This window comes from Massilia sp. UBA6681 (assembly GCF_002454935.1).
GTDB classification, from domain to species: Bacteria; Pseudomonadota; Gammaproteobacteria; order Burkholderiales; family Burkholderiaceae_D; genus Telluria; species Telluria varians.
In genome coordinates this window covers 1-57,671 of record NZ_DKJX01000032.1, presented here as the reverse complement: position 1 = coordinate 57,671, position 57,671 = coordinate 1, and the positions used below count along the sequence as shown (strand labels likewise).

At 65.8% G+C, this 57,671-nt stretch carries 46 protein-coding genes (1 of these 46 running past the window's edge); 16 read left to right on the top strand and 30 right to left on the bottom strand.

Going from position 1 to position 57,671, the window contains the following annotated elements; genetic code table 11:
• The 9 genes from B2R83_RS04845 to B2R83_RS04805 form a co-directional block, all read right to left on the bottom strand.
• A protein-coding gene (locus B2R83_RS04845) for an NADH:flavin oxidoreductase/NADH oxidase (RefSeq protein ID WP_292038664.1) crosses the window boundary here: on the bottom strand, nucleotides 1-1,066 show its 5' portion. It extends 47 nt beyond the left edge of the window; the window shows 1,066 of its 1,113 coding nt (coding positions 1-1,066); the start codon lies at nucleotides 1,064-1,066; the stop codon falls past the left edge of the window.
• 106 nt (nucleotides 1,067-1,172) lie between these two features.
• A complete protein-coding gene (locus tag B2R83_RS04840) occupies nucleotides 1,173-2,174 on the bottom strand; it encodes a succinylglutamate desuccinylase (RefSeq protein WP_292038661.1) in 1,002 nt (333 codons plus the stop codon).
• Between the two features lie 4 nt (nucleotides 2,175-2,178).
• Nucleotides 2,179-6,900 carry an NAD-glutamate dehydrogenase domain-containing protein gene (locus B2R83_RS04835; RefSeq protein ID WP_292038659.1) on the bottom strand — a complete coding sequence of 1,574 codons (4,722 nt, stop codon included), beginning with the start codon at nucleotides 6,898-6,900 and terminating at the stop codon, nucleotides 2,179-2,181.
• A gap of 121 nt (nucleotides 6,901-7,021) precedes the next feature.
• Complete coding sequence (gene astB / locus B2R83_RS04830; protein ID WP_292038657.1) at nucleotides 7,022-8,365, bottom strand: N-succinylarginine dihydrolase; 1,344 nt, start codon at nucleotides 8,363-8,365, stop codon at nucleotides 7,022-7,024.
• 4 nt (nucleotides 8,366-8,369) lie between these two features.
• Nucleotides 8,370-9,851 carry a succinylglutamate-semialdehyde dehydrogenase gene (gene astD, locus B2R83_RS04825; RefSeq protein WP_292038655.1) on the bottom strand — a complete coding sequence of 494 codons (1,482 nt, stop codon included), beginning with the start codon at nucleotides 9,849-9,851 and terminating at the stop codon, nucleotides 8,370-8,372.
• Complete coding sequence (gene astA / locus B2R83_RS04820) at nucleotides 9,844-10,878, bottom strand: arginine N-succinyltransferase (protein ID WP_209587078.1); 1,035 nt, start codon at nucleotides 10,876-10,878, stop codon at nucleotides 9,844-9,846. Before astA ends, astD begins: the two co-directional genes overlap by 8 nt.
• An 11-nt stretch (nucleotides 10,879-10,889) precedes the next feature.
• Nucleotides 10,890-11,930 carry an arginine N-succinyltransferase gene (locus B2R83_RS04815; protein WP_036212825.1) on the bottom strand — a complete coding sequence of 347 codons (1,041 nt, stop codon included), beginning with the start codon at nucleotides 11,928-11,930 and terminating at the stop codon, nucleotides 10,890-10,892.
• Nucleotides 11,931-12,005: 75 nt separating this feature from the next.
• Nucleotides 12,006-13,247: an acetylornithine/succinyldiaminopimelate transaminase gene (locus tag B2R83_RS04810; protein WP_292038650.1), complete on the bottom strand. Its 1,242-nt coding sequence runs from the start codon at nucleotides 13,245-13,247 to the stop codon at nucleotides 12,006-12,008.
• Between the two features lie 150 nt (nucleotides 13,248-13,397).
• Entirely contained in the window at nucleotides 13,398-14,336 is a 939-nt protein-coding gene (locus B2R83_RS04805) for a GlxA family transcriptional regulator (RefSeq protein WP_209587076.1), read from the bottom strand.
• Nucleotides 14,337-14,509: 173 nt separating this feature from the next.
• Here B2R83_RS04805 and B2R83_RS04800 point away from each other — a divergent pair, with 173 nt between their 5' ends.
• From B2R83_RS04800 to B2R83_RS04775, 6 genes are all read left to right on the top strand, one after another.
• Nucleotides 14,510-14,932, top strand: coding sequence for a MarR family winged helix-turn-helix transcriptional regulator (locus B2R83_RS04800; RefSeq protein WP_229445950.1), 423 nt, complete (start codon nucleotides 14,510-14,512; stop codon nucleotides 14,930-14,932).
• On the top strand, nucleotides 14,929-15,210 hold the full coding sequence (locus B2R83_RS04795) for a hypothetical protein (protein WP_036212832.1): 282 nt from the start codon (nucleotides 14,929-14,931) through the stop codon (nucleotides 15,208-15,210). The genes B2R83_RS04800 and B2R83_RS04795 overlap by 4 nt, the downstream gene beginning before the upstream one ends.
• Before the next feature lie 76 nt (nucleotides 15,211-15,286).
• Entirely contained in the window at nucleotides 15,287-16,132 is an 846-nt protein-coding gene (locus B2R83_RS04790) for an HDOD domain-containing protein (RefSeq protein WP_292038638.1), read from the top strand.
• Nucleotides 16,133-16,282: 150 nt separating this feature from the next.
• Nucleotides 16,283-18,625, top strand: a complete 2,343-nt coding sequence (locus B2R83_RS04785; protein ID WP_292038632.1) for a family 43 glycosylhydrolase — start codon at nucleotides 16,283-16,285, stop codon at nucleotides 18,623-18,625.
• 25 nt (nucleotides 18,626-18,650) lie between these two features.
• Entirely contained in the window at nucleotides 18,651-19,205 is a 555-nt protein-coding gene (locus tag B2R83_RS04780; RefSeq protein WP_292038628.1) for a PEP-CTERM sorting domain-containing protein, read from the top strand.
• A gap of 415 nt (nucleotides 19,206-19,620) precedes the next feature.
• Entirely contained in the window at nucleotides 19,621-21,033 is a 1,413-nt protein-coding gene (locus tag B2R83_RS04775) for an FAD-binding oxidoreductase (RefSeq protein ID WP_292038625.1), read from the top strand.
• A gap of 218 nt (nucleotides 21,034-21,251) precedes the next feature.
• Here the strand turns inward: B2R83_RS04775 and secF are convergent, their stop codons facing one another.
• The 5 genes from secF to queA form a co-directional block, all read right to left on the bottom strand.
• Nucleotides 21,252-22,274, bottom strand: a complete 1,023-nt coding sequence (secF, locus tag B2R83_RS04770) for a protein translocase subunit SecF (protein WP_292038622.1) — start codon at nucleotides 22,272-22,274, stop codon at nucleotides 21,252-21,254.
• A gap of 3 nt (nucleotides 22,275-22,277) precedes the next feature.
• Nucleotides 22,278-24,176, bottom strand: a complete 1,899-nt coding sequence (secD, locus tag B2R83_RS04765; protein ID WP_292038618.1) for a protein translocase subunit SecD — start codon at nucleotides 24,174-24,176, stop codon at nucleotides 22,278-22,280.
• Nucleotides 24,177-24,243: 67 nt separating this feature from the next.
• Entirely contained in the window at nucleotides 24,244-24,576 is a 333-nt protein-coding gene (gene yajC, locus B2R83_RS04760; protein ID WP_209587068.1) for a preprotein translocase subunit YajC, read from the bottom strand.
• A 208-nt stretch (nucleotides 24,577-24,784) separates the two neighbouring features.
• The gene (tgt, locus tag B2R83_RS04755; protein WP_292038615.1) at nucleotides 24,785-25,924 is read right to left on the bottom strand and encodes a tRNA guanosine(34) transglycosylase Tgt; all 1,140 of its coding nucleotides are present in this window, start codon (nucleotides 25,922-25,924) and stop codon (nucleotides 24,785-24,787) included.
• Between the two features lie 8 nt (nucleotides 25,925-25,932).
• On the bottom strand, nucleotides 25,933-26,955 hold the full coding sequence (gene queA / locus B2R83_RS04750) for a tRNA preQ1(34) S-adenosylmethionine ribosyltransferase-isomerase QueA (protein ID WP_036213737.1): 1,023 nt from the start codon (nucleotides 26,953-26,955) through the stop codon (nucleotides 25,933-25,935).
• Nucleotides 26,956-27,060: 105 nt separating this feature from the next.
• On the opposite strand from queA, the gene recG reads away from it, so the two are divergent.
• Together recG and B2R83_RS04740 are read left to right on the top strand one after the other, a co-directional pair.
• A complete protein-coding gene (gene recG, locus B2R83_RS04745) occupies nucleotides 27,061-29,124 on the top strand; it encodes an ATP-dependent DNA helicase RecG (protein ID WP_292038611.1) in 2,064 nt (687 codons plus the stop codon).
• An 83-nt stretch (nucleotides 29,125-29,207) separates the two neighbouring features.
• On the top strand, nucleotides 29,208-29,954 hold the full coding sequence (locus tag B2R83_RS04740; RefSeq protein ID WP_292038609.1) for a tetratricopeptide repeat protein: 747 nt from the start codon (nucleotides 29,208-29,210) through the stop codon (nucleotides 29,952-29,954).
• Nucleotides 29,955-29,974: 20 nt separating this feature from the next.
• Here B2R83_RS04740 and B2R83_RS04735 read toward each other — a convergent pair whose 3' ends face one another.
• From B2R83_RS04735 to B2R83_RS04705, 7 genes are all read right to left on the bottom strand, one after another.
• A complete protein-coding gene (locus B2R83_RS04735; RefSeq protein ID WP_285381403.1) occupies nucleotides 29,975-30,706 on the bottom strand; it encodes an NYN domain-containing protein in 732 nt (243 codons plus the stop codon).
• A gap of 20 nt (nucleotides 30,707-30,726) precedes the next feature.
• The gene (locus B2R83_RS04730; RefSeq protein WP_292038607.1) at nucleotides 30,727-31,092 is read right to left on the bottom strand and encodes a glyoxalase superfamily protein; all 366 of its coding nucleotides are present in this window, start codon (nucleotides 31,090-31,092) and stop codon (nucleotides 30,727-30,729) included.
• Between the two features lies 1 nt (nucleotide 31,093).
• Nucleotides 31,094-31,432: a hypothetical protein gene (locus B2R83_RS04725; protein WP_292038604.1), complete on the bottom strand. Its 339-nt coding sequence runs from the start codon at nucleotides 31,430-31,432 to the stop codon at nucleotides 31,094-31,096.
• Nucleotides 31,433-31,499: 67 nt separating this feature from the next.
• Nucleotides 31,500-32,516 carry a Gfo/Idh/MocA family protein gene (locus tag B2R83_RS04720; RefSeq protein ID WP_292038602.1) on the bottom strand — a complete coding sequence of 339 codons (1,017 nt, stop codon included), beginning with the start codon at nucleotides 32,514-32,516 and terminating at the stop codon, nucleotides 31,500-31,502.
• Between the two features lie 10 nt (nucleotides 32,517-32,526).
• On the bottom strand, nucleotides 32,527-33,330 hold the full coding sequence (locus tag B2R83_RS04715) for a DUF3025 domain-containing protein (protein WP_292038599.1): 804 nt from the start codon (nucleotides 33,328-33,330) through the stop codon (nucleotides 32,527-32,529).
• Between the two features lie 6 nt (nucleotides 33,331-33,336).
• The gene (pyrC, locus tag B2R83_RS04710; protein ID WP_292038596.1) at nucleotides 33,337-34,386 is read right to left on the bottom strand and encodes a dihydroorotase; all 1,050 of its coding nucleotides are present in this window, start codon (nucleotides 34,384-34,386) and stop codon (nucleotides 33,337-33,339) included.
• 73 nt (nucleotides 34,387-34,459) lie between these two features.
• Nucleotides 34,460-35,185 (bottom strand): amino acid ABC transporter ATP-binding protein, encoded by a 726-nt coding sequence (locus B2R83_RS04705; RefSeq protein WP_292038593.1) that lies wholly within the window; start codon nucleotides 35,183-35,185, stop codon nucleotides 34,460-34,462.
• A gap of 189 nt (nucleotides 35,186-35,374) precedes the next feature.
• Between B2R83_RS04705 and B2R83_RS04700 the strand changes: the two genes are divergently transcribed.
• The 3 genes from B2R83_RS04700 (at nucleotide 35,375) to B2R83_RS04690 (ending at nucleotide 39,107) form a co-directional block, all read left to right on the top strand.
• Nucleotides 35,375-36,637, top strand: coding sequence for a dicarboxylate/amino acid:cation symporter (locus B2R83_RS04700; RefSeq protein ID WP_285381413.1), 1,263 nt, complete (start codon nucleotides 35,375-35,377; stop codon nucleotides 36,635-36,637).
• Nucleotides 36,638-36,716: 79 nt separating this feature from the next.
• Nucleotides 36,717-38,003 carry a metal-dependent hydrolase family protein gene (locus B2R83_RS04695; RefSeq protein ID WP_292038581.1) on the top strand — a complete coding sequence of 429 codons (1,287 nt, stop codon included), beginning with the start codon at nucleotides 36,717-36,719 and terminating at the stop codon, nucleotides 38,001-38,003.
• A 24-nt stretch (nucleotides 38,004-38,027) separates the two neighbouring features.
• Entirely contained in the window at nucleotides 38,028-39,107 is a 1,080-nt protein-coding gene (locus B2R83_RS04690) for a type II asparaginase (protein WP_292038578.1), read from the top strand.
• A 108-nt stretch (nucleotides 39,108-39,215) separates the two neighbouring features.
• Here the strand turns inward: B2R83_RS04690 and B2R83_RS04685 are convergent, their stop codons facing one another.
• Nucleotides 39,216-41,075 (bottom strand): ABCB family ABC transporter ATP-binding protein/permease, encoded by a 1,860-nt coding sequence (locus B2R83_RS04685; RefSeq protein WP_292038576.1) that lies wholly within the window; start codon nucleotides 41,073-41,075, stop codon nucleotides 39,216-39,218.
• A 62-nt stretch (nucleotides 41,076-41,137) separates the two neighbouring features.
• Here B2R83_RS04685 and B2R83_RS04680 point away from each other — a divergent pair, with 62 nt between their 5' ends.
• Both B2R83_RS04680 and B2R83_RS04675 read left to right on the top strand, forming a co-directional pair.
• Nucleotides 41,138-41,575 carry an acyl-CoA thioesterase gene (locus B2R83_RS04680; protein ID WP_209587055.1) on the top strand — a complete coding sequence of 146 codons (438 nt, stop codon included), beginning with the start codon at nucleotides 41,138-41,140 and terminating at the stop codon, nucleotides 41,573-41,575.
• 2 nt (nucleotides 41,576-41,577) lie between these two features.
• Nucleotides 41,578-43,155, top strand: coding sequence for an alkaline phosphatase D family protein (locus B2R83_RS04675; protein WP_292038572.1), 1,578 nt, complete (start codon nucleotides 41,578-41,580; stop codon nucleotides 43,153-43,155).
• 196 nt (nucleotides 43,156-43,351) lie between these two features.
• Here the strand turns inward: B2R83_RS04675 and B2R83_RS04670 are convergent, their stop codons facing one another.
• From B2R83_RS04670 to B2R83_RS04655, 4 genes are all read right to left on the bottom strand, one after another.
• Nucleotides 43,352-45,034, bottom strand: a complete 1,683-nt coding sequence (locus B2R83_RS04670) for a long-chain-fatty-acid--CoA ligase (RefSeq protein WP_292038570.1) — start codon at nucleotides 45,032-45,034, stop codon at nucleotides 43,352-43,354.
• Nucleotides 45,035-45,152: 118 nt separating this feature from the next.
• Nucleotides 45,153-46,838 carry a long-chain-fatty-acid--CoA ligase gene (locus B2R83_RS04665; RefSeq protein WP_292038569.1) on the bottom strand — a complete coding sequence of 562 codons (1,686 nt, stop codon included), beginning with the start codon at nucleotides 46,836-46,838 and terminating at the stop codon, nucleotides 45,153-45,155.
• Nucleotides 46,839-46,991: 153 nt separating this feature from the next.
• Nucleotides 46,992-48,080, bottom strand: a complete 1,089-nt coding sequence (locus B2R83_RS04660) for an aminopeptidase (protein ID WP_209587027.1) — start codon at nucleotides 48,078-48,080, stop codon at nucleotides 46,992-46,994.
• Between the two features lie 25 nt (nucleotides 48,081-48,105).
• Nucleotides 48,106-50,211, bottom strand: a complete 2,106-nt coding sequence (locus B2R83_RS04655) for a molybdopterin-containing oxidoreductase family protein (RefSeq protein ID WP_292038566.1) — start codon at nucleotides 50,209-50,211, stop codon at nucleotides 48,106-48,108.
• 147 nt (nucleotides 50,212-50,358) lie between these two features.
• On the opposite strand from B2R83_RS04655, the gene B2R83_RS04650 reads away from it, so the two are divergent.
• Nucleotides 50,359-51,552, top strand: coding sequence for a M20 aminoacylase family protein (locus B2R83_RS04650; RefSeq protein WP_292038564.1), 1,194 nt, complete (start codon nucleotides 50,359-50,361; stop codon nucleotides 51,550-51,552).
• A gap of 123 nt (nucleotides 51,553-51,675) precedes the next feature.
• Here the strand turns inward: B2R83_RS04650 and B2R83_RS04645 are convergent, their stop codons facing one another.
• Together B2R83_RS04645 and B2R83_RS04640 are read right to left on the bottom strand one after the other, a co-directional pair.
• Nucleotides 51,676-52,569 carry an NAD(P)-dependent oxidoreductase gene (locus B2R83_RS04645; protein ID WP_292038562.1) on the bottom strand — a complete coding sequence of 298 codons (894 nt, stop codon included), beginning with the start codon at nucleotides 52,567-52,569 and terminating at the stop codon, nucleotides 51,676-51,678.
• A complete protein-coding gene (locus B2R83_RS04640; RefSeq protein WP_209587023.1) occupies nucleotides 52,569-53,270 on the bottom strand; it encodes a suppressor of fused domain protein in 702 nt (233 codons plus the stop codon). The genes B2R83_RS04645 and B2R83_RS04640 overlap by 1 nt, the downstream gene beginning before the upstream one ends.
• A gap of 142 nt (nucleotides 53,271-53,412) precedes the next feature.
• On the opposite strand from B2R83_RS04640, the gene B2R83_RS04635 reads away from it, so the two are divergent.
• Together B2R83_RS04635 and B2R83_RS04630 are read left to right on the top strand one after the other, a co-directional pair.
• Nucleotides 53,413-53,973 (top strand): acyloxyacyl hydrolase, encoded by a 561-nt coding sequence (locus tag B2R83_RS04635; RefSeq protein WP_292038557.1) that lies wholly within the window; start codon nucleotides 53,413-53,415, stop codon nucleotides 53,971-53,973.
• A gap of 88 nt (nucleotides 53,974-54,061) precedes the next feature.
• Entirely contained in the window at nucleotides 54,062-55,507 is a 1,446-nt protein-coding gene (locus B2R83_RS04630) for a DHA2 family efflux MFS transporter permease subunit (RefSeq protein ID WP_292038553.1), read from the top strand.
• Nucleotides 55,508-55,511: 4 nt separating this feature from the next.
• Here the strand turns inward: B2R83_RS04630 and B2R83_RS04625 are convergent, their stop codons facing one another.
• A complete protein-coding gene (locus tag B2R83_RS04625) occupies nucleotides 55,512-56,012 on the bottom strand; it encodes a hypothetical protein (protein ID WP_292038551.1) in 501 nt (166 codons plus the stop codon).
• Between the two features lie 467 nt (nucleotides 56,013-56,479).
• On the bottom strand, nucleotides 56,480-57,517 hold the full coding sequence (locus B2R83_RS04620) for a pepsin/retropepsin-like aspartic protease family protein (RefSeq protein WP_292038548.1): 1,038 nt from the start codon (nucleotides 57,515-57,517) through the stop codon (nucleotides 56,480-56,482).
• Nucleotides 57,518-57,671 lie beyond the last annotated feature (154 nt).

Below are 57,671 nucleotides of genomic sequence, written 5' to 3'. Positions count from 1 at the left end.
GCGAGCGCCAGTATTGGGGCGGCGCGAACACCTGCTCGCCCAGCTGGGCCGCCGCATGCCAGGGCCAGCGCGGGTCGTACAGCATGGCGCGCGCCAGGCCGATGAGGTCGGCCTGGCCCTGCTGCAGGATGCTTTCCGCATGCTGCGCCTCCGTAATCAATCCCACGCCGATGGTCGGCATGCCGGTCTCCTCCTTGATGCGCTGCGCGAACTCGACCTGGTAGCCCGGCCCCACCGGGATCTTCTGCAAGGGCGACAGGCCGCCGGTCGAGACGTGGATGAAGTCGCAGCCGCGTTCTTTCAGCGCCCGGGCGAAATGCAGGCTCTGCTCGATCTCCCAGCCGCCCTCGACCCAGTCGGTGGCCGAGATGCGCACGCCCACCGCCATCTCCTTCGGCACGGCGGCGCGCACGGCGTCGAACACCTCGAGCGGGAAGCGCATGCGGTTTTCCAGGGAACCGCCGTACTCGTCCTCGCGCAGGTTCGACAGCGGCGACAGGAACTGGTGCATCAGGTAGCCGTGGGCCGCATGCAGCTCGATGCCGTCCAGGCCCAGCGCAGCTGCGCGGCGCGCGCTGGCGACGAAGGCTTCCTTGACGCGCACCAGGCCGTCGGCGTCGAGCGCAAGGGGCAGCGCCTCGCCTTCCGCATGCGGGATGCTTGACGGCGCAAGGGTCTGCCAGCCGCGCGGCTGGCCTGGCGCGATCTGGGCGCCGCCTTCCCATGGCACATGCGTCGAGGCCTTGCGGCCGGCATGGGCCAGCTGGATGGCGATCTTGATGGGGGAGTGCCGGCGCATCGCACGGATCACCGGCGCCAGCGCTTCCTGGTGGGCGTCGGACCACAGGCCCAGGTCATCCGGCGAGATGCGGCCATGCGGCGTCACCGCCGTCGCTTCGATGATGAGCAGGCCGGCGCCGGACAGCGCCAGGCCGCCGAGGTGGATCATGTGCCAGTCGGTCGGCAGGCCGTCGACGGCCGAGTACTGGCACATCGGGGCGATCGCGATACGGTTTGGAAGTTGCAGGGGGCCCAGGGTAACTGGGGAGAAAAGCATGCTGCTCATGAGGCCTCCGCTTGGGGCAAAGGCTTCAGTCTAGCTGGGTGGCGGGTTTGATGCTGCGAGCTTGCCCGAAAAAAAGGGGAAGCAATGCTTCCCCTTGTTCGTCTACTCAGCGGATACGCGTGACCATCAGCCCCGCGCGCAAGCCAACCCGCACATCCGGATTCGGAAACACGACCAGCTCCTCGTCATGCTCCACGCGGTACACGGTCTCGCCATCGGTCGCGATCACATCACCCTTCTTCATCGGCGTGAAGTTCCAGGTCTCGCGCCCCACCGACATGGTGAAGGCATCCGACAGCTTGATTACCTGGCGCGCCGTTGCGAACACGTGCGGCGCCGCCCTGGAGGCAAGGCCGGGCTGCCCGCGCAGCAGGCGATCCAGCGCGGTCGACGCATCGGCGAACTGCGACAGGTCGTTCTGCCCCAGCGTCCCGACCCGCCCCAGCTCCACGGTGCTGCCCGCGGCGCCATGGTGCTCGCTTGAATAGTAGCTGTAGGTGCCCACCGACTTCGGGTTCATGATGACGGCGCCGATCGCCGCCTGTCCCAGCCAGTCGATGAGCGCCTTGCGCGGCTCTTCAAGAATGATCTCGGGCACGATCGCGAACATCGGATAGTGCGATGGCCGGATCGCCGTGTGCAGGTCGAGGTGCCAGCGCTGCGGCCCCGCTCCATCGAAGAAGGCGCAGGTGGCCTGGACCAGCGCATCGGCACGCGCCGCTTCTGCGGTACCGGCCAGCGTCCCGCGATCCGCACGGAACATGCGGTTCAGGTCGGCGTCGATGAAACGCTTGCCCTGGGCGATGGCGTCGATGTTCCCGACGCACAGCATCAGGTCCACCGCCAGCTCGCGCGGGGTGCGCGACAAGGCTTCGATCAGCCAGGCGACCATCTCGATCGGCCCGGTCTCGTCGCCATGCACGCCCACCGACACCAGCACGCTCGCGCGTGCCGGGTCGGGCGTCGCCGCTTTCACCGTCAGGATGCCGGGCGCCGGCAACGCGACCGCGAAGCCGGCGCCTGAAAAGCGCTGCGCGACCGAAGCGAAGTCCGCCTCGGCCAGTGCGCGCACCGCTTCCGGCAGCGCGGAACCCAGGTTCGCGCTCATCCGCTTACGCAGCCAGACGGTCCGGGCTCGAACCTTCCGACAGCGCCCAGACGTCCAGCATGGCCTGCTCGAGCTCGACCGGCTGTGCGAAACCGGTCAGGCCGCGCGCCTCGGTGACTTCCTTGACGGCCGCCAGCGGGTCGCCGCCCTGGCCGGCACGCTCGATCACCTGCAGCAGCAGGCGCTGCTGGGTGCGGCGCAGGGCCTGCATCGCGTAGTTGCGCAGCTGTTCCTGGGCCTTGCTCTGGGCCGGCAGCTTCAGGCCGCGCTCGAGCATGTCGATGCCGGCCTGCTGGCGCAGCGCCATGCCGACCTGCAGGAACTGAGCCAGGCTCATGCCGCCCGGACGCTGCACCGACACCGCCGCGAACAGGAAGGTAGCCAGCGACTCGATGGTCTCGACCGTCTTCCACGCCGCGGTGAACGGCGCCGGCAGGCCGCTGTGGCCGTCGGCTTCCGAACGGGTGGGGCTCAAGACGCGCAGTTGGTCGGCCTGGCCGAACAGGGTCGACAGCTCGGCCATGCCGTCGGCGCCGGCCGGCAGCGAGAGCACGCCTTCGATCACGGCGCGCATCAGCGCACGGGTGCGCATGTCGACCGCCATCGAGACGTCACGCGGCACCTTCAGCGCATCGGCGTCGAGCGCGTCGAACACCGGCGCCAGGTGCAGCGCCGACCAGGCGCGCGCCCATGCCTTCACCACTTCGGTCTCGTCGACGCGGTGCTCGGCCGCCAGGTCGCGCAGCATCAGCGGACCGCAGCGGTTCACCGCTTCGTTGGCCAGCACGGTCGCCAGGATGGCGTTGGCCAGCGGGTGGTTCAGCGGGTTGCGGGTGGCGACCATTTGCGCCGGGAAGTAGGGGCGCAGCAGCGATTCGGCCCACGACTCCTCGACCAGCGGCAGCGCCAGCAGGGTGCGCTTGAAGCGGTTCTTCACGTTGGCGATGACCACCGCCAGTTCCGGCGTGGTCAGGCCCAGGCCGAGGGCCTTGCGGCGTGCCAGCTCGGCGTCGGTCGGCAGCTGCTCCAGCTCGCGGTTGACGGCGCCTTCCGATTCCAGGTTGGTGATCAATGCCGCGTAGCCGTCCACCACGGAGGCGGTGGCTTGCGCCTGCGCTTCGCGGGTCAGCAGGTGGGTCTGTTGCTTGTTGTCGCGCAGGACCAGGTCTTCCACCGCGCCGGTCATCTCGTTCAGGATGCGGTTACGGTCGGCTTCCGGCAGCTCGCCGGCGTTGACTTCGGTGTCCAGCCAGATCTTGATGTTCACTTCGTGGTCCGAGCAGTCCACGCCCGCCGAGTTGTCGATCGCATCGGTGAAGATGCGGCCGCCGTTCAGGGCGAATTCGATACGGCCGGCCTGGGTCGCGCCCAGGTTGCCGCCCTCGCCCACCACCTTGCAGCGCATCTCGCCGCCGTTGACGCGGATGCGGTCGTTGGCGCGGTCCTTCACCTGGGCATGGGTCTCGTTCGAGGACTTGATGTAGGTGCCGATGCCGCCGTTGTAGAACAGGTCCACCGGCGCCAGCAGGATGCGGTGCATCAGCTCTTCCGGCGACAGCGAGCTTTCCTTGATGTCGAGGACGGCACGCACTTCCGGGCTCAGCTCGATCGAGCGCGCGGTGCGCGGGAACACGCCGCCGCCCTGCGAGATCAGCGATTTATCGTAGTCTTCCCACGAGGAGCGCGGCAGCGCGAACATGCGCTGGCGTTCCTTGAACGAGACTTCGGTATCCGGGTTCGGGTCCAGGAAGATGTGGCGGTGGTCGAAGGCCGCTACCAGCTTGAGCTGGCGCGACAGCAGCACGCCGTTGCCGAACACGTCGCCCGACATGTCGCCCACGCCGACCATGGTGACCGGGGTGGTGTTCATGTCGTGGCCCAGTTCGAAGAAGTGGCGCTTGACCGCTTCGAACGCGCCCTTGGCGGTGATGCCCATCTTCTTGTGGTCATAGCCGTTCGAGCCGCCCGAGGCGAAGGCGTCGCCCAGCCAGAAGCCGCGCTTGACGGCGATGCTGTTGGCGATATCCGAGAAGGTCGCGGTGCCCTTGTCGGCGGCCACCACCAGGTACGGGTCGTCCTGGTCATGGCGCACGGTGTTGTCCGGCGGGACGATTTCGCCGCGCACGCGGTTGTCGGTCACTTCCAGCAGGCTGGAGATGAATTCGCGGTAGCAGGCTTCGCCCTCGGCGGCCACCACTTCACGCGGGGCGCCCTGCGGCATCTGCTTGCACACGAAGCCGCCCTTCGAGCCGGCCGGCACGATGACGGCGTTCTTTACCATCTGCGCCTTCACCAGGCCCAGCACTTCGGTGCGGTAGTCTTCCATGCGGTCCGACCAGCGCAGGCCGCCGCGGGCGACCGGGCCGCCGCGCAGGTGCACGCCTTCGAAGCGGCGCGAGAACACGTAGATCTCGCGGTACGGACGCGGTTCCGGCGCCAGCGCCAGGTTGCTGGTGTCGACCTTGAAGATCATCTTCTCGCCGGCGTTCTGGAAGTAGTTGGTGCGCATGGTGGCCAGGGCCAGGTCGACCAGGGCCGCCATGATTTCCTCGGTGTCGGCATGGTTCACGGTCGACAGGCCGGCCTTCAGCGCGGCCAGCTTGGCGGTGCCGGCGGCGTGCTCGGCCTGGTCCAGCCTCGGATCGAAGCGCAGCAGGAAGGCCGTGACGAATTCCTTCACCAGGGCCGGCTGGGTGCGCAGGGTTTCGGCCATGTAGCGCACCGAGAACTTCGAGCCCAGCTGGCGCCAGTAGCTGATGTAGGCACGCACCAGCTGCACTTCGCGCAGCGACAGGCCCCCTTCGATGGTCAGGCCGTTCATGCGGCCGTCTTCGGCGTCGTTGTTGAACAGCGCGGTGAACAGCTCCTCGGCCACCGGGATGATGCCCGGCTTGACCAGCTTGGCGCCGCTTTCGTCGTCGACGGCCAGGGCGGTCACGTTGTGCACGGCGCCGTCGGCGGTCTTGAAGGTCCAGGTCTGCTCGCGGTCGACCGCGATGCCGGCGTTCTGCAGGGCCGGCAGGATGCGCGACAGCGAAGGCACGACCTCGCCCGAGTACAGGCGGATCGAGGCGTCGATGCCGTTGGCGGCGTCGCCCGGCTCCACGCGCACGGCGACGCGCTGGTTCTGGCCATCGCTGCGGCCGTTCTTCAGCAGGGCCTGCAGGTCGCGGAAGGCGGTTTCCGGCGCGGTGTTGGTGACGAAGCTGACCGGCAGGTTGGCGCCGAGTTTACGCAGGCTGCTGCGCAGGCCGGCGTCTTCGATGGTGTTGGTGGCGGCGGCGAAGCGGTCATGCCAGCCGTCCAGCACCGCCAGCAGCGGCTGCTGGATGTCGGTTTCGAGGTCGAGCGGATAGCGGGCGGCATGCGCGATCAGGTAGACGCGGGCCAGCGGGCCGTCGGCCACCAGGGTCTGGACGCGCACGTCGCGGGCGCCCGAGCTGTCCTTCAGGGCCGAAGCCAGGCTGGCGGCGACGGCGGCGCTGTAGCGCTCGCGCGGCAGGTAGACCAGCACGTTCAGGTGGCGCGCATACACGTCGCGGCGCGCGAAGACCTTCGGGCGCGGCTGCTTGTACATCGACACGACCGAGGAGCACACCTGGGCCAGCCACTCCGGATCGGCTTCCAGCGCTTCGGTACGCGGCAGCGACTCGAGGATCTCGACGAATTTCTCGGCGCGGAAGCCTTCCTGGCGCACGCCGGCGATCGACAGCACCTTGGCGACGCGGCCGCGCGCGAACGGCAGGCGCGCCAGCGGGGTCGAGGTGGCGGCGCGGGTGAACAGGCCGACGAAGCAGTGCTCGCCCAGGATCTTGCCCTGGGCGTCGGTGTTGCGCACGCCGATGAAGTCGAGCGGCTGGTCGCGGTGCAGGGTGCCCTCGACGTCGGCCTTGACGATCGACAGGGTGTCGGCGCGGCGCGACAGGGTTTCGAAGTCGCCCGGGATGTTGGCCAGGCAGGTGCCGTAGACCGGGTGGGCGGTGTCGGCGAGCACGCCGATGCGGCTCGGGATGTCGCGCTCGAGTTCGCGCGCGCCTTCCTTCACCACGTAATAGGCGTAGCCGAAGGGCTCGAAGCCTTCGTTCTTGGCCCACTCGAGGAAGGCGGCCACTTCCTGGCCTTCGGCGCTGCCGGCCTGCGCGGCTGCGGCGGCCACCGCGGTCATGCGGTCGGCCATCTTGACGGCGTCGCGGTGCACGGTGGCGGCATCGTTGGCCACCATGCGGATGCGCGCGGTCAGGGAATCCAGTTCGGAGAATTCGAGCTCGTCGCTCATCAGGATCAGGACGATCGATTCCAGCGGCGCGCCGGCTTCGCCGACGGCGCTCGCCTGGCCATTCGCGTCACGGCGCACCGGCAGCACGGCGTTCATCACGCCGCTGGCGGTCTGGCGCTCCTTGCGCAGCGCCATGACGAAGGAGTCGACCAGGTAAGGCATGTCGTCGTTCAGGATCAGCAGGGCAGTCGCCATGCCGCCACGGCCGTCGGAGTAGCGCATCGTGGCGATCTGGCAGCCGGGGCCGCTACGCTGGGCCAGCTGCGAGAATCCTTCCCACAGCACCGGGGCCAGGCTTTCGGGCGCGGTGCCGGCCAGGTCTTCGTCGTCGAGCGATCCGAGCCAGGCGCTGATGAGCGCTCCGACCTGCGCATTGGCGCCGGCGGCGGACTGGTTCGCGTTGACCAGGTTGAGCGTCTGGCTGCGCAAATCTTGAGGCATGTCTTTCATGTTACTTCTCCAAAGTTTGTGTGCCCGGGTGCGCTCTTGCTTGTGGCTTCGCGCCCCCCCTGGCTTTATATGGACGGGGGTGTCCCGTCCGAATCCGTTATTAGAACATGGCCACCGGGCCTTACGACAGGTCGTACAGGCCCGGCAGGCCGAGGATGCGTTCCAGTTCCTCGAGCGCGGTGTTGCATTCGATCGCCAGCTGCGGGTCGGCCAGGTCCTTCGGCTCGACCCGGTCGCGGTAGTGCCTCTCGACCCAGGACGTCAGGAGCCCGTACAGGGTCTCGGTCATGATGACGCCGCCGTGCATGGCCTGCGCCTCGTCCTCGGTGAGGGCCACGCGCAGGCGCAAACAGGCCGGTCCGCCGCCGTTGCGCATGCTCTGGCGCAGATCGAATTCCAGCAGCTCGTCGATCGGGCCGCCGCTCGCGACCATCTCGGTGAGGTAATGCGCCACCGCTTCGTTCTCGCGGCATTCGTGCGGCACGACCAGGGCCATGCGGCCATCCTGCTTGGTGAGCAGCTGGCTGTTGAACAGGTAGCTGGCCACCGCATCGGCCACCGGCACCTGGCTGCTTGCGACCCGCACCGGCACCAGGTCGGTGTCGACGCTGCCCAGGGCGCCGCGCAGCGCGTCCAGGGTGGCGGCTTCGTCGAAGAAGGCCTGCTCGTGGTAGAACAGCACGTTGCCGTTGCCGACCGCGATCACGTCGTTGTGGAACACGCCCTGGTCGATCACGTCCGGGTTCTGCGAGGCGAACACGGTGCGCGCCGGGTCCAGTCCGTGCAGGCGGGCGACCGCCTGCGAGGCTTCCAGGGTCTGGCGTGCCGGGTATTTCTTGGGCGCCGGAGCGGCAGGATCGAATTCGGCGCGGCCGTAGACGAAGAACTCCACTCCGGCCGCGCCATGTGCGGCGGCGAAACGGGTATGGTTGGCAGCGCCTTCGTCGCCGAAGGCAGGGACCGGCGGCAGCGCATCGTGCACCACGAAGCGGCTCGAATCCCCAAAAATGGCGCGCAGGGTGCGCGTGGCCTGCAGGTATTCTTCCGAGCGGTGCAGCTTGTTGTTCAGGTTCGCCGGGGTGAAATGCACGCGGCCGTCCGCGGTGTCGCTTGATGGGCTGACGGTGGCGGCATTGGCGGTCCACATCGGCGCGGCCGAGTAGGCGCAGGCCAGGATCACCGGCGCTTCGCGCCACGCGCGCGCCAGCACGTCGGCGTCGGTGCCGGAAAAGCCGATGCGGCGCAGCAGGCGGAAGTTCGGGCGCGCCTGCGGCGGCATCACCGCCTGGGCGAAGCCGCGCGCGGCCAGCTCGCGCATCTTGGCCAGGCCCTGCAGGGCGGCCTGGCGCGGGTTCGAGGCGCTACGCACATTGCTGAACGAGGCCACGTTGCCGAACGAGAGGCCGGCGTAGTTGTGGGACGGCCCGACCAGGCCGTCGAAATTGTATTCGCGAGCGATACGCATAGTCTTAGAAAGTCAGGCCGGGCGACAGCTTGGCCGGCATCTCGAGTTCCGCCGTCTCGATCGAGGCGACCGGGTAGGCGCAGTAATCGGCGGCATAGTAGGCGCTCGGGCGGTGGTTGCCCGACTTGCCGACGCCGCCGAACGGGGCCGAGCTGGCCGCGCCGGTGGTCGGGCGGTTCCAGTTGACGATGCCGGCACGGGCGCGCACCGAGAAGCGCTTCCACAGTTCTTCCGATGGCGACAGCAGGGCCGCGGCCAGGCCGTACTCCGTGGCGTTGGCCACGCGCAGGGCCTCGTCGAAGTCCTTCACGCGGATCACCTGCAGCAGCGGGCCGAACCACTCTTCGTCCGGGATGCCTTGCGCGTCGGTGGTGTCGACGATGCCGGCGGTGACGAAACCGGCGTTCGGGTCGAGCTGTTTCATCTGCAGCAGCACCTTGCCGCCTTTCGCGGCCATATCGGCCTGCGCCTCGACCAGGCGGGCAGCGACGGCGCTCGACACCACCGGGCCCATGAAGGGCTGCGGGTCGGCGTTGGACGGCCCCACCTGCAGGGTCGCTGCGATTTTTACCAAACGGTCAAGAAATGCCTGGGCTTGCGGCGTGTCCTGGATGACCAGGCGGCGCGCGCAGGTGCAGCGCTGGCCGGCCGAGATGAAGGCCGACATCACGGTGTGGTGCACGGCCGCGTCGAGAAGCTTCGGATCTTCCGGAATGTCCCACACCACCAGCGGATTGTTGCCGCCCATTTCCAGCGCCAGCATCTTGCCGGGCTTGCCGCCGAACTGCTTGTGCAGGGCGATGCCGGTCTGGCTGCTGCCGGTGAACAGGATGCCGTCGATGTCGGCGTGCTGGCCCAGCGCCACGCCGGTGTCGCGGCCGCCGTTGACCAGGTTGAGCACGCCCTTCGGCAGGCCGGCCTGCTCCCACAGCTGCACGGTCTTCACTGCGGTGCGCGGCGCGTATTCGCTCGGCTTGAACACCACGGTGTTCCCGGCGATCAGGGCCGGCACGATGTGGCCGTTCGGCAGGTGGCCCGGGAAGTTGTACGGGCCATAGACCGCGAACACGCCGTGCGGGCGGTGGCGCAGCACGGCATTGCCGTCGGCGACTTTCGAGGCCGTCGCGCCGGTGCGCGCGCCATGGGACTGGACCGAGATGTCGATCTTGTTGGCCATGGTGGTCACTTCGGTGCGCGCTTCCCACAGCGGCTTGCCCACTTCCTCGGCGATGATCGCGGCCAGTTCTTCGCTGTGTTCCTTGAGCAGGTCGCGGAAGCGCGTGCAGATGGCGATGCGCTCTTCGAGCGGGGTGAGCGCCCAGGCTTCGAATGCCTTGCGGGCCGCTGCGGCAGCCTGCGCCACATCCTCGGCGCTGGAGGCATTGCTGGTCCAGGTCTGCTTGCCGGTCGACGGGTCGACGGTCGCCAGCTCGGGGCCACTGCCGGCGAGCCATTCGCCGCCGATGTAATTCGAGAGATTAGGCATTCGCGTTCTTCCTTGTGTTGAGGGGCAGCGTGCGGACTTCTTCGCCAGCCTGCACGTGCAGCTGCGACATCTCCTGCGCCGACAACGCGATGCGGGCGGCGCCCGGCACGCCGCGGGTCAGGATCATGCGGAAATCGGTGAGCCTGGTGTTCGACACCAGCAGATGTTCGGTCTCTTCCTCGTGGACGCCTTCGACCGCCTCCGCCAGCACGCTGTCGCGCACCGCGCGCAGCTCGGACACGCGGCCCTGCAGCACCGGACCGGCATCAAAAATGTCGACGTAGCCTTCGTAGTGCATGCCCTCGTTCTCCAGGAGCTTGCGCGCCGGCTGGGTCGAGGTATGGACCTTGCCGATGACGTCGCGCGCCGACTCCGGCAGGTAGTCCACGTAGAGCGGCTGGCGCGGCATCAGCTCGGCGATGAAGGACTTCTTGCCGAGCGCGGTCAGGCCGTCGACGTGGTCGAAGTCCATCTTGAAGAAATGACGGCCCAGGCCCTCGTAGAAGGGCGATACGCCGTTCTCGTCCTGGTAGCCGCGCATCTCGGCGATGATCTTCTCGGTAAACAGCTGCTGGAACTGGGCGATGAACAGGAAGCGGCTTTTCGACAGCCACTTGCCGTTGAAGCCGGCGCGGTACTGGGGCAGCAGGAACAGCGAGCACAGCTCGGACGAGCCGGTCAGGTCGTTCGACAGGTACAGGGTCTCCATCCGCGTGAACACGTTCAGTTCGCGGCTGCAGTGCACCAGGGTGCCGATGCGGTAGTTGTAGAAAGGCTCGGTGAGGCCGACCGCGCCCTTGATCGCGCACACGCCGGCGATGCTGCCATCCTCGGTATGCTCGAGCACGAACATGTAGTCGCGCTTTTCGGGCGGGATGCTTTCGTTGAACGAGGCCACCGCGGTCGCGACGCGGTCGCCCAGCATCTTGCGATCGGGTTTCAGCGTGGTCATGCCGCTGCCGGCCTGGCGCGCCATTTCGATCAGGGCGTCCAGGTCGTCGGTTTTCACTGCACGGATTACGAGCATCAATTCCCCTCTCAGATGCGCACGCAGGTGACGCTGTCGCCGGGCGACACGCCGAGCGCCTGCTGGGCGTCGCGCGACAGGCAGACCACCTGGCTGGATTCGGCCGGCGGGCAGGCGGTGATGACGGCGCGGAAGTTCTGTTCGCTGCTGGCCACCGCGTAGGTCACCAGTTCATCGTGCCCGTTCGCGCTGCCGGCCGCGCGGCCGGCGCTCTCGACCTGGCGCACCTGCGAAGCGCAGAAGGAGCGCAGCGCGTTCCTGTGGGCCTGCAGGATCGGGCCGCCGTCGAAGATGTCGATGTACTCGTCGGCCTCGAAGCCTTCCTGTGTGAGCAGCTGGAAGGCCAGCTGGCCGCTCGGGTGGATCTGGCCGAGGGCGGCCTGGGCGTCGCCCGGCAGCAGCGGCACGTAGACCGGATAGTGCGGCATCAGCTCGACGATCAGGGTGCGGTTGCGGGCGCCGTCGATGACGCGCTCGGCCTCGAGGAAGTCCATCTTGAAGAACTTGCGGCCCAGCGCGTTCCAGAACGGCGACTGGCCCTCAGCGTCGGTGACGCCGGCCAGCGGCACGAAGAAGCGGTCGCCGAAGCGGTGCGGCGCCAGCACGGCGTACAGCAGGCGTGCGCGCGACAGCAGCGCGGCCTCGAAGCCGGCGCTGTCGCGGTTGCGGATATAAAAACCCGAGAGGTGCGAGTAGGCCGTCAGTTCCGAGCACAGGGTCAGCGCGTGCACGCTGTGGCTGATGTTCAGGTCGCGCGAGACCTGCTGGATCACGTCGTTGCGGAACGCGAAATAGGTGCCGTTCGAGCCGGCCGAGGCGTGGATCGACGCGGTGCCGACCACGTCGCGCGTGCGCAGGTCTTCCAGCACGAACTGGTAGGACTCCTCGCTCGGGATGTCGACGTGCGCGGCGAACGAGGCGATGGAGCGCTCGACCGCCGCGACGATGGCTTCGCGCGTACGCGGCAGCGTGTGCACGCCGGGGATCGTGACCCCAGCCATGGCCTCGAGGGCCCCGATATCCGCGCGTTCAACCGGTCGGACTACAAACATGCGAACTCCTAGTAGAGATCAAACAGCGAAGCCGGCGCACCCCGAAAAGCGCGCCGGCCGGATGCCTGCCGTGGATCAGCCTGCGATGAACGCCTCGACCGCTTCGCGCATGATGCGGTCGGCTTCCGCGATCTGCTCGTCCGACACCACCAGGGCCGGCGCCAGGCGCACCACGTCCGGGCCCGCGATCAGGAGCATCAGGCCCATCTTTTCGCAGATCTTGGTGTAGTCCTTGGAGCGGCCCTTGTAGTCGGCGGCCATCGGCAGGCCGATCAGGAGGCCCAGGCCGCGCGGCTTGCCGAACACCTGCGGGTAGTCGGCGGCCAGCTTCTCCAGGTTGGCGAAGATCTTGCTGCTGGCTTCACGCACGCGCGCCAGGAAGCCCGGGGTGTTGATGGTCTCGACGACCTTCAGGCCGACGGTGCCGGCCAGCGGGTTGCCGCCATAGGTGGTGCCGTGCGAACCGACGTTGAGATGCATGCCGATTTCCTCGGTGGTGATCATGGCGCCGATCGGGTAGCCGTTGCCCAGGGCCTTGGCCGAGGTCAGGATGTCCGGGGTGACGCCGGTGTCCATGTAGGCATAGAAGGCGCCGGTGCGGCCGACGCCCGACTGCACTTCGTCGAACACCAGCAGCGCGCCGGTCTGGTCGCACAGCTCGCGCAGGGCCTTGAGGTAGGCGTGGTCGCCCGGGATCACGCCGCCCTCGCCCTGGATCGGCTCGACGATCACGGCGGCGACGTCGTCGGTGATGGCGGCGCGCGCGGCCTCGATGTCGTTGTACGGGATGTGGCTCAGTTCCGGCGGCAGCGGCTCGAAGCCTTCGGTGTACTTCGGCTGGCCGCCCACCGAGACGGTGAACAGGGTGCGGCCATGGAAGGACGACAGGCAGGACACGATGCGCGACTTGTGCGGGCCGAACTTGGCGTGCGCGTACTTGCGGGCCAGCTTCAGGGCCGCTTCGTTGGCTTCGGCGCCCGAGTTGCAGAAGAAGGCGCGGTCGGCGAAGGTGGCTTCGACCAGGGCGCGGCCCAGGCGCAGCACCGGCTCGTTGGTGTAGCCGTTACCCAGGTGCCAGACGGCGTTCATCTGTTCGGTCACGGCCGCGACCAGTTCCGGGTTGCAGTGGCCCAGGCTCGAGACGGCGATGCCCGAGGTGAAGTCCAGGTAACGCTTGCCTTCCTGGTCCCACACGTCCAGGCCCTTCGCGCGCACCGGCACCATGGCGGCCGGGGCGTAGGTCGGGCAGAGGACTTCGTCGAAGGTCTGCCGGGTGACAGGCCGCGTGGTGACACCGGAGTCAAGGTTTGCGTTCATGGCTGCTTCCTCATGGATGATCGTTGTACGCGGACCGATTGCCGCGCAGGTTCAAGCCATTATAGAAAGCCACCCTGACAAGTTCTTGCAGAAGTGCGACAGGGATTTTCGTTTTTGGTCGGGGAAATATTATGTGATTACTAACAAAGCTTACTGGCCGAGCTTCCTCTGCCGCTCTTCCCGCGGCGTATTCCCGAACAGCGCCCCGAAAGCCGTCGAAAAGTGCGAGCCCGACGAGAACCCGCACATCAGCCCCACCTGCACGATCGAGTAATTGGTTTCCAACAGCAGCTTGCGCGCCCGCTGCAGGCGCAGCTCGAGGTAGTAGCGCGAGGGCAGGCTGCCGAGGTATTGCTTGAACAGGCGCTCCAGCTGGCGCCGCGAGATGCCGGCCAGCTGCGCGATCTCGTCGGTGGACAGGGGCTCTTCGATGTTGGCCTCCATCAAGGCCACGGCCTCGGTCAGCTTCGGCTGCAGGGTGCCGAAGCGCGCCTGCAGGGCCACCCGCTGGCGCTCGTCCTTGCCGCGCACGCGGTCCACGCACAGGATTTCCTTCACCTGGGCCTGCACGGCGGCACCGAACAGCATCTCGACCAGGGTCAGGGCGAAATCGATGCTGGCCGCGCCGCCGCAGCAGGTCAGGCGGTTGCGGTCGAACTCGTACAGGTTGGGGGTGAACAGAGCCTGCTCGGCCAGCGCATTGGTGTCGGGATAGAGCGCCCAGGGCAAGGCGGTGCGCACGCCGTGCAGAGCGCCGGCGTCGGCCAGCCACAGCACGCCGGCCCCCACGCCGCCCCAGAACGGCGCCGCGCGGCAGCGGTCGACCAGGGCGCGGCAGTTGGCCGGCCTCAGGGCGGCCTCGGCCTCGTCGGCCACCAGCAGCACCAGGTGCCAGTGGCGCTGCGAGTCGCTGAACTTGTCGGGACTGCGCACGTCGACGTGCAGCAGCTCGGGGCCGAGCAGCTTGGCGGCCAGGCGCAGCGGCTGGACCAAGCCGGACCAGGTCAGCATGTCCGGCTCGCCGGCGTTCACCAGCAGCACGCGCAACGGACGTTCCTGTGCCAGGAGGGACAGGTCAGAAGGCTGCATCGGAACGGACGGGCGGTGTCATCAAGGGATAATGATACCGGAGATACCTCGACTGGGAGCAAGTGCCGTGGTCGGGCCCGTTCGATGCCGTTCCGGAAAAACGCCTGCGGCCAGCTATAATCCTGCCCATGGGGGAACGATATTTAAAGAGCGTCCGGCTGCTGGCCGAGTGCATGCAAGGCTTCGAGCGTTTTTCCGGCGAATCGGTGCGCCAGCACGGGTTGACGCACGCGCAGTTCGATATCATTGCCACGCTGGGTAACACGCCCGGCATGAGCTACAAGGAACTCGGCGAGCGCACCCTGATCACCAAGGGCACCCTCACCGGCGTGATCGAACGGCTGGAACAGAAAGGCCTGGTGCTGCGCGAACGCAGCAGCGACGACAAGCGCTCCTTCTTCGTGCGCCTCACGCCTGCCGGCGACGGCATATTCCGCGATGTGTTCCCAAGGGTAATCGCGCACGGCAAGCAGCTGTTTTCGAGCTATGGCGAAGCCGACTTCGACGCCCTGGAAAACGTTCTGCGCAAGCTGCGCGACCAGATCGCCGCCGGCAGTCTTCCTCCCCAACCACCACAAGCAAAGGAATTGCCTTGAAAACATCCCTGATCGAAGGCAAGAAGCCTGCCCATTTCGACAAGCACATCATCGGTAACATCCTGCTGGATGTCGCTCCCCTGGAAGAAGTCAAGCAGGAAGCCATGCTGATCGGCGTGCGCAACGAAGCCGGCGAGATCTACCGCCTCATCGGCGCAACCAAGCTCAACAGCTTCATGAATGCGAGTGAAGAACTGCTCGACATGGGTCTGGTCGATGAGCTGGAAGACCGTGAAGAACAGAAGGAAGGCTGCGACGCCATCTTCAGTGAACCTTGATGCAAATCAAACACTAGAATAGTTCCACAAGGAAAGTTTTCCCAGCTGAATGGGGCGATGGGGGTATAATTTTTTGATGGACCGACTCTCCGCCCTCAAGAGCATCGCCGCCCAGGCCAGCCGTGGCGAACTCAGCTTTCCCACCAACGTCGATGCGACGCTCAAGCTGCAGCGCGCGCTGAACGAGCCCGACTGCCATACCGACATGGCGGCGCGTCTGGTGCAGGCCGAGCCCCTGCTCGCCGCGCGCACCGTGGCGATCGCCAACTCGGTGGCCTATAACCGGGCCGGCCATGACGTCACCAATGTCCGCGCGGCCGTGCAGCGCGTGGGCTTCCGTACCCTGGGCGCACTGGCCGCCTCGGTCATCGTGCGCCAGCTGGCCAGCGAAATCGTCGATCCCGGCCTGCGCGCCAAGGCCGACGCCCTGTGGATCCATTCGGCCCACGTGGCCGCGCTGGCGCAGGTGATCGCGCGCCGCGTTTCCTTCGTCGATCCGGAAACCGCGATGTTCGCCGGCATCGTGCACGAGGTGGGCGGCTTCTACCTGCTTTCGCGCGCCGGCGAATTCCCCGGCCTGCTCGACGATTCCACGGGCGACAGCGCCGCGGAGTGGATCGAGCATGGCGAAGTGGCGATCGGCCGCGGCGTGCTGCTCAAGCTCGGCGTGCCGGTGCCCGTGATGGGCGCCATCGAGGCGCTGTGGAACGGCCTGCGCGCGCTGCCGCCGGAAACCCTGGGCGACACCCTGCTGCTGGCCAAGGACCTGGCCCCCTTCCCCTCCCCGCTGCACATGCGTCCGGGCGCGACCACGCTCGACTCGGCCGCCACCATCGATTTCACCATCGGCGAAGGCACCCTGGCCCAGGTGCTGGCTGAATCGGCCGACGAAGTCAAGAGCCTGACCGCGGCCCTGCTGTAAGCCGGCCGCGCCAACACTTCCCTGCCGTGCACGGCTGCCGATACCGATACGGGTATCGGCCGCCGCATTAATCTCATTAGTAAAAAGGCAAAGACTTCTTCAATCTTGCATGCGCCGGCATCACGCTACATAACGATCACGGAGACATGCATGAAGAACACCCTTTCGCTATGGGGGCTGGGGGCGCTATTGGCCTCGTCCCTGCTCGCCACGGATGCCGCCGCCCAGGCCGGATTCACCCCGATCACCTTCAAGAACGCTGCCGTCCACGATCCGTCGATCGTGAAGTCGGGCGACACCTGGTACGTCTTCGGTTCCCACCTCGCTGCCGCCAAGTCCACCGACCTGATGAACTGGCAGCAGATCGCCAGCGGCGTCAGCGCCACCAATCCCCTGTTCCTGAACGGCACGGCGAACGTGTTCACCGAGCTGGCGGAAACCTTCAGCTGGGCGCAATCGGATACCCTGTGGGCGGCGGACGTCAGGCAGCTGGCGGACGGCAGGTTCTACATGTACTACAACGCCTGCAAGGGCGACTCGCCCCGCTCCGCCCTCGGCATTGCCGTGGCCGAGCGCATCGAAGGCCCCTATGTCGACAAGGGCATCATCCTGCGCTCCGGCATGTGGGGGCAGGCCAGCCATGACGGCAGCATCTATGACGCGATGAAACACCCGAATGCCGTCGATCCCCACGTGTTCACGGACAATGCGGGCCGGCTGTGGATGATCTACGGCTCGTATTCGGGCGGCATCTTCATCATGCAGATGAACCCGACCAACGGCATGCCCCTGCCGGGCCAGGGCTACGGCAAGCGCCTGATGGGCGGCAACCACAGCCGCATCGAGGGCGCCTTCGTGATGTACAGCCCGGCCACCTCCTACTACTACATGTTCACCTCGTTCGGCGGCCTGGACGCCAATGGCGGCTACAACATGCGCGTGGCGCGCTCGCTCAAGCCCGACGGGCCCTACCTGGACGCCCAGGGCAATGACATGGCCAATGTCCGCTCGGACCCGAGCAAGCCCCTGTTCGACGACGCCTCGATCGCGCCCTACGGCGTCAAGCTGATGGGGAACTTCCTGTTCGAGCGCAAGCTGGGCGAGCCGGGCACCGGCATCGGCACCGGCTACGTGTCGCCCGGCCACAACTCGGCCTACTACGATGCCGCGACCGGCAGGCATTTCCTGGTCTTCCATGCGCGCTTTCCGGAGCGCGGCGAGCAGCACGAAGTCCGCGTCCACCAGATATTCATGAATGCCGACGGCTGGCCGGTCGTCGCTCCCTACCGCTACGCCAAGGAGAATGCGACGGCGGTGCGGCGCGAGTTCGTGATCGGCGACTACCTGCTCGTCAACCACGGCAAGGACATCTCCGCCACCGTCAAGAAGTCGCAGTCGGTCACGCTGGGCAGCGACGGCGCCGTGAGCGGCGCGGTAACGGGGACCTGGCTGCTCTCCGGTGCGAATGGCGTTGAGCTGCGCCTGGCGGGCTCGCCTTCGCCGTACAAGGGCATCTTCCTGAGCCAGTGGGACGAGACTTCGAAAAGCTATGTCATGACCCTGTCGGCCCTGTCGCGCGAAGGGGTCGCGGTGTTCGGCAGCCGCCTGATTCCGCGTACCGATGCGCAGGTGGTGAATGCCATCTATGCCGAGCTCAGCCTGGGCAACACGGCGGCCGTGAGCGCCAACCTGAACCTGCCGACCACGGCGGCGCGCGGCGCGACCATCGCCTGGAGCTCGTCGCATCCCGCCGTCGTGAGCAACAGCGGCGTCGTCACCCCGGGCGCCACCGACCTCACCGTGACCCTGACTGCCCGCATCGGCAAGGGCACAGCCAGCGCCACCAAGCTATTTACGGTCACGGTGCGCAAGGCCGGCGGCCTGCTGGCGCATTACGCCTTCGACGGCAACCTGGCCGACACCAATGGCGCCGCGGCGCCCGGCGCCGTGGTCGGCGCCAGGCTCGACCTCGCCGGCGGCAGCATCGGCTATGAAGCGGGTGTGAGGGGCCAGGCCGCCGTCTTCAACGGCGCCAGCGGCATCCGCCTGCCGAACGGCCTGATCTCGACCAATACCTATACGGTCGCGCTCTGGCTCAAGCCGGCGCAACTGACGGCCTTGAGCACCACCTTCTTCGGCGCCCGGACCAGCGACGCCTGGATCAGCTTCCTGCCGATGGGGCATGGCTTTGTGAACGGCGCCGCCATGCTGTGGTCGGGAACGGCCTGGTACGACGCCGGACTGGGCATGAACCTGCCGGTCGGCCGCTGGTCCCATGTGGCCTTCAGCGTCAGGAACGGCGCGGTCAATGTCTACGTCGATGGCGTGAAGCGCTTCAGCGGCAGCAACTTCCCCAACATGTTCACCACCACGAGCGGCGTGTTCGCACTGGGCGTGAACTGGTGGGACGCGCCCTACAAGGGCGCGATGGACGAGCTGCGCATCTATGGCGCGGCCCTGAGCGATGCCGATATCGCGGCCCTGGCCCGCTGATCACCCAAGCATAAGGAATACGAGCATGAAACACACCATTTTCTCCCTGCTGCTCCTGCTGGCCTCGGCCGGCGCCTGCGCCGGCGTGATTGGCTTCGATGACCTGGCGGGCGATGAAAGCGCGCCGATCGCCAACGGCTACCAGGGTTTCGACTGGGACAACCTGGGCGCGATCCGGGCCGACGCCTATCCCGGCAGCGGCTACGCCGCCGGCACGGTTTCGTTCGGGAATACCGCCTTCAACCGCGACGGCGGCATCGCGGCGGTGTCGAAGGCAGGCGGATTCGACTTCGTCGGCGCCTTTTTCACTTCCGCCTGGCTAGAGCAGGAACTCGCCTTCGACGGCTGGCGCGATGGGCGGCTGGTCCATTCCACCGCCGTGTCCTATGTGATCGATACGGCTACGCCCTTGTGGATCGGGCTCGGATGGAAGGACATCGATACGCTGGTCATCTACAACAGCAGCGGCACGCAATGGGCCATGGATGACTTCACGGTGCCGGAACCGGCTTCGCTCGCCATGTTCGGCACGGCCCTGGCCGGCCTGGCGATGGCGCGCAGGCGCAGGGTCAAGGCTTGAACGAAAACCGGCGCAAAAAAAATGCCCGCTCGAGAGAGCGGGCAAAGTCCAAAACTAGGGATGTCCTGAAAGAGACGGTTCCACTATAAGTCGCGCATGAGGCCGCTTCCGTACGCTGGTTCACACAGTCCGTCGCGTATGCGCTCGCGCAAGGCCGCCGCAAAAAAAAACCCGCTCCGTGGAGCGGGTGAAGTCCAAAACTAGGGATGTCCTGAAAGAGACGGTTCCACTTTAGGGCTTCGCTTCGATCGTCTCCGTGCGCTGATTCACTTAGGTGAACAAATTGTCGGCATGTCCACACGATACGCGCGGTATCGGCCCATGCTACCGGCGCAGCAATGGCTTGCCGGGCAGGTAAAGCTGCCGGATGCTCCGGGTTCGCCACTCCCGGCCAAACCCTTTATTCCTCGAACGCATGCATCCATCACGTCGCCGCTTCCTCGTCCAGGCCATGGCCGGGGCCGGCCTGCTGGCCTTGTCGCCGCCCCATGCCCTGGCCGCGCCAGGGATCGCCATTCCCGACCTTACCGGGCTGTATCCGGTGGAAGTCGCGCGTGTCGCCACACCGCGCACGACCGGGGAGGTCGCGCAGGCGGTGCGCGCCTGGCCCGGCAGGATCGCGGTCGGCGGCGGCCGCTACAGCATGGGCGGCCAGGTCGCCATCACCGGTGGGCTGCACCTCGACATGCGGGGCATGAACCGGCTCGTCCGGCTGGATGTGGACGCGAAAGTGGCCCGGGTCCAGGCCGGGATGCGCTGGCGCGACCTGCAGGATGCGCTCGACCCGCTGGGCCTGGCCGTGCACACGATGCAGAGCTTTTCGAATTTCACCGTGGGCGGCGCCGTGTCGGTGAATGCCCATGGGCGCTACGTCGGCAACGGGCCGGTAGTGAATTCGGTGCGCGCCCTGCAGCTGGTGCTGGCCGACGGCACGGTCGTGGAAGCGACGCGCAGCCTCAACGCGGAGGTGTTCCGCGCCGCCGCGGGCGGGTACGGCGCGGTGGGCGTCATTACCGAGGTCGAGCTTGATCTGGCGCACAACACCCGCATCGAACGCAGCGTGGAATCGGTGGCGCTCGACGACTATCCCGCCTGGTTCAAGCGCATGGCGGATGCCGGCGACTGCGTTTTCCACAACGCCGACCTGCTGCTGCCGCTGTTCGACGCGCCGGTCGCGGTGTCCTGGCGCAGGACGAGCAAGGCCCTGACCGAAACGGCCAGGCTGGTCCCGCGCGGCCAGTCCTACGGCCTCGAGCAGAATGCATTGTTCGCCATGACCGAGCTGCCGCGCGGCGACTTGATCCGCAGCAAACTGATCCACCCGCTGCTGCTGGCCCGCCCCAGCGTCAAATGGCGCAACCACGAAGCCAGCCTCGACGTGGCGGAGCTGGAGCCGCGCACGCGCCTGGTCTCGACTTACGTGCTGCAGGAATATTTCATCCCGGTACGGCACTTCGCCGCCTATGCCCGGGCCATGGCGGCGACCATCCGCAAGCACGATGCCCAGGTCCTGAACGTGTCGGTGCGCCATTCGCCGGCGGACAGCACCTCCCTGCTGCCCTGGGCAAAGGAGGAAGTGTTTTCCTTCGTGGTGTACTACAAGCAGCGCACCCATGCCGCCGCCCGGCGCCGCGTTGCGGAGTGGACGCGCGCGATGATCGATACCGCGCTTGCCTTCGGCGGACGCTACTACCTGCCCTACCAGCTGCACGCCACCCGCGCCCAGTTCGAGCGCGCCTACCCCGAGGCCGAAGCCTTGCGCGCGATCAAACGCAAGGTCGACCCTTCCGGCCGTTTCAGCAACGAACTGTGGGCCAGGTATCTGTAACAGCCTAAGCAAAAAAAAACCCGCTCCGGTTGGGGAGCGGGTGAAGTCCAAAACTAGGGATGTCCTGAAAGAGACAGGTCCACTATAGGGATGGGCATTCTACGGCTCTGTGCGTTACCACACATAAACTGCCAAATTGTCACACTGGTTTGATCTGGATGTAAAAAATGCCGCCACGGCAGGGCCGGGGCGGCATGTTTGTCGGCTTTTAGCGATGTTTAGACGACGGCGCCGTCGGTCTCGTCCTTTTCCTTGACCGGCTTGATCAGGTCTTCGCGCTTAATGCCCAGCCACATGGCCAGGGCCGCGGCGACGAACACCGAGGAATAGATACCGAAGCAGATGCCGATGGTCAGCGCCATGGCGAAATAATGCAGCGCGTGGCCACCGAACAGCAGCATCGACAGCACCATGATCTGGGTCGAACCGTGGGTGATGATGGTACGCGAGATGGTGCTGGTGATCGCGTGGTCGATCACTTCCGGCACGCTCATCTTGCGCTGCTTGCGGAACATTTCGCGGATTCGGTCGAAGATGACGACCGATTCGTTGACCGAATAGCCCAGCACTGCCAGGATCGCCGCCAGCACCGTCAGCGAGAACTCCCACTCGAAGAAGGCGAAGAAGCCAAGGATGATGACCACGTCGTGCAGGTTGGCGATGATCGCGGAGACCGCAAACTTCCACTCGAAGCGCACCGACAGGTAGATGATCACGCCGATCACCACCATGATCAGTGCGTTCAGGCCGTTCTGCGCCAGCTCGTCGCCGACTGCCGGGCCGACGAATTCGACACGCTGCAGGCTGACCAGTTCCTTGTTGTCCGCGGTCACGCACGCGGTGCGGTTGACCATCTCGCCCTTGTCGGTCGTGACCTGGGTGACCGTCGGCTTGCCCTGCTCCGAGGAGCAGATCGCATTGAAGACGCGGCTCGAGGTGCCGGCCTGGTCCTGGCCTTCGACGATCGGCAGGCGCAGCAGGACGCTCTGGGCGGTGCCGAAACCGGTCACCTCAGGCGCTTCGTAGCCGATGCCGCGCAGCGTGGTGCGAATCTTTTCCTGGTCGGCCGCATGGGGATAGTGCAGTTCCATCACGGTGCCGCCGGTGAACTCGACCGACCAGTGCAGGCCCTTGGTCACCAGGAAGAACACCGCCGCCAGGAAGGTCACCACCGAGATCACATTGAGGATCACGGCGTGGCGCATGAACGGGATGTCCCGTTTGATCTTGAAAAATTCCATGATTTAGTCCTGCGCTCCCTGAGTCGCGTTTTGCTTGTTGGGCGTAAAGCCTTCTTTCCAGACCGTGCCGATCGAGATATGGGTCAGCTTCTTCTTGCGGCCATACCAGAGGTTGATCAGGCCACGGGACAGGAACACGGCCGAGAACATCGAGGTCAGGATGCCCAGGCAGTGCACCACGGCGAAGCCGCGCACCGGACCGGAACCGAAGATCAGCAGCGCCAGGCCGACGATCAGGGCGGTGACGTTGGAGTCGAAGATCGTGTCCCAGGCGTGCTTGTAGCCGGCGTTGATCGCCACCTGCGGCGTGGCGCCCGCACGCAGTTCCTCGCGGATGCGCTCGTTGACCAGCACGTTGGAGTCGATCGCCATGCCGAGCGTGAGCGCGATTGCCGCGATACCCGGCAGGGTCAGGGTGACCTGCAGCATCGACAGCAGGGCCAGCAGGAACAGCACGTTGGCCGCCAGCGCGATCGCGCTGACCATGCCCACCAGGTGGTAGTAGATGATCATGAAGGCGGCGATCGCCACGAAACCCCACAGCGTCGAATGCAGGCCGCGCTCGATGTTCTCGGCGCCCAGCTGCGGGCCGATCACGCGTTCCTCGATGAATTCCATCGGCGCCGACAGCGCGCCCGAGCGCAGCAGCAGCGCCAGCTCGTTGGCGTCTTCGATGCTGCCGATGCCGGTGATCTGGAAGGTCGAACCCAGTTCCTGGTTGATGACCGGAGCGGTCGGCACGCTGTACTGGCCTTTTTCCTTGAGCAGGACCGCCAGGCGCTTGCCGACGTTTTCACGGGTGGCCAGGCGCATGCGGCGGCCGCCGTCGCCGTTCAGGTCGATCGAGACGGCCGGCTGCTGGTTCGAATCAAAACTGGCGACGGCGCTCGAGATGTAGTCCCCGGTCAGAATGATGTCCTTGGACACCACCACCGGGGCGCCGCGGCCCTCAAGGAACAGCTCCGAGTTCAGCGGAATCGCGGCGGTCTGCTCGGTGCCCGGGGTCACGGTCGAGTCGACCATGCGCAGTTCCAGGGTGGCGGTGCGGCCGATGATGTCCTTGGCGCGCGCCACGTCCTGCACGCCCGGCAGCTGGACGATGATGCGGTCGGCGCCCTGCTGCTGGATCAGCGGCTCGGTGGTGCCCAGTTCGTTGATACGCTTGGACAGGGTGGAGATGTTCTGCTTCACGCCGTCTTCCACGGTGCGGCGCACCGCTTCCGGCTTGAGGCTGACGACCAGCTTCAGCTCGGTGCCGTCGGCGGCATCGGCGAAGACCAGGTCCTGGGATTGCTTGCCCAGCGCAGCGCGGGCTTCGGCGCGGACGGCGTCCTCGCGGAAGCGCACTTCGATGGTGTTGCCGACGCGCTCGATGCCGGCGTGGCGGATGTTGGCGTCGCGCAGCTGGCTGCGGACGCTGGCCTGCAGGCCCTTCACCTTGGTGTCGAGCACGGCCTTGCTGTCGATCTGCAGCAGGAAGTGCACGCCGCCGCGCAGGTCCAGGCCCAGGTTCATGGGCTTGGCGCCGATGCTTTCCATCCAGGCCGGGGTGTTCTTCGCCAGGTTGACGGTGACGATGTAGTCGGGATTGTCCTTGTCGCGGTTCAGGTCGCGTTCGAGCGCCAGCTTGGCCTTGAACTGGGCGTCGGTGCTGGCGAAGCGCGCGCGTACCGCGGTGCTGTTGCCGGTGCCTTCCAGGGCGATCTTCGTGGCCGGAACACCATTACGCTTGAGGGTATCCTCTACCAGGCCGACGGTGGCGCTGGTGATATTGACCGTCGTTTTACCGGTGGTGACCTGCAGTGCCGGCGATTCGCCGAAGTAGTTCGGCGCCGTGTACAGCGCACCCAGCAGGAGCGCGACGGCGATCAATAGATATTTCCAGACGGGATAGCGATTCATAGTGTTCCAGCGTTCAATGTTGGGCACGATGCGGCCCCGGAGGGCCGCTGATGGTGCTTAACTAGCCTTACAGTGCCTTCAGGGTGCCTTTCGGCAGCAGCGTCACCACTGCGTTCTTCTGGACCACGATTTCGGTGCCGGTCGCGACTTCCAGGGTCACGGTGGTATCGGCCACCTTGACCACGCGGCCCAGGATGCCGCCGGCGGTCGCCACTTCGTCGCCCTTGGTCAGTGCATCCATCATCGCTTTCAGCTCGCGCTGGCGCTTCTGCTGCGGACGGATCATGAGGAAATACATGACCACGAACATCAGGATCAGCGGCAGGAAAGTGGTCAGGCTACCCATCAGGCCAGGATCGGCTGCAGCCGTCGTTTGCGCGTACGCGTTGGAAATGAACACAAGGACTCCGATTGTGAGGATTAAAAAATAAGCGGTATATTCTAGCACCGGCGGTGGGGCCGGGGACAATCTGAGGGTATGTAGGTTTGCAATTCCTAATTGCAAGATGTTGATGGAAAAATAAGTGCAGGGCCTGCTGGCCGAACAAAAAAGGGCTCTACCGTACAGGAGAGCCCTTCTTCTTGCAAACTCAGCAGTAAGCGCCCGCTTACACCCCGCGCGAGCGGTCAGCCCGGAACTGGATCCGGAACTCGTTGAACCGGTCCGCATCGATCGCGTCGCGCATCTCCTGCATGATCTTCAGGTAGAAGTGCAGGTTGTGGATCGTGTTCAGGCGCGCGCCCAAGATCTCGTTCGAGCGGTGCAGGTGGTGCAGGTAGGCGCGCGAGAAGTTCTTGCAGCAATAGCAGTCGCAGCTCTCGTCCAGCGGCGCCATGTCATCCTTGTAGCGCGCATTCTTGATCTTGACGTCGCCGAAGCGGGTAAACAGCCAGCCGTTGCGGGCATTTCGGGTCGGCATCACGCAGTCGAACATGTCGACGCCGTTGGCCACGCCCTCGACCAGGTCTTCCGGGGTGCCGACGCCCATCAGGTAGTGCGGCTTGTTCTCCGGCAGGCGCGGGCCGACGTGGGCCAGGATGCGCTGCATGTCTTCCTTCGGCTCGCCCACCGACAGGCCGCCGATCGCCAGGCCCGGGAAATTGATATCCTCGAGTCCAGCCAGCGACTCGTCGCGCAGGTGCTCGTACATGCCGCCCTGGACGATGCCGAACAGCGCGTTCGGGTTCTCGCCGCGCTTGAACTCGTTCATCGAGCGCTGGGCCCAGCGCAGCGACATGCGCATCGACTTGGCCGCCTCTTCGGCGGTGGCCGGGCGGCCGTCGATCTCGTAGGGGGTGCATTCGTCGAACTGCATCACGATGTCCGAGTTCAGCGAGCGCTGGATCTGCATCGACACTTCGGGCGACAGGAACTGGCGCGAGCCGTCGATCGGCGAGGCGAACTTGACGCCCTCTTCCGTGATCTTGCGCATCGCGCCCAGCGAGAACACCTGGAAGCCGCCCGAATCGGTCAGGATCGGGCCATCCCAGCCCATGAACTTGTGCAGGCCGCCGAACTTGTCGAGCACCGCCGTGCCCGGGCGCAGCCACAGGTGGAAGGTGTTACCCAGGATGATCTGCGAGCCGACTTCCTTCAGCTCGATCGGATCCATCGCCTTGACCGAGCCGTAGGTCCCGACCGGCATGAAGATCGGGGTTTCGATGGTGCCGTGGTTGAGCTTCAGGCGGCCGCGGCGCGCGTGCGACAGGCCGCTGGTGTCTTTCTTCAGGAGGGTAAATTCGAGCATGGTATCTATTAGCGTGAGGCAGTCGTCAGCAGCATGGCGTCGCCATAGCTGAAGAAGCGGTATTCGTTGGCGATCGCGTGGGCATAGGCCTTGCGGATCTCGTGGTAGCCGGCAAAGGCCGAGACCAGCATCATCAGGGTCGACTTGGGCAGGTGGAAATTGGTGATCAGGCGGGTCACCGTCTTGAAGGCGTAGCCCGGCGTGATGAACAGCGCCGTGTCGTCGCTGCCCACCTTCAGTTCGCCCGATTGCGAGGCCGATTCCAGCGCCCGCAGACTGGTGGTGCCGACCGCCACCACGTCGCGCCCAAGCGCTTTGGCCGCGCGCACCGCATCCACCGTCTCTTGCGGGATCGTGTACCACTCGGAGTGCATCTGGTGCGCCGACAGGTCTTCGACCCGCACCGGCTGGAAGGTGCCGGCGCCCACGTGCAGGGTCACGTAGGCCAGCTTGACGCCTTTCGCGGCCAGGCGGTCCAGCAGCGGCTGGTCGAAGTGCAGGCCGGCGGTCGGCGCGGCCACCGCCCCGGGCTCCTTCGAATACACGGTCTGGTAGCGCTGCTCGTCGAATTCGTCGGCATTGTGCTCGATGTAGGGCGGCAGCGGCAGGCGGCCGTGGGCCTCGATCAGCTCGAACACGTCGCCTTCGAAGTGCAGCGTGAAGAACTCGCCGGCGCGCTCGCCGACCGTGACGTCGAAGGCGTCGGCCAGGCGGATGCGGTTGCCCGGCTTGGGCGACTTCGATGCGCGCACCTGCGCCAGCACCGTGCGGTTGTCGAGCACCCGCTCGACCAGCACTTCCACCTGGCCGCCGGTCTCCTTGACGCCGAAGAAGCGCGCTTTCAATACGCGCGTATTGTTCATCACCAGGAGGTCGCCCGGCTGGAGCTGGTCGACGATGTCCGCGAAATGGCGGTCGGTGATCTGGTCGCCATCGAGCTGCAGCAGGCGCGAGGCGCTCCGGTCCGGCAGCGGATGCTGCGCGATCCGCTCTGGCGGCAAGTCGAAATCGAAATCGGAAAGCGAGTACATTGTTGTCAATTCTGGGAAAATGGATGCTGACAGCCTTACAATAGAGGCTGCAATGCGTGCGGCGAACCCTCTATTTTACGCCAGCATCTGCCTGAATGCCGCAATATGCCCGCCCCAAAGACCACATCCGCCCCCAAAACTGTTGAATCCAGGCTCGCCAAGCTAGGGCTGCGCACCGACATGGACCTGGTGCTGCACCTGCCGATGCGCTACGAGGACGAGACCCGCGTCGTCTCCATTCGTGACGCCAGCATGCGCGGCCTGCAGACCTGGCAGGTCGAAGGGGTCGTGGTCAGGAATGAAATCAGCTACAAGCCGCGGCGCCAGCTGCTGGTACAGATCTCGGACGACACGGGCGAGCTGCAGCTGCGCTTCATGAATTTCTACGGCAGCCAGGTCAAGCAATTGTCCGAAGGCGTGAGGGTACGCGCCCGGGGCGAACTGAAGCACGGCTTCTTCGGGGCCGAGATGGTCCACCCCACCTACAAGGTGATCAACGAGGGCGCGCCGCTGCCTACCTCGCTCACGCCGGTCTACCCGGCCGGCGAAGGCCTGTCGCAGACGGTGTTGCGGCGCGCGATCAACGACGCCATGAAACGGGTGGACTGGCGCGACACCCTGCCCAACGCCTTCCTCTCCCGCCTGCAGCTGTGGGACTTCGAGCCTTCGGTGCGCCTGCTGCACTACCCGCCCGCGGACGTGGACGAATACGCGCTGACCGAGCGCAGCCACCCGGCCTGGACCCGCATGAAGTTCGACGAGCTGCTGGCGCAGCAGCTGTCCCTGAAGCGGGCCCAGCGCGCCCGGCGCGAGAAAGGCGCGCCGCAGCTGCGCGCGGTCGGCGAACTGTCCAAGTCCTTCCTGGCCGCCCTGCCCTTCCAGCTCACCGGCGCGCAGCAGCGCGTCGTCAAGGAGATCGGCGCCGACCTGCACGAGGGCTATCCGATGCAGCGCCTGCTGCAGGGCGACGTCGGCAGCGGCAAGACCGTGGTGTCGGCGCTCGCCGCCGCCCAGGCGATCGACAGCGGCTACCAGGCGGCGCTGATGGCGCCCACCGAGATCCTGGCCGAGCAGCATTTCCGCAAGATCGCGGCCTGGATGGAGCCGCTCGGCGTGAAAGTGGCCTGGCTGACCGGCAGCCTGAAAAAAAAGGAAAAGGATGCGGCCAAGGAGCTGATCGAATCCGGCGAAGCCAAGCTGGTGATCGGCACCCACGCCCTGATCCAGGACACGGTGCAGTTCGCGCGGCTGGGCCTCGTCATCGTCGACGAGCAGCACCGCTTCGGCGTCGGCCAGCGTCTCACCCTGCGCAACAAGGGCAGCGACGGCCTGGTGCCGCACCAGCTCATGATGTCGGCCACACCGATCCCGCGCACCCTGGCCATGACCTACTACGCCGACCTCGAAGTGTCGGTGATCGACGAGCTGCCGCCGGGCCGCAGCCCGATCGTCACCCGCGCCATCGACCAGAACCGGCGCGACGAGGTGATCGAGCGCGTGCACGCCGCGGCCCAGGAAGGCCGCCAGGTGTACTGGGTCTGCCCGCTGATCGAGGAATCCGAGGTGCTGCAGCTGCAGACCGCCACCGAGACCTACGAGACCCTGGCCGAAGCCCTGCCCGACTTGCAGGTGGGACTGGTGCACGGGCGCCTCAAGCCGGCCGAGAAACAGGTGATCATGGACGCCTTCATCGCCGGGGACATCCACGTGCTGGTGGCGACCACCGTGATCGAGGTCGGGGTCGACGTGCCGAACGCCTCGCTGATGGTGATCGAGCACGCCGAGCGCTTCGGCCTGTCGCAGCTGCACCAGCTGCGCGGCCGCGTGGGCCGCGGTTCCGCCGCGAGCGTGTGCCTGCTTCTCTACCAGAGCCCGCTGGGCCAGGTGGCCAAGCAGCGCCTGCTGACGATGCGCGAGACCACCGACGGCTTCGAGATCGCGCGGCGCGACCTGGAGATCCGCGGTCCCGGCGAATTCCTGGGCGCGCGCCAGTCGGGCGAGGCGATGCTGCGCTTCGCCGACCTGGAGACCGACCAGTGGATCGTGGAAAAGGCGCGCGACGTGGCGCAGTACCTGCTGGACAACGGCGACCGGCCCGAATACATGGCGGTCATCGATGCCCACCTGACGCGCTGGCTGGGCGGGCGCGAGGAATTCCTGAGGGTGTAGGGAAGCAAACGGTGACAATCCGATAGACATCGGACCATCGAACCGGGCTATCGTGAGGGCTTGCCCATCATCCACATACGGCCATGCCCATCCTCGGACTCGGACTTCACCTGATCGTCGCCATCTTCTTTGCCGTCCACGCCGTGCGCACCGGGCGACAGTTGTACTGGCTGCTGATCCTGTTCGCCTTCCCCCTGCTCGGCAGCGTCGTCTATTTCGCGGCGGTGTTCCTGCCGCATTCGCGCCTGGAGCGCCAGGCCAGGATGGCCGGGCATGCGCTGCAGAAGAAGCTCGACCCGGGGCGCGAGGTGCGCGAGGCGCGGCAGGCCTTCGACCTGACGCCAACCGCGCACAACCAGATGCGCCTGGCCAGCGCGCTGCTCGAAGCGGGACAGAGCGCGGAAGCGGTGGCGCAATTCGACGCCTGCCTGCAGGGGCCATTCGCCCATGACGCCGAGGTGATCCTGGGAGCGGCGCGTGCAAAAGCGGCGCATGGCCAGCCGGATGCGGCGATCGGGCTCCTGGCATCGCTGCAGGCGAAGCAGCCGGGCTTCCGTCCGGAAGAAACGGGATTGGCGCTGGGCCGGGCCTACGCCGCCAGCAGACGCCAGATGGAGGCCGGCGCCCAGTTCTCGGCGCTGGCGGAGCGCTTCGGCAGCATCGAGGCGCGGGTGGAACTGGCGCTGTGGGCGCTCGCCAATCATGATGAGGCGGTGGCGCAGCGCGAGTTGAAGGAGATCGAGCATGCGCGCCGGCACATGAACAAGTACACGCTTGACCTGCATCGGGAGCTGTTCAGGCGGCTCGATGCCGCCACCGGAGGCCACTGAGCCCGTCAGTCGAAGCTGCGCTACTGCGCCAGCCTGACCGTATAGTTTCCGCCTTTTTCCTTGAACAGCGCCAGCCGATCGTACGCCTTCAACATGTCGAGCAAGCCGGCATAGCCGAGACCTGCCGGTGAAAATCCCGGATCGGTACGCCGCAGGTACTGGCTAAGAGTCGTCAGGTGAACCTTGCCATCGAGGGCGTCGCTCGTCAACAACGCCACAGCGTCGACTACCGCTTTCGGCCGGCGGTTCACTTTCGTTGGAGATGACTCCACTTTCGGTCGCGGCAGAATGGGGGCAGCTGGTCCCGAAACCGCCTGCGCGACGGCTGGCGGCGTCCACTCGAAAAACTGGTCACTTGCATTGCGCAAGGCATCCGGCGTCTTGGCTTCACCCACAATATAAACGCTGGCGCCGCGCTCATGCAGTTTGCGGCACAAGTACACGAAATCCGAATCGCTGGTGACGACAAAAAAGCAATCGGCGCGCTGGTCAAACAGGATTTCCAGCGCGTCGAGCGCGAGTGCCATGTCTGCGGTGTTCTTCCCTGCGGCATACTGGTACTGCAGGCAGGGCGTGAATGCCAGCGATACCAGCGTCTCTCGCCATTTGTTGGCCAAGGTCGCGTGATTTCCGTAACCCCGTTTCACCACGACGCGGCCAAATTTGGCAACATTGAGCAATGCGAATTCAACCGCAGCCGGGCTGGTATTGTCGCAATCGACCAGGACAGCCACACGGGACTCGTTATTCATCCAGGGTCTCCAGGATCAGGTCAGGTGCTGATCGCGTTGGTAAAGGTCAGCCGGTTCCCGAACGGGTCCTTCACCGACATGTCGCGCGAGCCCCAGGGCGTGTCGGCGATGTCCGGCCGGGCGTAGCCATACTGCCTGGCCGCCAGCTCCGCCTGGTAGGCATCGATGTCGCCGACCTCGATGCGCATCGCCGCGCCAGGGCAGCAATCGCCGTGGTGTTCGCTCAGGTGGAGGACGCAGCCGTCGCGCGAGACCTGCAGGTAGAGCGGCAGTCCGGGTTCGAAGCGGTGCTCCCAGTCGACCTCGAACCCCAAAAAGCCGACGTAGAATTCGCGGGCTTTGGCTTCGTCGAAGATGCGCAGGATGGGCGCAAGGGCGCGCAGCATCTCAATCGGCCCTGGTGAGCTCGACGCCATCCACCGTCATCTTCCACTTGCCGTCCTCGCGATGCGGCGGCTTGCTGACGACAAAAGTGGTGCGCACGAAGGCAACCCCGGCTTCGAAGTTGTTCCCCTTGAAGCCCTTCAGGTCGATGCTGAGGTTGACCTGGTCATTCGGCCTGCCGCGCTTGTATTCGACCTTGCCTTCCTTCGACAGCGACAGCTGCATGTCCTTGCCCTGCCAGTCGCCGACATAGTCCATTTTGTCGGCCGGGACCGGGTCGGCCCAGGCGGCGGCACTGGAAAACAGGCCGGCGGCCAGGACGAGGGATGGAAGGATACGCATGGGGGAACTCCGCTGGAATAGTGGTCAATACCGCTCCAGTATTCGCGCGGCGCTCCCGCTTGTCAATTCAGGCCGCATGCGCAGGCCGCAGGCTCCTGCGGTCGCTTTCGTAGGCCAGGCCGACCTGGCGCCGGATCTCGTCCATTACGCCCATCAGCGCCAGCGTTTCTTCCAGCTTCATGCCAGGGCTCTCCAGCAAGCCTGCGTTGAAGCAGCGCTGCGCCTCGATCACTTCGTGCACGTAGCCGTTGCCGAGGTAAGGCGTGTCCACCGTGCGCGTGCCGCCGTCCGCGAGGCTGACGGTGACGCTCGTCGCGCGGTGGAACATGGTGTTCATGCGCACGTGGCCGCGCGAACCCGACACCGTCAGCTCGCAGGGCGTGCGCGCCTGGAAGGAACAGCTGCATACCGACAGTCCGCCGCCTTCGTGCCGGAGCGTGAAGCCGGTCTGCACGTCGACGCCGGTTTCCCCGAGCGCGGCCTGGGCCTTGATCTCGGCGACGGGGCCGAGCAACGCGGTGGCGATCGACAGCGGATAGATGCCCAGGTCGAGCAGCGCGCCGCCGCCGAGCTCCGGATTATAGAGTCGATGTTCGGGACCGGCATTCGGCGTGATGCCGAAGTCCGCCACCACCTGGCGCACGGTGCCGATCTCGCCGGAGGCGATGATGCGCCGCACCTCGTCGAAGGCCGGCAGGTAGCGCGTCCACATGGCTTCCATCAGGAACAGGCGGCGCGAGCGCGCCAGCGTGACCACCTGCTCGGCTTCGCGCAGGTTCATGGTGAACGGTTTTTCGACCAGCACGCCCTTGCCGGCGCGCAGCGCCATCAGGGCGTTGTCGGCGTGCTGGGGATGCGGGGTGGCGACATAGACCAGGTCGATGCCGGCGGCGTCAAGCAGCTCCTGGTAGCTGCCATGGGCCGCGGCGCTGCCGCCGAATTCCTGCGCGAAGGCCTGGGCCTTGTCGAGGCTGCGCGACGCGACCGCCGCCAGCACGGCGTCCGGCACATCCTTCAGCGCACTGGCGAAGGCGCGCGCGATCTTGCCTGTGCCGAGGATGCCCCAGCGTACTGCGTTTGCCATCGTATTCCTTTCAGGTGGTCTGCCGTTTTGGACGGAAGACCGTGGTATCGAGATAAAAGTCGCGGTCCTGCCCGGGCCACCAGCCCGGCACGCCGAGCACCGGCAGCGGCGTGAAGCCGGCCGTCGTCAAGCCTTCGCGCGCCAGCTCGTCCGCCACATGGGCGTCGAGCCAGGCACGCTGCTCGCCAGGGGCCAGCGCCAGCACATCGTCGCCGGCGAAGATGACACGCGTGTGGGCGGTGATCGCCTTGCGTGGCGCCACCAGCTTTTCCATCAGCGCGTGGCCAAACAGCCAGATTCGCACATCGCTTTCGAAGACGGCGCGCTTGTCGTGGAGGGCGGACAGCCAGCCGTGGGCCCGCAGTTCGTCCACCAGCGCGCGTCCGCAGCTGCCCTCGCGCACCACCAGCAGCGCGGCGTTCTCGTCGAAAATGGTGGCGGCATCGCGCGCCGGACCGCGCGACTTGCCGATGCCGGCCTGGGCGATCTGGGCGGCCTGCAGGGCATTGAGCTGGCGTTTGATAAGCGGGAAGGTCTGCCACACCAGGCCGTTGAAGAAGTCGTGCAGGTTGTCGCGGGTCGGGACCTGGCCGGTGGCGCCGATGAATTCCTCGTAGGCCGTCCCCTCCGGCAGCGCGCTTTGCGGCACGAAGCGCAGCGGCAGGCCCGCCCCGTTGCGCAGACCGAGCGCGGTGGCGTTGCGGTTGAAGGCATCGATGAAGTCATCGCCGTCCAGGCCCAGCCGCGCAACTTCCAGCCAGGCCGGCCGCACCGCGTCATACCACGGGCACGACCAGTCGATCTGCGACAGCATGCAGGCTTACACCATCTTCCAGGAGATGGTCTCGCCGGCATTGAGCGGCACCAGCGAGTGCTCGCCGAAGGGAACGGTTTCCGGCAGGATCCAGGATTCGCGCTTGAGCGTGATCGTCCCTTCGTTGACCGGCAGGCCGTAGAAGGCCGGGCCGTTCAGGCTGGCGAAGCCTTCCAGCTTGTCGAGTGCACCGGCCTGGGCGAAGGCTTCGGTATACATCTCCATCGCGTGCAGCGCGGTGTAGCAGCCGGCGCAGCCGCAGGCGGCGTACTTGGTGTGCACCGCGTGCGGCGCCGAGTCGGTGCCGAGGAAGAAGCGCTCGTCGCCGCTGGTGGCGGCCGTGACCAGCGCCAGGCGGTGTTCCTCGCGCTTGAGCACCGGCAGGCAGTAGTAGTGCGGGCGGATGCCGCCGCGGAAGATCTCGTTGCGGTTGTACAGCAGGTGGTGGGCGGTGATGGTCGCCGCGATCGGGCCTTCCGCCTCGGCCACGTACTGGGCTGCTTCCTTGGTGGTGATGTGCTCGAACACCACCTTCAGGACCGGCATGGCGCTGCGCAGCGGGCGCATGACGCGCTCGATGAACACGGCTTCGCGGTCGAACAGGTCGATCTCGTTGTCGGTCACTTCGCCGTGCACCAGCAGCGGCATGCCGACTTCCTGCATCACTTCCAGGGTTTTGTAGCACTTCTTCAGGTCGGTCACGCCGGCGTCGGAATTGGTGGTGGCGCCGGCCGGGTACAGCTTGACCGCGTGGACGAAGCCGGAATCCTGGGCGCGGCGGATCTCGTCCGGATCGGTGTTGTCGGTCAGGTACAGCGTCATCAGCGGCTCGAAGGCCATGCCCTCGGGCAGGGCCGCCAGGATGCGCTCGCGGTAGGCGGCAGCCATGGCGGTGGTGGTGACCGGCGGCTTCAGGTTCGGCATCACGATCGCGCGCGCGAACTGGCGCGCGCTGTGCGGCAGGACGCTGGACAGCGCTGCGCCGTCGCGCAGGTGCAGGTGCCAGTCGTCGGGGCGGGTGATGGTGATGGTGTCAGGGGTATCGATCGGGGACATGGCGGCTCTCGGATTGCGGATGCCGACATTTTACCCGCAGCGCGCCCTCGCAGCGCGCAGTGTGCGACCTTGACTAATGAATAATACGGGCCAAGAACTCGCGCGCCCGCTCGGACTTCGGCGCGCCGAAGAAGTCTTCGGCCGGGCTGTCCTCGACGATGCTGCCGTGGTCCATGAAGACGATCCGGTCCGCCACCTTGCGCGCGAAGCCCATCTCGTGGGTGACCACCATCATGGTCATGCCTTCATGGGCCAGCCCCACCATCACGTCGAGCACTTCGCCGATCATCTCCGGGTCGAGGGCGGAGGTCGGCTCGTCGAAGAGCATCGCCACCGGGTCCATCGCCAGCGCGCGCGCGATCGCTACGCGCTGCTGCTGCCCGCCCGAGAGCTGGCTCGGGTACTTGTCCTTGTGGGCCAGCAGGCCGACCCGGTCGAGGTATTTCAGACCGCGCATCAAGGCTTCATCCTTGCTGCGGCCCAGCACCTTGACCTGGGCCAGTGTCAGATTTTCGCGTACCGACAGGTGCGGGAACAGCTCGAAGTTCTGGAACACCATGCCGATGCGGGCGCGCAGCTGGGACAGCCTGGTTGTCGGATCGCCCACCGAGATGCCGTCGACCCGGACCACGCCCTCCTGGAAGGGTTCCAGCCCGTTGACGGTCTTGATGAGGGTGGATTTGCCGGAGCCGGAGGGCCCGCACACCACCACCACGTCGCCGCGCTCCACCCGGGTGCTGCAATCGCGCAGCACCTGGAAGCTGCCGTACCACTTGCTGACATTCTCGATTTCGATCATCTGCGCCTGTTCTGTTGTACTCGTGTAAGCGTGCTTGACAGCATTTCTAGCGACAAGGATACTTCGGAACTTGCCTTACCTACCAGAACGGCTCACCGTTCTCCCTTATACAAATACCCAATAATTCGCCTTGCGACAGTGCCATCCCCTGCCGCGGGTTATGCACAGGTCCACGAGACAGGAAGCATTATGGATAAAAAGAACCGCCTGACAACCTACATCCTGGTCGGCCTCGCGCTCGGGATCGTCGTCGGCTACGTGGCCAACACCAGCTTCGAGAACCCGGCCGGCTTTGCCGAGACAATGTCGCTGATCACGACCATGTTCCTCCGCCTGATCAAGATGATCATCGCGCCGCTGGTGTTTTCGACCCTGGTGGTCGGCATCGCCAAGATGGGCGACGCCAAGGAAGTGGGCCGCATCGGCGTCAAGGCGCTGGGCTGGTTCTTCATCGCCTCGGTCATCTCGCTGTCGCTGGGCCTGATCCTGGTGAACCTGTTCCGTCCGGGTGACGCGATGGCCCTGTCAGGCGCCGTGCCGCCGGTAGGCGCCTCGTCGGGCATCACCACCTCGGGCCTGACCATGAAGGACTTCATCACCCACCTGATCCCGACCTCGATCTTCGACGGCATGGCCAGGAACGAAATCCTGCAGATCGTCGTGTTCTCGGTCTTCTTCGGCACCGCGGCCGCCGCCGTCGGCGCCCGCGCCACCCCGCTGATCGACGCGGTGGACGGCATCGCCCACATCATGCTGAAGCTCACCGGCTATGTCATGAACTTCGCGCCAATCGCCGTGTTCGCGGCGGTGGCCGGCGTCATCGCCAAGAGCGGCCTGGGCGTGCTGTCGACCTACGGCATCTTCATGGCCGAGTTCTACCTCGGCATCATCCTGCTGTGGGTGGTCCTGATCGCGATCGGCGGCATCTTCCTGGGCCGCCGCGTGCTGCGCCTGATCTCCGAACTGAAGGAACCGACCATCCTGGCCTACACCTGCGCCTCGTCGGAAGCGGCGTTCCCGAAGACCCTGGAAGGGCTGGAGCGCTTCGGCGTCAAGAACCGCCTGGCCGCCTTCGTGCTGCCGATCGGCTACTCGTTCAACCTCGACGGCTCGATGATGTACTGCACCTTCGCGGCCGTGTTCATCGCCCAGGCCTACGGCATCGAGCTGGACCTGGCGACCCAGATGACCATGATGCTGGTGCTGATGCTGACCTCGAAGGGCATGGCCGGCGTGCCGCGCGCCTCGCTGGTCGTCATCGCCGCCACCCTGGCCCAGTTCAACATCCCGGAAGCCGGCCTGCTGCTCCTGCTGGGCATCGACCACTTCCTGGACATGGCCCGTTCGGCCACCAACGTGATCGGCAACGGCATCGCCACCGCCGTGGTCGCGAAGTGGGAAGGCGACCTGGCCGAGCCGAACAAGGATCCGGCCGTCGCGCCGCTGCGCTGATTACTAAATCAGGTTTCACCATGAAAGGCCTTCCAGCGATGGAGGGCCTTTTTCACATAACGACAATGAGGAGCGAGACATGAAACAGCTGTACATGGCAGGCCTGCTGCTGGGCGCGTTCGGCAGTGCACACGCCGCCACCCAGACCATCGACTGCGGCCGCCTGCTGGACGTCAAGAGCGGCACCTGGCGCGAGCGCGTCAGCATCGTGGTCGAGAACGGCGTCGTGAAATCGATGGGGCCGATGACGCAAGCCGCAGGTAACGTGGACCTGTCGCGCCACGCCTGCCTGCCGGGCCTGATCGACATGCACGTGCACCTGACCAGCGAGACCGCGCCGGTGGCCGACGCCTACCGCGACCGCCTGACCGCCGACCCGCAGGACATGGCTTTCCGTTCGGTCAAGTATGCCCAGCGTACCCTGATGGCGGGCTTCACCACGGTGCGCGACCTCGGCGCCGCCGACGGCCTGAACGTCTCGCTCAAGCGCGCCATCGCCGCCGGCGAGATCCCGGGCCCGCGCATGTTCACCGCCGGGAAGTCGATCGCCACCACCGGCGGCCACGCCGACCCGACCAACAACCTGTCCCACTTCCTGAGCGAGAAGATCGGCGCCCCCGGGCCCGAGAAGGGCGTGATCGACAGCCCGGAAGAAGGCCGCCAGGCCGTGCGCCAGCGCTACAAGGAAGGCGCGGACCTGATCAAGATCACCGCCACCGGCGGCGTGCTGAGCCAGGCCGCCAACGGCCAGAACTCGCAGTACACCGAGGACGAGCTGAAGGCCATCGTCAGCACCGCCAAGGACTACGGCTTCCGCGTCGCGGCCCATGCGCACGGCGCCGAGGGCATGAAGCGCGCGCTGCGCGCCGGCGTCGACTCGATCGAGCACGGCACCCTGATGGACGACGAGACCGTCGCCCTGTTCAAGAAGACCGGCCACTGGTACGTGCCGACCATCTCGGCCGGCCGCTACGTGGCGGACAAGGCCAAGGATCCGAACTATTATTCGGCCCTGGTGCGCCCGAAGGCCGCCGCGATCGGCCCGCAGCTGCAGGCCACCTTCGCACGCGCCCACAAGGCCGGCGTGAAGATCGCCTTCGGCACCGATGCCGGCGTGTTCCCGCATGGCGAGAACGCCAAGGAGTTCGGCTACATGGTCGAGGCGGGCATGTCGCCGGCTGAAGCCATCCGTGCCGCGACCCTGCATGCTGCCGCCCTGCTCGACCAGGGCAATCGCCTGGGTTCGGTCGAACCGGGCTTTGCCGCGGACATCATCGCGGTCGAGGGCGATCCGCTGCGCGACGTGAAGGTGCTCGAGCAGGTCAAGTTCGTGATGAAAGACGGCGTCGTCTACAAGAAGCCGTAAGCAGTTTTATTGAAGGAGAAGTCCATGCTGTTCCAGAAGTCCAGCCGCGCATGCGCGGCGCTGTTCGCCTTCCTGTTCCTGCTCGCCCCGGCGGCGCAGGCGCAGGCAAGCAAGCTGCCCAACGTGACCATTCTCGCCACCGGCGGCACCATCGCCGGCACCGGCGCCAGCAGCACGACCACGGTCGGCTATACCGCCGCCACCGTGGGTGTGCAGTCGCTGATCGGGGCGGTCCCGGAAATCACCAAAGTGGCGAACGTCACCGGCGAGCAGGTGTTCCAGATCGCCAGCGAAAACATGGGCAACGAGCACTGGCTGATCCTGGCCAAGCGCGTCAACACCCTGCTGGCGCAACCGAACGTGGACGGCATCGTCATCACGCACGGCACCGACACGCTGGAAGAGACGGCCTACTTCCTGAACCTGGTCGTCAAAAGCAAAAAGCCGGTGGTGGTGGTCGGGTCGATGCGCCCGTCCACCGCCCTGTCGGCGGACGGCCCGATCAACCTCTATAACGCGGTCAACCTGGCCGGCTCGCCCAGTGCGGTCGGCAAGGGCGTGCTGGTGGCGATGAACGACCAGATCCACGCGGCGCGCGACGTCACCAAGGCCAACACCACCACTGCCGACACCTTCCGTGCGGCCGAGCTGGGCATGATCGGCTACCTCCAGGGCGGCAAGCCTTTCTTCTACCGTGAGGTCACGCGCAAGCACACGGTGGAGTCCGAATTCGATGTGTCGAAGCTGGATGCGCTGCCGCAGGTGGACGTGGCCTACGCGTATGCCAACGTGGGCGACGTGGCGGTGAAGGCGCTGGTGGCCGCTGGCGCCAAGGGCCTGGTGCACGCGGGCGTGGGCAATGGGAGCCTGCCGGCCAAGACCAGGCCAGCCCTGGTCGCTGCGCGCGAAAAAGGTGTGGTGATCGTGCGTTCGTCGCGTGTGGGCCAGGGCATCGTGGCGCGCAATGGCGAGGCGAACGACGACCAGCTGGACTTCGTGGTGGCGGATACGCTGAGCCCGCAGAAGGCGCGCATCCTGCTGATGCTGGCGCTGACCAGGACCAGCAATACCAAGGACATCCAGCGGATGTTCTATACCTACTGATTCGCTGTTGCTTGACCGCGTGGGCAGGAAACCTGCCCACCCTACAACGGCCTTTCGTAGGGTGGGCGGGTCTCCCGCCCACGCGGTCAGGCTGCGTGCGCATTTCCCCTACTTCGCAATCTCCAAGGGCGGCGACGCCAGCTCCTCATCCGGCCGCGCCAGCTGCCTTTCCCACATCTGCGCATACAGCCCGCGCGCCGCGAGCAAGGACCCGTGCGTGCCGCGCTCCACGATGCGCCCGTGGTCCAGCACGATGATCTGCTGCGCATCCGCGATGGTCGACAGCCGGTGCGCGATCACCAGGGTGGTGCGGTCCTTCGCGATGTCCTTCAGCTGGGCCTGGATCGCCTGCTCCGACTTCGAATCCAGCGCCGACGTCGCCTCGTCGAAAATCAGAATCGCCGGGTTCTTCAGCAGGGTGCGCGCGATCGCCACGCGCTGCTTCTCGCCGCCCGACAATTTCAGGCCGCGCTCGCCCACCATGGTCTGGTAGCCGTCCGGCAGGCTCTCGATGAAGTCGTGGATCGAGGCGGCGCGCGCCGCCGCCACGATGTCCTCGTGCGAGGCGCCCGGCCGGCCGTAGGCGATGTTGTATTCGATGCTGTCGTTGAACAGCACCGTGTCCTGCGGCACGATGCCGATCGAGGCGCGCAGCGATTGCTGGGTAATGTTGCGCAGGTCCTGGCCGTCGATGCGGATCGCCCCGCCATTCACGTCGTAGAAACGGAACAGCAGGCGTGACAGGGTCGACTTGCCCGATCCGCTGTGGCCCACCACTGCGGTGGTGGTCCCGGCCGGAATCGTGAAGTCGACGTCGAACAGGATCTGGCGCTTGGCTTCGTAGCTGAACTCGACGTGCGAGAACTCGACCCGCGCGCCCTGCGTCACCAGCGGCTGGGCGCCGGGGCTGTCGGCCACTTCGCGGTTCTGGTCGAGCAGCGAGAACAGGCGCTCCATGTCGGCCAGGCTCTGCTTGATCTCGCGGTAGATCACGCCCAGGAAGTTCAGCGGGATGTACAGCTGGATCATGAACGAGTTCACCAGCACCAGGTCGCCCAGCGTCATGGTTCCGGCGATCACGCCTTCGGTGGCGCGCCACAGGATCAGCGTGACGGCGGTGGCGATGATCAAGGACTGGCCCGTGTTCAGGAAAGAGAGCGAGGTCTGCGAGCGCACTGCGGCGTTCTCGAAGCTCTGCAGGCCCTGGTCGTAGCGCTTCGCTTCGTATTCCTCGTTGCCGAAGTACTTCACCGTTTCGTAGTTGAGCAGCGAATCGATGGCCTTGGTATTCGCCTTCGAGTCGAGCTCGTTCATGGTGCGGCGAAAGTGCGTGCGCCACTCGGTCACGATCACGGTGAAGGCGATGTAGCTCACCAGGGCCACGCCGGTAATGACGGTGAACCAGATGTCGTAGTTCAGCACCAGGTAGCCGAGCACCAGGGTGATCTCCACCAGCGTCGGCAGCACGTTGAACAGCGAATAGGAGATGAGCGAATTCACGCCGCGCGTGCCGCGCTCGATGTCGCGTGTCATGCCGCCGGTCTGGCGGTTCAGGTGGAAGCGCAGCGACAGCGCGTGCAGGTGGCGGAACACCTTCAGCGCGATGGTCCGCACCGCGCGCTGCGTCACCCGTGCGAACAGGAATTCGCGCAGCTCGGTGAACAGCGTGGTGGACAGGCGCAGCAGGCCATAGGCGACCAGCGCCCCGAGCGGCAGCACCAGCAGCGCATGCGGGTCTTTCGGGTCGATGGCGAGCTGGTCGATCAGTTGCTTGAGCACCAGCGGCACGCCGACGTTGGCTAATTTTGCGCCCACCAGCGCGGCGAGCGCCGCCAGCACGCGCCATTTGTAGACCCACAAATACGGGAACAGGGTACGCAGGGTGGCCCAGTCGTTGCGGGGCACGCCCTTCGAATCGGGCGGCAGGGGTACGGATGAGGCCGAATTTGACGATGAGTTGCGGCGCATGGCAGGGCAAAGGGATTTATGGTTCAATTCGGGACGATTGTAGCTTTTACCGAGAATTCAAGATGACCACGCCACAAAATGCCGCCGCCCCACGAACCCGCCTGCCCGAAGGCAAGATGCCCGAACTGCGCGTGATGCCCGCGCCGTCCGACGCCAACGTGTACGGGGACGTGTTCGGCGGCTGGATCATGGCCCAGGTCGATGTCGCCGGCTCGCTGCCGGCCACCCGCCGCGCGAACGGACGCGTGGCCACCATCGCCGTGAACTCCTTCCTGTTCAAGCAGCCGGTGTTCGTGGGCGACCTGCTGTCCTTCTACGCCGAGATCGTCAAGGTCGGCAATACCTCGATCACCGTGTGCGTCGAGGTCTATGCCGAGCGCAACCGCCTGCAGGCGGATGTCGTGAAAGTCACCGAGGCCCAGCTGACCTACGTCGCCACCGGCCCGGACCGCAAGCCGCGCCAACTGCCGCCACTCGACTCGCTGATCTCGCACGACTGACGATGTCTGGGCGCCGGCTGTTCCTGCTCGACGCCGCGCGGCTCTCGGCCGCGCTGTCCGCCGCCAGCCTGGGCGCCTGCGCCTCGTCCGCGAAAGGCCCCTACCCGTTCAGCCTGGGCGTCGCCTCGGGCTCGCCGCTGCCCGATTCCGTCATCCTGTGGACGCGCATCCTGAGCGAGCCGCTCAAGGCGGAATCCACGCCGCCGGTCGCGATGACGGTGCGCTGGGAAGTCGCGCACGACGAGGCCTTCCGCAGCATCGCCGCGAAAGGCACGGCGGTCGCCGGGCCGGAGCTCGCCCACAGCGTGCACGTCGACGTGAAAGGCCTGGCGCCGGGCCGCTGGTACTGGTACCGCTTCATGCTGGGCGACGCCGTCAGCCCGGTCGGCCGCACCCGCACGGCGCCAGGCAGGGACGAGATGCCCGGCCAGCTCAAGCTGGCGGTGGCGTCCTGCCAGCACTGGGAGTTCGGCAGCTATGCCGCGCACCGCCACATCGCGGCGAGCAGTCCCGACCTGGTCGCCTTCCTGGGCGACTACATCTACGAGTGGGGCCCCTACCAGCTGCGCCATCCCACGCGTGCGGTGCGCAGCGACGAGTCGTTCACGCTGTCCGATTATCGCAAGCGCTATGCGCAGTACAAAAGTGACCCGGACCTGCAAGCCGCGCATGCCGCGGCGCCCTGGATCGTGACCTGGGACGACCACGAGGTGGCCAACGACTACGCCGCCCTGCGCGACGAGCGCCTGGCCCAGGACTTCGCGACCCGCCGCGCCGCGGCCTACCAGGCTTTTTATGAACACATGCCATTGCGCCTGCCTTCGCTCAGGCGCGACGGTTTTGCGAAAGTGGAACTGTTCCAGCGCGTCGACTGGGGCCGGCTGGCACGCTTCCACGTGCTCGACGACCGCCAGTACCGTTCGCCGCAGGCCTGCACCAAGTCCGCCACCCAGGGCGGCTCGAACGCCGTGTTCGCGCGCGCCTGCGAGGCCCTGCGCGATCCGCGCCGCACGATGCTGGGCGCGGAACAGGAGGCGTGGCTGGAATCAAGCCTGGCGACCTCGCGCGCAACATGGAACATCCTGGCGCAGCAGACCCTGATGGCGCAGTCGAGCAGCGTGCCGGTCGTGAAGCCGGAGGACGGCCGCTTCTGGACCGATGGCTGGGACGGCTACCCGGCGGCGCGGCGGCGCCTGCTGGACACGATCGTCAGGCAGGGCGCGCACAATCCGCTGGTGCTGGGCGGCGACGTGCACACCTTCTATGCGACCGCGCTGCGGCCGGATTTCTCGAAGCCGGTCTCGAAGCAGAACGCGGTGGTGGCGACGGAGTTCGTGGGCACCTCGGTGACCTCGAGTTCACGCTCGCAGGAGCGCACGCTGGCGCACATGGAGAACAACCCGCACATGCTGTACGGGCGCAGCGACAAGCGCGGCTACATGCTGCTGGAGATCACGCCGAAGCAGACGGTGACGCACTTCATGGGACTGGACGACGTGCGGGATGCAAAATCGGCCATCGCGGAACTGGCTGCGTTCCGCGTGGCCGACGGGGTGGCGGGCGTCGAGCAGACAAGCTAGGACCAGGAGGTAGGGTGGGCGGCTCCACCCGGCGATATGATCAGCTGCAGCGCAGACGCCGCCCACGCGTTCAAACAGAACTCGAACAGCCGCCTCGTCTGCTCGTGCGGGAGTTGAACGCGTGGGCGGCATCGACAATAACGGCATGCCTGACCGAGGGGTGGAGCCGCCCACCCTACGATCTTGTCGAGAGGACTTAGGCCGAGGTCTTCTCGTCGCGCAGCTCGCGCCGCAGGATCTTGCCCACGTTGGTCTTCGGCAGCGTCTCGCGGAACTCCACGTACTTCGGCCGCTTGTAGCCCGTGAACTGCTCCTTGCAGAAGGCCATCACCTGCTCGCTGGTGAGCGCGGCATCCTTCTTCACGATGTACAGCTTGACGGCCTCGCCCGAGTTCTTGTCCGGCACGCCCACGCAGGCCACTTCCAGCACGCCCGGCATCGCCGCGACCACGCCTTCGATCTCGTTCGGGTAGACGTTGAAGCCCGAGACCAGGATCATGTCCTTCTTGCGATCGACGATGCGGGTATAGCCCTTCTCGTCCATGATGCCGACATCGCCGGTCTTGAAGAAGCCGTCCGCGGTCATGACCTTGGCGGTCTCGTCGTCGCGCTGCCAGTAGCCGGCCATCACCTGCGGGCCGCGCACCGCGATCTCGCCGGCGGTGCCGAAGGGGACTTCGTTGCCGGCTTCGTCCAGGATGCGGATCTCGGTCGAGGGCAGCGGCAGGCCGATGGTGCCGGTGAAGTCGGTGATGTCGCAGCGGTTCGCGGTGACCACCGGCGAAGTCTCGGACAGGCCATAGCCTTCCACGATCGGGATGCCGGTCATTTGCAGCCATTTGTCCGCCACGGCTTTTTGCACCGCCATGCCGCCACCCGGGCACACCAGCAGGCCCGAGAAGTCGAGCTTGGCGAATTCCGGGTTGTTCACCAGCCCGTTGTACAGCGTGTTCACGGCCGGGAAAATGTTGATGCGGTAGTCACCCAGTTCCTTGATGAAGCCCGGGATGTCGCGCGGGTTCGGAATCAGGAGGTTCATGCCGCCCACGCGCAGGCCCAGCAGGGCGCACACGGTCAGCGCATAGATGTGGTACAGCGGCAGCGCGCACACGAACTGCGGCTGTTCGCCAGCCTTCAGTTTGCTCAGGGTCGGGGCGAACCAGGCTTCGTTCTGCAGCACGTTGGCGATCACGTGCTTGTGCAGTAGCACCGCGCCTTTCGAGACGCCGGTGGTGCCGCCGGTGTACTGCAGGAAGGCGATGTCGTCGTGGCCGATGGCGACCGGACGCAGGGTTGCGCCCGAAGCTTCCGCCAGCATGCGCTTGAAGCCGATCGAACCCGGCAGCGACCAGGCCGGCACCATCTTCTTGACCTTGCGGACCACCAGGTTGACCAGCGTGCCCTTCAGGCCGCCCAGCAGGTCGCCCATGCTGGCCACGACCACGTGCTTGACCTGGGTGTTACCGATCACCTGTTCCAGCGTGTGCGCGAAGTTCTCCAGCACCACGATGGCCTCGGCGCCGGAATCCTTGAGCTGGTGCTGCAGTTCGCGCGGGGTGTAGAGCGGATTGACGTTGACGATCACGTAGCCGGCGCGCAGCACGGCAGCCATCGCCACCGGGTATTGCAGCACGTTCGGCAGCATGATGGCCACGCGTGCGCCCGGCTTCAGGCCCCTGGCCTGCAGCCAGGCCGCCATGCGGCCCGACAGGCGGTCCAGTTCGGCGAAGGTGAGCGTCTTGCCCATGCACGCATAGGCCTTGCGGTCGGCGTACTTGCGGAACGCCTCCTCCAGCAGATGCGTCAGGGAGCGGTACTGCGTGGGGTCGATCTCCGCAGGTACGCCGCCCTCGTACGACTTGAGCCAAAACTTGTCCATCCGTGCCTCACCTTCTGTATCTGATGCTATGTCCATTAAAACGCGAAGCCGCCCGGAGCATGGCAGCTTCGGGGCGGCTTCCGCGGGCCGGCATGCTGCGCCGGCCGTCATGCTGCCGTCAGGCGGTTTCCGCCTGCTTCTTCTCGTCCCGCAGTGCGCGGCGCAGGATCTTGCCGACGTTGGTCTTCGGCAGCTCGTCGCGGAACTCGATGTACTTCGGTTTCTTGTAGCCGGTGAACTGCTGCTTGCAGTAGTCCATCAGCTGCTCGGCGGTCAGGTTCGGGTCCTTGCGCACCACGAACACCTTCACCGCTTCGCCGGAATGCTCGTCCGGCACGCCGATCACGGCGCACTCCAGCACGCCCGGGTGGCCGGCGATCACGCCTTCCAGCTCGTTCGGGTAGACGTTGAAGCCCGAGACCAGGATCATGTCCTTCTTGCGGTCGACGATCTTCACGTAGCCGTCCGCATCCATGATGCCGACGTCGCCCGACTTGAAGAAGCCGTCCGGCGTCATGACCTTGGCGGTTTCGTCCGGGCGGTTCCAGTAGCCCGCCATCACCTGCGGGCCGCGGATCGCGATCTCGCCGATCTGGCCGATGCCCATCTGCTTGCCCTCGTCGTCCAGGATCGCGATATCGGTGGACGGAATCGGCAGGCCGATGGTGCCGGTGAATTCCTTCACGTCGGCGCGGTTGCAGGTGGCCACCGGCGCGGTCTCGGACAGGCCGTAGCCTTCGATGATCGCGGTGCCCGTGATCTGTTTCCACTTGTCGTTGACGGCCTTCTGCACCGCCATGCCGCCGCCGTTCGACACCTTCAGGCCCGAGAAGTCCACGGTGCCGATGTCCGGGTGGTTCACCAGCGCGTTGTACAGCGTGTTCACGGCCGGCAGCATGTTGATCTTGTACTTGCCCAGCTCCTTGATGAAGCCCGGGATGTCGCGCGGGTTGACGATCAGGATGTTCAGCGCGCCGGTGCGCATGCCCCACATCGCGCAGGCCGTCAGCGCGAAGATGTGGTACAGCGGCAGCGCGCAGACGATCACGGTCTGCTCGTTCGACTGCCCCATCGCCGGCGCCGACCAGGCTTCGGTCTGCAGCACGTTGGCGATCACGTTGCGGTGCGTGAGCGTCGCGCCTTTCGACACGCCGGTGGTGCCGCCGGTGTACTGCAGGAAGGCGATGTCCGAGGACTTCAGCTCGACCTTCGAGAACGGCATCCTGGCGCCCTGCGACAGGGCTTCCTTGAAGCGCACCATGTTCGGCAGCGAGTACTCCGGCACCATCTTCTTGATGTTACGGACCACGAAGTTGACCAGCATGCCCTTGGCGCCGCCCAGCATCTCGCCCATGCTCGCCACCACCACGTGCTTGAGCGGGGTCTTGCCGATCACCTGCTGCACCGTGTTCGCGAAGTTCTCGAGCACGATGATCGCTTCGCTGCCCGAGTCCTTGATCTGGTGCTCGAGCTCGCGCGGCGTGTACAGCGGGTTGACGTTGACCACGGTGTAGCCGGCGCGCAGCACGGCCGCGATCGCGATCGGGTACTGCAGCACGTTCGGCATCATGATCGCCACCCGCGCGCCGCGCTCCATGCCGCGGCTCTGCAGCCAGGCCGCCAGCTTCTTCGAATAGGCATCCAGCTCGCCGTAGGTCAGGAACTTGTCCATGCACACGTAGGCGTTGCGGTCGGCGTACTTGCTGAAGGATTCCTCCAGCATGTGCACCAGCGACGCGTACTGGTCAGGGTTGATCTCGCTTGGTACGTTCGGGGGGTACGACTTCAGCCAAATTTTGTCCATCGGATGCCCTTTTGTCTCGAATAGTTATCGTGGTGGTCCGAGCGTGCGCAGTCCAGGATTGCGCCTTTGCTATCGCCTGCTTGTGATGCTATCGGGCAGCGCCAATGCGCGCAAGTTCTTTTAAGTCGATTGGAACGGGTCCTCTATATGCGTTTATTTCCCCGTACTGGCGACCTCGCCCATGGTGCGCTGCACCACGAGCGGCGCGGTCGGGGCCGGCGCCGCCAGCCTGGCCAGCACGCGGTGCCGCTCAAGCTTGTCGAGCTTGGCGATCTGGTTGACCGACTTGTAGAAAGCGGTCCAGCTGCGCTCCTTGCGCAGCAGCGCGCGGAAGGCCGGGACGAAGTCGTTGTAGGTGGCGATCGAGGCCAGGTGGGCGTTCGACAGCGGCTCGGCGAAGAAGCGGTCGTAGCCCGCGTAACCGCCCCAGTTCGCCTTCAGCACCTGGTAGTCGTCCTTCAGCGCGATGAACAGCCGCGCCTTGGTGGCGCGCTTGTCGTCGCGGCTCATGTCGCTGGCATAGAGCTTCTCCAGCTCGCCGCGGTAGCGCACCAGCAGCGCCATGAAATCCTTCTTGCGCGCCGTGTAGCGCTCGAAGGCCTCGACCATGGCCTCGTTGCCGAAGCGTTCCAGCCAGCCTTCGACGCCGGCCTGCTCCACCGCGCTGGCAAAGGACTCGTTGAACTTCGAATCGCCCGGTACGTACACCACCTGGTGCGCCAGCTCGTGGAAGATCAGGCGCGCCAGCTCGGCGTCCGGGTAGTGGATGAAGGTCGAGATCAGGGGGTCGCTGAACCAGCCCAGGGTCGAGTAGGCACTGACGCCGCCCACTTCCACGTCGTGGCCCTGGCTGCGCAGCTGTTTCGCATAGGCCTGGGCTTCCTGCTTGCTGTAGTAGCCGCGGTAGTTCACGCAGCCGGCCACCGGAAAGCACCACTGCATCGGTTTCAGCGACAGCTCGGGCGTGGCGACCACGTTCCACAGCACGTAGGGACGCTTGATGTTGGTGAAGTTGGTGTAGCTGCCGTTGTCGGGCAGCTTCATTTCCTGGATCGCGTAGCGGCGGATCTGGCGTGCCGCCTCCAGGCGGTGGCGCAGCTTGGTATTGGTGGAGGGATCGGCCAGCCAGGCATCGATTGGACGGGAATCCGTCAGCAGTTCGAGCTGGCCTTGTGCGGCCTGGGTGTAGTAGGAGAGGGATGAGCAGCTTGACAACATCAGGGCCGCGGCGGTAGCGGCCATGAATGGCCGGAAGGCCCGGGAAAATCTAGTGGTGGATTTCATCTCGCATTGAGGGCGCGGCCTTTTCGACCTGCACCAGGGTGTCGTAGAAAGTGGGCGCCCTGCCCATGTCGGTCAATCGCTGGCTGGTGACTTCATTGGCGTTCTTGCCGTCGCTGGCGAGTTTCTTCCACCAGATCGACAAGCCCACCACCAGTCCTTCGCGCGCCTTGTCGGTGACGCGTGCACGGGCAACGAACGAGCCGCGGTCGTTGAAGATACGCGCCATGTCACCATGCAGGATGCCGCGTCGTGCGGCGTCGTTCGGGTGGATGTCGAGGTGCGGCTCGCCCTCAGTTGCGCGTAGGCTCTGTACATTGACAAAGGTCGAGTTGAGGAAGTTCCTTGCCGGAGGCGAGATCATCGCCAGCGGATACTTCCGGGCCAGTTCCGGATTGGAAGCGGCCGATTCATACGGCGGAATATAGGCCGGGACCGGGTCGAGCCCGTCGCGCGCCATGCTGCTCGAATAAAATTCGCACTTGCCCGACGGGGTCGGGAAGCCGCCTTCGGCGAAGGGCGCCTCGGGCATGGTGAGTTTCTGCCAGCCCTTGCGCTTGAGCGCGTCCCAGTCGAAATGCACCGCGCGCTCGTGGCGCTTGTCGAAGGCCTGGGCGGCCAGCTCGTCGTCGGACTCCTGGAAGCAGGGGTCGTCGAAGCCCATGCGCGCGGCCAGCAGGCGGAAGAACTCGGTGTTCGGTTTCGCTTCGCCGATCGGCGCAATCGCCGCGTTGTTCGCCATCATGTACAGGTGGCCGTAGGCCAGGTGCGCATCGACGTGCTCGAGCTGGGTGGTGGCCGGCAGCAGGATGTCGGCGTAGTCGGCGCTGTCGGTCTGGAAGTGTTCCAGCACCACGGTGAACAGGTCTTCGCGCTCGAAGCCCTGCTGCACTTTCGCCGAATCCGGGGCGATCGCCAGCGGGTTGGCGTTATAGACGATGACGGCCTCGATCTTCGGGCCGAACTCGGGCGAGGCCTCCTTGAGCAGGTCGTCGCCGATGGTGGTCATGTTGATGGTGCGCGCCATGCGGCCCGCCAAGAGGTCCGGGCGCTGCAGGAAGGAGCGGTTGGCCGGGAAGGACCCCGAGGTCGACAGCTGCACCCCACCCGCCTTGTGGCGCCAGGCGCCGACCAGGGCCGGCAGGCAGGCGATATTGCGCACCGCCATGCCGCCGCCGCGCACGCGCTGCAGGCCGTAGTTCATGCGGATCGCCGCGCCCTCGCCGCTTCGCGCGGTCTGGCCGTACAGGCGTGCCAGTTCGATCACCTCAATGGCCGTGATGCCGCAGGTCTCGGCAGTGCGCTCGGGCGTCCATTCCAGCGCGCGCTGTTTCAGTTCTTCGTAGCCCAGCGTGTACTTCGCCACGTAGTCGTGGTCGACCAGGTCTTCGGTGATGAGCACGTGCATCATGCCCAGCGCCAGCGCGGCGTCCGTACCGGGCAGCAGAGAAATGTGCTGGTGGCACTTCTCGGCCGTCAGCGAGCGGTAGGGATCGATCGCGATCAGCTTCGCGCCGCGGCGCTTGGCTTCCTGGACGCGCATCCACAGGTGCAGGTTGGACGCGATCGGGTTGCCGCCCCAGATCAGGATCAGCTTGGCATCCTGGAAGTGCTCGATGTCGGTGCCGATCGAGCCGCCGATGGTGTACTTGTAGCCGGTGGCGCCGGCGGTGGCGCAGATGGTGCGGTCCAGCTGCGAGGCCCCGAGCTTGTTGAAGAATCGTAAAGACATCGAATCGCCCTGCACCAGTCCCATGGTGCCGGCATAGCTGTAGGGGAGAATGGCTTGCGGATCGCGGGCGGCGATCGTGCCGAGGCGTTCGGCGATCTCGTCGATCGCCGCTTCCCAGGTGATGCGCTCGAATTTGCCTTCGCCCTTGCGGCCGACGCGGCGCATCGGGTACAGCACGCGGTCCGGGTGGTAGGTGCGCTCCACGTAGCGCGACACCTTGGTGCACAGCACGCCCGCCGTGGTCGGATGCTCCGGATCGCCCTTTACCTCAAGCGCCACGCCATCATCGACGGTAACGAGGATGGCGCAGGTATCGGGGCAATCGTGGGGGCAGGCGGCGCGGACTTGTGTAACTGGCATGGGGTGGGATCGGCGGAAAATACTTCGTGAAACCAATACTTTATACGATCTTGGGGAGGTCCGTCCCCTCCTCTTTCACTGGGTGTTTGAGGCAGGCTACAATGGTTCAAGGCATGCAATGCAAGCATGACAAAAAAGGAGGGACAGATGAAACTCGTTGAACCAATCCTGGCCTATCTGCCGGAACTTCAGGAAATCCGGCGCGACCTGCACGCGCATCCGGAGCTATGCTACGAAGAGCAGCGCACCGCCGACGTGGTGGCGGCGAAGCTGACGGAATGGGGCATCCCGATCGTGCGCGGCCTGGGCGTGACCGGCGTGGTCGGCATCGTGAAGAACGGCACGTCGAATCGCGCGATCGGCCTGCGCGCCGACATGGATGCGCTGCCCATGCAAGAGATCAATGGCTTCGCCCACGCCTCGCGCCATCCAGGCAAGATGCACGCCTGTGGCCACGATGGCCACACCGCCATGCTGCTCGGCGCCGCCCAGCACTTGGCGCAGCACCGCAACTTCGACGGCACCGTCTACCTGATCTTCCAGCCGGCCGAGGAAGGCGGCGGCGGCGCGCGCCGCATGATGATTGATGGCCTGTTCGAGCAGTTCCCGATGGACGCGGTGTACGGCATGCACAACTGGCCGGGCATCCCGGAGGGGCACTTCGGCGTGGTCGCCGGGCCGATGATGGCCTCCAGTAACGAATTCCGCGTGAGCGTGCGCGGCAAGGGCGCCCATGCGGCGCAGCCGCACCGCGGCATCGACCCGGTGATGGTGGCGGTGCAGATCGCCCAGGCCTGGCAGACCATCGTGTCGCGCGAAAAGAATCCGCTGGAATCGGCGGTGCTGTCGATCACCCAGATCCATGCCGGCAGCGCCACCAACGTGATTCCCGACGAAGCGGAACTGGTGGGCACCGTGCGCACCTTCTCGTATGAGGTACTGGATTTGATCCAGCGCCGTATGGAAGAGATCGCGACCGGCGTCGCCGCGGCCTTCAATGCCTCGGTCGACTTCAATTTCAAGCGTAACTACCCGCCGCTGATCAACCATCCGGAACAGACGGCCTTCGCGGTCGAGGCGATGCGGGCGGTGGCGGAGGCGGATCGCGTGGATACGCAGGTCGAACCGACCATGGGGGCGGAAGACTTTGCCTTCATGCTGCAGGAAAAGCCGGGGTGCTATGTGTTCCTCGGCAATGGCGACGGGGCGCACCGCGCGGGCGGGCATGGGCTGGGGCCGTGCCAGCTGCATAACACCAGTTATGACTTCAATGACAATTTGCTGCCGATTGGGGCGAGTTATTGGGTGCGGCTGGTGGAGATGAGCTTGCCGAAAGGCTGATACGGCTGCGAACCGCTTTTCGTAGGGTGGGCGGCTATGCCGCCCACGCGGTCAGCAGACGCCAGCACGACCGCGACCGTTCGAATGTCGGCGATCACCGCGTGGGCAAGGAACTTGCCCACCCTACGGGAGCTGGTCTTTCGAGTTCCCCAGACGAATTCCCGGGTTCATCTGCTCCAGCGCCAGCAAGGCCGCCGCATGATCCGCCGTCGGCAAAGCCCCTTCGATCGTCTCGTACTGCCGTGTCACCAGTTCCGTCACCGGCAGCGTCAAGCCCGCCGCTTCCGCCGCCGCCAACACGTTCCGCAAATCCTTCAGCTGGCTCTTGACCTGCCCGCCCGGCACGAAATTCCGCTCCAGCATGCGCTGCCCGTGCACCTCGAGGATCCGGCTGCCCGCGAATCCGCCGCGGATCGCCTCGCGCACCGCGGCCGGATCGGCGCCTGCGGCCTGCGCCAGCAGCAGCGCCTCGGCCACCACGTTCAGCGTGGCGCCGACGATCAGCTGGTTGCACAGCTTGGCCACCTGGCCGCTGCCCACCGGCCCGACGCGCTGGGGCTTGCCCATCGCCTGGAGAATTTTTACCACCTGGTCAAAATCCGCCGCCTCGCCGCCGGCCATGATGGCAAGCAGCCCCGCTTCGGCGCCGCCGACGCCGCCCGACACCGGCGCATCCATGAAGCGGCAGCCCTGGGCCACCAGGCGCGCCTGGAAGGCCAGCGCTTCGTCATGCCGGGTCGAACTCATGTCGATCCACAGCGTGCCCGGCGCGAGCGCGGGCAAGGCGGCGTCGAGCACGGCGCCCACCACCGGCCCGGCCTCGAGCATGGAGATGACCACTTGCGCCCCGCGTACCGCCGCGCACAGGTCTGCGACGGGCTCTGCCCCGCTGCCGCGCAGCGCCTCGGCCTTGGCGTGGGTCCGGTTCCAGGCGCGCACCGGGTAGCCAGCCTGGGCCAGACGGGCCGCCATCGGCCTTCCCATCAGACCGATTCCGAGGAAGGCGATGGTCGTCATCAGAACAGTCCGAGGAATTTTTTCTTGACGGTGTTCGTGCGGCCAGGGACGACCAGGTCGGTCACGCCCTTGTCGTTGAAGCCGTCCAGCAGCGCCGGGAATCCCTTGCGCTTGACCAGGTCCATTTCCGCCGCATAGAGCGGCACCACGCAGTGGAAATAGATGTCCTTGCCGTCGCGCTCGAGCGCGGCGAAGGCCTCCGGCGCCGAGGCCGGCGGCAGCAGGATGGCGCCGGTGAATTCGACGCCCTTGGCATAGGGCTTGGCCGGATGGCCGTTCGGCACCGTGTGGCCGAGGCCGAGCCAGGTCGCGTGCTGGTGCGGATAGTGCGCCAGGTGGCGCAGCAGGGCCACCGGCCAGTACCAGCGCTCGTCCCGCACCGACGCTTCATCCAGCTTCCAGTCCGCCGGCAGCGCCATCATCAGTTCGCCGAACGGCGGCGCGCCTTCCGGCACGCTCATCGGGCGGCTGCTCATGCCCGAGGTCACCAGGCGCAGGAAAGGCGTGCGCTCGTTGGCCGGCACCACGTGGATGTCGACCTGCACCGGGTCGGCGATGGTATCGTGGAAGACGGTATCGATCCGGCCCAAGTGAGCGGCGATGTGCTCCGCCACCGGGTCATGCGGCAAGACGGTGGGCGTGAGCTGCTGCTGGGTCGGGGCGGCAAGCGGATACAGGGGGGTGCTGGTCGGTTCGGTCATGCGACAGTAGAAAAAGGAGTTGCGTTCTGCGGGGGGTCTATCATACTCGCGCGACAGCGCAAGGTGGCGGACAGCGCCGATTTGTTCTCGCTAGTACAATAGTGTATTGCACAATATTTCATCGCTGTTAAGAAAGAAGAACATGCCTACTGTGAAGAACATTGCCGGTATTGCCGCCACCCTCGCGCTGGCGTTCAGCGCCCAGGCCGCACACGCCCAGGCCCTCGGCGGCTGGGCCGACTCGGCGTCGCTCGAGTTCGGCACCAATCCCCAGCAGCGCATGCTGCGCGTCGCCGTCCAGAACGACTGGGACCAGCGCTGGTTCGCCCGCAACGGCTATCACCTGTCGGGCTACTGGGAAACCAACCTGGCCCTGTGGCGCCTGCGCGCCTACCAGAACGTGCCGGGGCGAACCAAGAACATCGCCGTGGTCGGCTTCACTCCGGTATTCCGCTACCAGAGCGACAGCAAGCTCGGCCTGTATGGCGAGGTCGGCATCGGCGTGAACCTGTTCTCCACCTTGTACAAGAACGAGGACAAGGAATTGTCCACCGCCTTCCAGTTCGGCGACCACATCGGCGTGGGCTACACCACCGCCAATTGGGACTTCGGCCTGAAGTACCAGCATTACTCGAACGCCAGCATCAAGAGCCCGAACGCGGGCGCGAACTGGATCATCGCCAAGGCCGCCTACAAGTTCTGAACGTAGCAGCCGGACGGAGTCCGGTTGCGATTTATGACACAATCGGACCAAGGTGGGCCGCCCGGCCTGCCGGTATCACGAGGTCCGATTGACTGATTCCAGCACCATCAAACGCTACCTGCCGTGGCTCGTCGCGACTGCCCTGTTCATGGAGCATCTCGACGCCACCGTCGTCAATACCGCCATTCCGAGCATCGCGGCCAGCCTGCAGGTGACGCCGCTGAGCCTGAAGTCGGTGGTCACCAGCTACATCCTCGGCCTGGCGGTCGGCATCCCGCTCAGCGGCTGGATGGCGGACCGCTTCGGCACGCGGCGCGTGTTCTTCACCGCCATCTCCACCTTCACCATCGCCTCGATCCTGTGCGGCCTGTCCGTCAACGCCCAGATGATGACCGCAGCCCGCCTGCTGCAGGGCCTGGGCGGCGCGATGATGATGCCGGTCGGCCGCCTGGCCATCGTGCGCACCTTCCCCAAGAGCGAACTGCTGGCGGCGATGAACTTCGTGATCATCCCGGCCCTGATCGGACCGCTGCTGGGGCCGACGGTCGGCGGGCTGATCGTGCACTGGACCACATGGCGCATGATCTTCTTCATCAACGTGCCGGTGGGCCTGGCGGCGCTCTACCTGGTCTGGAAACACATGCCCGACTACCGCGGCCACGAGAAACGGCCGCTCGACGTCATCGGCCTGGTCCTGTTCAGCAGCGGCACGGCGATCCTGTCCTGGCTGCTCGAAGTATTCGGCGAGCACACGCTCGATGCGCTCACGGCCGCCCTGCTGCTGGCCCTGTCTCTCGGCCTGCTGGGCACCTATGCCTGGCATGCGCTGCGCATCAAGCATCCGCTGCTGCGCCTCACCCTGTTCAAGGTGCGCACTTTCCGCATCTCGGTGGCGGGCGGCTTCCTCACCCGGCTGGGCGTGGGCGCCCTGCCCTTCCTGCTGCCGCTGCTGTACCAGCTCGGGCTGGGCCTGCCGGCCTGGCAATCCGGCCTGCTGATGATGCCGTCCGCAGCGGCCGCGATGGGCATGAAGATGTTCGCGCCCAGGCTGCTGGCGCGCTTCGGCTACCGCCAGGTGCTGACCGTGAACACGGTGCTTATCGGCCTGACGATCTCGATGTTCACCCTGGTCGGCCCGGGCACGCCCTTCTACGTCATCGTCGCCATCAGCCTGGCGCAGGGCTTCTTCAATTCGCTGCAGTTCTCGAGCATGAACACGCTGGCCTATGCCGACATCGAGCCGCAGGACACCAGCATGGCGAGCACGATGTCGAGCTCCTTCCAGCAGCTGTCGATGAGCTTCGGCCTGGCCGCCGGTTCGATCGTGACCGCCTGGTTCCTGGGGCCGGTGGCGCAGGACAACCGGGAACAGGTGGCCCAGGCCCTGCACCATGGATTCGCGACGCTGGCGGTCCTGACGCTGCTGTCATCAAGCGTGTTCTGGCGCCTGCGCCGCAACGACGGCGACAGCATCAGCCGCGGCCAGGCCAAGGCCAAGGAAGCGGAGCCGGTCGAGGCCGGCCAGGGGACCTAGGAATTCAGGAGAGGCAGGCGCCGCCCGATGGCGCCTGGTAGGGCACCGGCGTGCCCGGCTTCTCGACGTGGTAGTACAGCGAGACGATCTTCCAGCCGCCCTCATCGCGGTAGAGCTGGATGCTGTTGACGCCGACGTAATCGGCCTTGACGGAGGTGGGGTCGCGCCGGGTTTCAACGATGCTGTACACGGTGGCGAAGCGGTCGTATTCCTTCACGTCGCGGACGACTTCGCACTCGTGGAATCCGTGCGGCCGCACCGGGCGCTGATCGGCGATGAAATCCGCGGCCTTCATCGATTGGAAGCGTGGCTGGCCGTCGCGATAGACGCCGCCGGCGACGATTGCATCGTCGCGGAACAGCTGCTGCAGCCGGTCGGCGTCCGCCGCCACGCTCGGGGCGTGACTCGACGCTTGCCACAGCGCCGCGACCACGGCTTCGGGCCTCGCCGAGGCGGAAGCAATCAGCGGCAGGCAGGCGAGGATGGCAGGGAGCAGGCGGCGCATGGACGGGTTCTCGTAAAAGCGATGCCTGCAGTATAACGTTTACGTACAGCAAAAAGCCCGCAGGAGGCGGGCTTTGCAGGTGATCAGCGGCGCCAGTGGCCGCGACCGCGGCCGCGGTCATGTCCGCGGTCTTCACGCCAGCCGTGACCGCGATGGTAACCACGGCGCGGCGCATCGTAATAGCCAAGACCCAGGTTCAATTCGACCGGCGGTCCGACGTAGCTGGAGTAGCCTCCGCCATAATATGGATCGTAGCCAGCATACGGCGGCCCGTATACTGCACAGCCACCGAGTCCGGCAGCCAGCAGCAGTCCGGCCGCGCATCGTTTCAATACACTATTGCTTCGAGTAGTCATCTAAGCCCCCTAACGGTGAACCTGAGTTCAGTGTAGGTGTGGGCAGGATGGATGCACATCGAAGTTACGTTTGCTAACTTGCTTTCCCACCAGAACCTCCTGGCCGTGAACTCAATCCAGGGGCTGGGGGATCACTTGCACGGAACCGCGCTTCAGGACCTGTGGCGTGGTGATCGGCGAAAAATAGATCCGCTTCTGCTCCATGGCAATATAGATGCGGTAACGATGCAGGAAATCGGCGCCCAACACCATTATTTGGCCCTGGTGAGCCAGGTCCATCAGGCGCAGCTCGAGATTCTTTACTTCCAGTGCGCCGATCGACATCAGCGGCACCGGCACTTTCCATACCGGCTTGTCAGGACCCTCTCCGGGCAAGGGGGCTTCGCGCGCCGCACCGGGCGAGTCCGGCGTCAATCCAAGCCGCTCGCCAACGGCTTTGGGCAGATACGAATAGGGAGTCGCCGTCGACAACAATGCATGGATGGGCTTGCCATTGATCGTCGCGATGAACACGACCCGCGCATCGCGCTTCCACGGGTCGCCCATGGCAAGCACCGAGACCGCCTGCGGATCCCAGTAGGCCAGATGTGCACCGATGCAGCCATTGGGGTCGAAGGACTTCAGGTAACCAGCATCCAGGGCAATCTCGAGGTCGTTCTGCAGGAGCGTGCCGGCGCCGACACGCAACCCGAAGGTGTCGTCCATAAAATTCTCGACCATGTAGGTGCCACCCTTCTTCTTGACCTGGCCGATCGACAAGTCCTTGATATTGGCATGCGAGAAGTCCACCAGGAGATCGACGCCCTTCGGATTGCGGGCGTCTTCGCGGGCCAGCTTGCTGGTCGCGTGACGTACTTCAATGCCGAGACGATCCAAGATTTTTTTGTTGAACACGAGGGACTCCGCGGCGCCCGTACTCAGCATGGCGGGAACTGTGATGCCGTTGATCGTCGCTTCGCCGACAGGGCGCAAATCCTCGGTATAGGTAAGCGAGATAGATGCCTGTTCGCGCATATCGCATCCCACCGGCAAGGACTCGGCAAATGCCATGGGTGAGATGAAGAGGAAAGCGCAGATCGCGCTACAGAACATGGAGACGTGAGAAGCCTGACGAGTGAAGCGGATCATATAGTCCTGAGTGGTCTGCATGAGAGCAGTATATGGATCCGGATGAACTGAAACTGGGCTTTTAGAAAATTACCCGGATGTCATACGTACAAAGCAAAAAAGCCCGCAGAGAGTGAGGATCCGCAGTGCGGATCCGAACAGCGGGCTTTAGCCCTACAAAGCAAAAAACCCCACC

Coding starts and splice junctions, on each gene's coding strand:
- B2R83_RS04840 (WP_292038661.1), bottom strand. CDS start 2,174: ATGAGCGCGAACCTGGGTTCCGCGCTGCCGGAAGCGGTGCGCGCACTG.
- B2R83_RS04835 (WP_292038659.1), bottom strand. CDS start 6,900: ATGAAAGACATGCCTCAAGATTTGCGCAGCCAGACGCTCAACCTGGTC.
- astB (WP_292038657.1), bottom strand. CDS start 8,365: ATGCGTATCGCTCGCGAATACAATTTCGACGGCCTGGTCGGGCCGTCC.
- astD (WP_292038655.1), bottom strand. CDS start 9,851: ATGCCTAATCTCTCGAATTACATCGGCGGCGAATGGCTCGCCGGCAGT.
- astA (WP_209587078.1), bottom strand. CDS start 10,878: ATGCTCGTAATCCGTGCAGTGAAAACCGACGACCTGGACGCCCTGATC.
- B2R83_RS04815 (WP_036212825.1), bottom strand. CDS start 11,930: ATGTTTGTAGTCCGACCGGTTGAACGCGCGGATATCGGGGCCCTCGAG.
- B2R83_RS04810 (WP_292038650.1), bottom strand. CDS start 13,247: ATGAACGCAAACCTTGACTCCGGTGTCACCACGCGGCCTGTCACCCGG.
- B2R83_RS04805 (WP_209587076.1), bottom strand. CDS start 14,336: ATGCAGCCTTCTGACCTGTCCCTCCTGGCACAGGAACGTCCGTTGCGC.
- B2R83_RS04800 (WP_229445950.1), top strand. CDS start 14,510: ATGCAAGGCTTCGAGCGTTTTTCCGGCGAATCGGTGCGCCAGCACGGG.
- B2R83_RS04790 (WP_292038638.1), top strand. CDS start 15,287: ATGGACCGACTCTCCGCCCTCAAGAGCATCGCCGCCCAGGCCAGCCGT.
- B2R83_RS04785 (WP_292038632.1), top strand. CDS start 16,283: ATGAAGAACACCCTTTCGCTATGGGGGCTGGGGGCGCTATTGGCCTCG.
- B2R83_RS04780 (WP_292038628.1), top strand. CDS start 18,651: ATGAAACACACCATTTTCTCCCTGCTGCTCCTGCTGGCCTCGGCCGGC.
- B2R83_RS04775 (WP_292038625.1), top strand. CDS start 19,621: ATGCATCCATCACGTCGCCGCTTCCTCGTCCAGGCCATGGCCGGGGCC.
- secF (WP_292038622.1), bottom strand. CDS start 22,274: ATGGAATTTTTCAAGATCAAACGGGACATCCCGTTCATGCGCCACGCC.
- secD (WP_292038618.1), bottom strand. CDS start 24,176: ATGAATCGCTATCCCGTCTGGAAATATCTATTGATCGCCGTCGCGCTC.
- tgt (WP_292038615.1), bottom strand. CDS start 25,924: ATGCTCGAATTTACCCTCCTGAAGAAAGACACCAGCGGCCTGTCGCAC.
- queA (WP_036213737.1), bottom strand. CDS start 26,955: ATGTACTCGCTTTCCGATTTCGATTTCGACTTGCCGCCAGAGCGGATC.
- recG (WP_292038611.1), top strand. CDS start 27,061: ATGCCCGCCCCAAAGACCACATCCGCCCCCAAAACTGTTGAATCCAGG.
- B2R83_RS04740 (WP_292038609.1), top strand. CDS start 29,208: ATGCCCATCCTCGGACTCGGACTTCACCTGATCGTCGCCATCTTCTTT.
- B2R83_RS04735 (WP_285381403.1), bottom strand. CDS start 30,706: ATGAATAACGAGTCCCGTGTGGCTGTCCTGGTCGATTGCGACAATACC.
- B2R83_RS04730 (WP_292038607.1), bottom strand. CDS start 31,092: ATGCTGCGCGCCCTTGCGCCCATCCTGCGCATCTTCGACGAAGCCAAA.
- B2R83_RS04725 (WP_292038604.1), bottom strand. CDS start 31,432: ATGCGTATCCTTCCATCCCTCGTCCTGGCCGCCGGCCTGTTTTCCAGT.
- B2R83_RS04720 (WP_292038602.1), bottom strand. CDS start 32,516: ATGGCAAACGCAGTACGCTGGGGCATCCTCGGCACAGGCAAGATCGCG.
- B2R83_RS04715 (WP_292038599.1), bottom strand. CDS start 33,330: ATGCTGTCGCAGATCGACTGGTCGTGCCCGTGGTATGACGCGGTGCGG.
- pyrC (WP_292038596.1), bottom strand. CDS start 34,386: ATGTCCCCGATCGATACCCCTGACACCATCACCATCACCCGCCCCGAC.
- B2R83_RS04705 (WP_292038593.1), bottom strand. CDS start 35,185: ATGATCGAAATCGAGAATGTCAGCAAGTGGTACGGCAGCTTCCAGGTG.
- B2R83_RS04700 (WP_285381413.1), top strand. CDS start 35,375: ATGGATAAAAAGAACCGCCTGACAACCTACATCCTGGTCGGCCTCGCG.
- B2R83_RS04695 (WP_292038581.1), top strand. CDS start 36,717: ATGAAACAGCTGTACATGGCAGGCCTGCTGCTGGGCGCGTTCGGCAGT.
- B2R83_RS04690 (WP_292038578.1), top strand. CDS start 38,028: ATGCTGTTCCAGAAGTCCAGCCGCGCATGCGCGGCGCTGTTCGCCTTC.
- B2R83_RS04685 (WP_292038576.1), bottom strand. CDS start 41,075: ATGCGCCGCAACTCATCGTCAAATTCGGCCTCATCCGTACCCCTGCCG.
- B2R83_RS04680 (WP_209587055.1), top strand. CDS start 41,138: ATGACCACGCCACAAAATGCCGCCGCCCCACGAACCCGCCTGCCCGAA.
- B2R83_RS04675 (WP_292038572.1), top strand. CDS start 41,578: ATGTCTGGGCGCCGGCTGTTCCTGCTCGACGCCGCGCGGCTCTCGGCC.
- B2R83_RS04670 (WP_292038570.1), bottom strand. CDS start 45,034: ATGGACAAGTTTTGGCTCAAGTCGTACGAGGGCGGCGTACCTGCGGAG.
- B2R83_RS04665 (WP_292038569.1), bottom strand. CDS start 46,838: ATGGACAAAATTTGGCTGAAGTCGTACCCCCCGAACGTACCAAGCGAG.
- B2R83_RS04660 (WP_209587027.1), bottom strand. CDS start 48,080: ATGGCCGCTACCGCCGCGGCCCTGATGTTGTCAAGCTGCTCATCCCTC.
- B2R83_RS04655 (WP_292038566.1), bottom strand. CDS start 50,211: ATGCCAGTTACACAAGTCCGCGCCGCCTGCCCCCACGATTGCCCCGAT.
- B2R83_RS04650 (WP_292038564.1), top strand. CDS start 50,359: ATGAAACTCGTTGAACCAATCCTGGCCTATCTGCCGGAACTTCAGGAA.
- B2R83_RS04645 (WP_292038562.1), bottom strand. CDS start 52,569: ATGACGACCATCGCCTTCCTCGGAATCGGTCTGATGGGAAGGCCGATG.
- B2R83_RS04640 (WP_209587023.1), bottom strand. CDS start 53,270: ATGACCGAACCGACCAGCACCCCCCTGTATCCGCTTGCCGCCCCGACC.
- B2R83_RS04635 (WP_292038557.1), top strand. CDS start 53,413: ATGCCTACTGTGAAGAACATTGCCGGTATTGCCGCCACCCTCGCGCTG.
- B2R83_RS04625 (WP_292038551.1), bottom strand. CDS start 56,012: ATGCGCCGCCTGCTCCCTGCCATCCTCGCCTGCCTGCCGCTGATTGCT.
- B2R83_RS04620 (WP_292038548.1), bottom strand. CDS start 57,517: ATGCAGACCACTCAGGACTATATGATCCGCTTCACTCGTCAGGCTTCT.